49 protein-coding genes, 2 rRNA genes, 1 other RNA gene and 1 pseudogene (1 of these 53 only partly in view) are annotated in these 56,808 nt (G+C 58.9%); 31 read left to right on the plus strand and 22 right to left on the minus strand.

The genetic code is table 11. The features are described 5' to 3' along the window. The 8 genes from PMI27_RS0229885 to PMI27_RS03260 form a co-directional block, all read left to right on the plus strand. Nucleotides 1-620: ribosomal RNA gene (locus tag PMI27_RS0229885) — 23S ribosomal RNA — on the plus strand; the annotation flags it as partial. A gap of 151 nt (nucleotides 621-771) precedes the next feature. Beyond that, nucleotides 772-887: ribosomal RNA gene (gene rrf / locus PMI27_RS0229890) — 5S ribosomal RNA — on the plus strand. Nucleotides 888-1,043: 156 nt separating this feature from the next. Continuing rightward, nucleotides 1,044-4,496, plus strand: a complete 3,453-nt coding sequence (recC, locus tag PMI27_RS03285) for an exodeoxyribonuclease V subunit gamma (RefSeq protein ID WP_008149122.1) — start codon at nucleotides 1,044-1,046, stop codon at nucleotides 4,494-4,496. Beyond that, nucleotides 4,493-8,179, plus strand: coding sequence for an exodeoxyribonuclease V subunit beta (gene recB / locus PMI27_RS03280; protein ID WP_008149121.1), 3,687 nt, complete (start codon nucleotides 4,493-4,495; stop codon nucleotides 8,177-8,179). Before recC ends, recB begins: the two co-directional genes overlap by 4 nt. Next, nucleotides 8,176-10,284, plus strand: a complete 2,109-nt coding sequence (gene recD, locus PMI27_RS03275) for an exodeoxyribonuclease V subunit alpha (RefSeq protein ID WP_008149118.1) — start codon at nucleotides 8,176-8,178, stop codon at nucleotides 10,282-10,284. The genes recB and recD overlap by 4 nt, the downstream gene beginning before the upstream one ends. A 119-nt stretch (nucleotides 10,285-10,403) precedes the next feature. Continuing rightward, nucleotides 10,404-10,979 (plus strand): YfiR family protein, encoded by a 576-nt coding sequence (locus tag PMI27_RS03270; RefSeq protein WP_008149116.1) that lies wholly within the window; start codon nucleotides 10,404-10,406, stop codon nucleotides 10,977-10,979. After that, on the plus strand, nucleotides 10,976-12,244 hold the full coding sequence (locus PMI27_RS03265; protein WP_008149113.1) for a diguanylate cyclase domain-containing protein: 1,269 nt from the start codon (nucleotides 10,976-10,978) through the stop codon (nucleotides 12,242-12,244). The genes PMI27_RS03270 and PMI27_RS03265 overlap by 4 nt, the downstream gene beginning before the upstream one ends. A gap of 5 nt (nucleotides 12,245-12,249) precedes the next feature. Continuing rightward, nucleotides 12,250-12,753 carry an OmpA family protein gene (locus PMI27_RS03260; RefSeq protein WP_008149111.1) on the plus strand — a complete coding sequence of 168 codons (504 nt, stop codon included), beginning with the start codon at nucleotides 12,250-12,252 and terminating at the stop codon, nucleotides 12,751-12,753. Here the strand turns inward: PMI27_RS03260 and PMI27_RS03255 are convergent. Then, nucleotides 12,750-13,697 (minus strand): LysR family transcriptional regulator, encoded by a 948-nt coding sequence (locus PMI27_RS03255; protein WP_008149109.1) that lies wholly within the window; start codon nucleotides 13,695-13,697, stop codon nucleotides 12,750-12,752. The two genes, PMI27_RS03260 and PMI27_RS03255, sit on opposite strands and share 4 nt — an antisense overlap. A 163-nt stretch (nucleotides 13,698-13,860) precedes the next feature. On the opposite strand from PMI27_RS03255, the gene PMI27_RS03250 reads away from it, so the two are divergent. Continuing rightward, the gene (locus tag PMI27_RS03250; RefSeq protein ID WP_008149107.1) at nucleotides 13,861-15,387 is read left to right on the plus strand and encodes a CoA-acylating methylmalonate-semialdehyde dehydrogenase; all 1,527 of its coding nucleotides are present in this window, start codon (nucleotides 13,861-13,863) and stop codon (nucleotides 15,385-15,387) included. Between the two features lie 10 nt (nucleotides 15,388-15,397). Continuing rightward, nucleotides 15,398-16,285 carry a 3-hydroxyisobutyrate dehydrogenase gene (gene mmsB, locus PMI27_RS03245; protein WP_008149105.1) on the plus strand — a complete coding sequence of 296 codons (888 nt, stop codon included), beginning with the start codon at nucleotides 15,398-15,400 and terminating at the stop codon, nucleotides 16,283-16,285. 218 nt (nucleotides 16,286-16,503) lie between these two features. Here the strand turns inward: mmsB and PMI27_RS03240 are convergent, their stop codons facing one another. From PMI27_RS03240 to PMI27_RS03225, 4 genes are all read right to left on the minus strand, one after another. Then, complete coding sequence (locus tag PMI27_RS03240) at nucleotides 16,504-16,848, minus strand: cupin domain-containing protein (RefSeq protein WP_007946320.1); 345 nt, start codon at nucleotides 16,846-16,848, stop codon at nucleotides 16,504-16,506. A gap of 109 nt (nucleotides 16,849-16,957) precedes the next feature. Then, nucleotides 16,958-17,329 carry a MerR family transcriptional regulator gene (locus PMI27_RS03235; RefSeq protein WP_008149102.1) on the minus strand — a complete coding sequence of 124 codons (372 nt, stop codon included), beginning with the start codon at nucleotides 17,327-17,329 and terminating at the stop codon, nucleotides 16,958-16,960. 46 nt (nucleotides 17,330-17,375) lie between these two features. Then, the gene (locus tag PMI27_RS03230) at nucleotides 17,376-17,951 is read right to left on the minus strand and encodes an NAD(P)H-dependent oxidoreductase (RefSeq protein WP_008149099.1); all 576 of its coding nucleotides are present in this window, start codon (nucleotides 17,949-17,951) and stop codon (nucleotides 17,376-17,378) included. Nucleotides 17,952-17,997: 46 nt separating this feature from the next. Then, the gene (locus PMI27_RS03225; RefSeq protein ID WP_008149097.1) at nucleotides 17,998-18,882 is read right to left on the minus strand and encodes a LysR substrate-binding domain-containing protein; all 885 of its coding nucleotides are present in this window, start codon (nucleotides 18,880-18,882) and stop codon (nucleotides 17,998-18,000) included. Nucleotides 18,883-19,100: 218 nt separating this feature from the next. Here PMI27_RS03225 and PMI27_RS03220 point away from each other — a divergent pair, with 218 nt between their 5' ends. Continuing rightward, on the plus strand, nucleotides 19,101-19,865 hold the full coding sequence (locus tag PMI27_RS03220; protein WP_008149095.1) for a sulfite exporter TauE/SafE family protein: 765 nt from the start codon (nucleotides 19,101-19,103) through the stop codon (nucleotides 19,863-19,865). Here PMI27_RS03220 and PMI27_RS03215 read toward each other — a convergent pair. Further along, nucleotides 19,855-20,169: a putative quinol monooxygenase gene (locus tag PMI27_RS03215; RefSeq protein ID WP_008149093.1), complete on the minus strand. Its 315-nt coding sequence runs from the start codon at nucleotides 20,167-20,169 to the stop codon at nucleotides 19,855-19,857. The two genes, PMI27_RS03220 and PMI27_RS03215, sit on opposite strands and share 11 nt — an antisense overlap. A gap of 160 nt (nucleotides 20,170-20,329) precedes the next feature. On the opposite strand from PMI27_RS03215, the gene PMI27_RS03210 reads away from it, so the two are divergent. The 10 genes from PMI27_RS03210 (at nucleotide 20,330) to PMI27_RS03165 (ending at nucleotide 29,904) form a co-directional block, all read left to right on the plus strand. Next, nucleotides 20,330-20,920 (plus strand): NAD(P)H-dependent oxidoreductase, encoded by a 591-nt coding sequence (locus PMI27_RS03210; protein ID WP_008149090.1) that lies wholly within the window; start codon nucleotides 20,330-20,332, stop codon nucleotides 20,918-20,920. 206 nt (nucleotides 20,921-21,126) lie between these two features. Next, the gene (locus tag PMI27_RS03205; protein WP_008149088.1) at nucleotides 21,127-22,038 is read left to right on the plus strand and encodes a LysR family transcriptional regulator; all 912 of its coding nucleotides are present in this window, start codon (nucleotides 21,127-21,129) and stop codon (nucleotides 22,036-22,038) included. A 103-nt stretch (nucleotides 22,039-22,141) separates the two neighbouring features. Continuing rightward, complete coding sequence (locus tag PMI27_RS03200) at nucleotides 22,142-23,035, plus strand: NAD-dependent epimerase/dehydratase family protein (protein ID WP_008149086.1); 894 nt, start codon at nucleotides 22,142-22,144, stop codon at nucleotides 23,033-23,035. A 221-nt stretch (nucleotides 23,036-23,256) separates the two neighbouring features. After that, the gene (locus tag PMI27_RS03195; protein ID WP_008149084.1) at nucleotides 23,257-24,702 is read left to right on the plus strand and encodes a SulP family inorganic anion transporter; all 1,446 of its coding nucleotides are present in this window, start codon (nucleotides 23,257-23,259) and stop codon (nucleotides 24,700-24,702) included. A 284-nt stretch (nucleotides 24,703-24,986) separates the two neighbouring features. Next, nucleotides 24,987-26,336 (plus strand): GntP family permease, encoded by a 1,350-nt coding sequence (locus PMI27_RS03190; protein WP_008149082.1) that lies wholly within the window; start codon nucleotides 24,987-24,989, stop codon nucleotides 26,334-26,336. Between the two features lie 15 nt (nucleotides 26,337-26,351). After that, nucleotides 26,352-27,212 carry a MurR/RpiR family transcriptional regulator gene (locus PMI27_RS03185; RefSeq protein ID WP_008149080.1) on the plus strand — a complete coding sequence of 287 codons (861 nt, stop codon included), beginning with the start codon at nucleotides 26,352-26,354 and terminating at the stop codon, nucleotides 27,210-27,212. Nucleotide 27,213: 1 nt separating this feature from the next. Next, entirely contained in the window at nucleotides 27,214-28,671 is a 1,458-nt protein-coding gene (locus tag PMI27_RS03180; RefSeq protein WP_008149078.1) for an N-acyl-D-amino-acid deacylase family protein, read from the plus strand. A 120-nt stretch (nucleotides 28,672-28,791) separates the two neighbouring features. Continuing rightward, nucleotides 28,792-29,160 (plus strand): glyoxalase superfamily protein, encoded by a 369-nt coding sequence (locus PMI27_RS03175; RefSeq protein ID WP_008149076.1) that lies wholly within the window; start codon nucleotides 28,792-28,794, stop codon nucleotides 29,158-29,160. A gap of 82 nt (nucleotides 29,161-29,242) precedes the next feature. Further along, nucleotides 29,243-29,488: a FitA-like ribbon-helix-helix domain-containing protein gene (locus tag PMI27_RS03170; RefSeq protein WP_008149074.1), complete on the plus strand. Its 246-nt coding sequence runs from the start codon at nucleotides 29,243-29,245 to the stop codon at nucleotides 29,486-29,488. Then, nucleotides 29,485-29,904 (plus strand): type II toxin-antitoxin system VapC family toxin, encoded by a 420-nt coding sequence (locus PMI27_RS03165; RefSeq protein WP_008149072.1) that lies wholly within the window; start codon nucleotides 29,485-29,487, stop codon nucleotides 29,902-29,904. The genes PMI27_RS03170 and PMI27_RS03165 overlap by 4 nt, the downstream gene beginning before the upstream one ends. A gap of 50 nt (nucleotides 29,905-29,954) precedes the next feature. On the opposite strand, the gene PMI27_RS32575 is transcribed toward PMI27_RS03165, so the two are convergent. Then, the gene (locus PMI27_RS32575; RefSeq protein ID WP_411741511.1) at nucleotides 29,955-30,818 is read right to left on the minus strand and encodes a methyl-accepting chemotaxis protein; all 864 of its coding nucleotides are present in this window, start codon (nucleotides 30,816-30,818) and stop codon (nucleotides 29,955-29,957) included. Continuing rightward, nucleotides 30,813-31,874 (minus strand): annotated as a pseudogene (locus PMI27_RS32580) (methyl-accepting chemotaxis protein); the annotation flags it as partial. The pseudogene PMI27_RS32580 and the gene PMI27_RS32575, both read right to left, overlap by 6 nt. A gap of 259 nt (nucleotides 31,875-32,133) precedes the next feature. On the opposite strand from PMI27_RS32580, the gene PMI27_RS03155 reads away from it, so the two are divergent. The 3 genes from PMI27_RS03155 (at nucleotide 32,134) to PMI27_RS03145 (ending at nucleotide 34,963) form a co-directional block, all read left to right on the plus strand. Beyond that, a complete protein-coding gene (locus PMI27_RS03155) occupies nucleotides 32,134-32,805 on the plus strand; it encodes a histidine phosphatase family protein (protein WP_008149068.1) in 672 nt (223 codons plus the stop codon). Between the two features lie 26 nt (nucleotides 32,806-32,831). Continuing rightward, complete coding sequence (locus PMI27_RS03150) at nucleotides 32,832-33,665, plus strand: phosphatase PAP2 family protein (RefSeq protein WP_008149067.1); 834 nt, start codon at nucleotides 32,832-32,834, stop codon at nucleotides 33,663-33,665. A gap of 365 nt (nucleotides 33,666-34,030) precedes the next feature. Further along, nucleotides 34,031-34,963, plus strand: a complete 933-nt coding sequence (locus PMI27_RS03145) for a metallophosphoesterase (RefSeq protein ID WP_238545920.1) — start codon at nucleotides 34,031-34,033, stop codon at nucleotides 34,961-34,963. A 12-nt stretch (nucleotides 34,964-34,975) separates the two neighbouring features. On the opposite strand, the gene rimJ is transcribed toward PMI27_RS03145, so the two are convergent. From rimJ to PMI27_RS03095, 11 genes are all read right to left on the minus strand, one after another. Next, nucleotides 34,976-35,542, minus strand: coding sequence for a ribosomal protein S5-alanine N-acetyltransferase (rimJ, locus tag PMI27_RS03140; RefSeq protein WP_008149063.1), 567 nt, complete (start codon nucleotides 35,540-35,542; stop codon nucleotides 34,976-34,978). A gap of 213 nt (nucleotides 35,543-35,755) precedes the next feature. Then, the gene (locus PMI27_RS03135; protein ID WP_008149061.1) at nucleotides 35,756-37,162 is read right to left on the minus strand and encodes a DUF2252 domain-containing protein; all 1,407 of its coding nucleotides are present in this window, start codon (nucleotides 37,160-37,162) and stop codon (nucleotides 35,756-35,758) included. Between the two features lie 126 nt (nucleotides 37,163-37,288). After that, nucleotides 37,289-38,212, minus strand: a complete 924-nt coding sequence (locus tag PMI27_RS03130) for a hypothetical protein (protein WP_008149059.1) — start codon at nucleotides 38,210-38,212, stop codon at nucleotides 37,289-37,291. A 180-nt stretch (nucleotides 38,213-38,392) separates the two neighbouring features. Further along, nucleotides 38,393-38,786, minus strand: a transfer-messenger RNA (tmRNA) gene (gene ssrA / locus PMI27_RS30810). A 108-nt stretch (nucleotides 38,787-38,894) separates the two neighbouring features. Next, nucleotides 38,895-39,146, minus strand: coding sequence for a hypothetical protein (locus tag PMI27_RS03125; protein ID WP_008149057.1), 252 nt, complete (start codon nucleotides 39,144-39,146; stop codon nucleotides 38,895-38,897). 244 nt (nucleotides 39,147-39,390) lie between these two features. Then, complete coding sequence (locus tag PMI27_RS03120; RefSeq protein WP_008149054.1) at nucleotides 39,391-39,663, minus strand: hypothetical protein; 273 nt, start codon at nucleotides 39,661-39,663, stop codon at nucleotides 39,391-39,393. A 98-nt stretch (nucleotides 39,664-39,761) separates the two neighbouring features. Further along, nucleotides 39,762-42,602, minus strand: a complete 2,841-nt coding sequence (locus PMI27_RS03115) for an FAD-binding and (Fe-S)-binding domain-containing protein (protein WP_008149052.1) — start codon at nucleotides 42,600-42,602, stop codon at nucleotides 39,762-39,764. After that, nucleotides 42,599-43,270, minus strand: coding sequence for a LutC/YkgG family protein (locus tag PMI27_RS03110; RefSeq protein WP_008149051.1), 672 nt, complete (start codon nucleotides 43,268-43,270; stop codon nucleotides 42,599-42,601). Before PMI27_RS03110 ends, PMI27_RS03115 begins: the two co-directional genes overlap by 4 nt. Beyond that, the gene (locus PMI27_RS03105) at nucleotides 43,270-44,724 is read right to left on the minus strand and encodes a LutB/LldF family L-lactate oxidation iron-sulfur protein (protein ID WP_008149050.1); all 1,455 of its coding nucleotides are present in this window, start codon (nucleotides 44,722-44,724) and stop codon (nucleotides 43,270-43,272) included. Before PMI27_RS03105 ends, PMI27_RS03110 begins: the two co-directional genes overlap by 1 nt. Then, nucleotides 44,721-45,545 (minus strand): (Fe-S)-binding protein, encoded by an 825-nt coding sequence (locus PMI27_RS03100; protein ID WP_008149049.1) that lies wholly within the window; start codon nucleotides 45,543-45,545, stop codon nucleotides 44,721-44,723. Before PMI27_RS03100 ends, PMI27_RS03105 begins: the two co-directional genes overlap by 4 nt. A 151-nt stretch (nucleotides 45,546-45,696) precedes the next feature. Next, the gene (locus PMI27_RS03095) at nucleotides 45,697-47,391 is read right to left on the minus strand and encodes a lactate permease LctP family transporter (protein ID WP_008149048.1); all 1,695 of its coding nucleotides are present in this window, start codon (nucleotides 47,389-47,391) and stop codon (nucleotides 45,697-45,699) included. A 262-nt stretch (nucleotides 47,392-47,653) separates the two neighbouring features. Between PMI27_RS03095 and PMI27_RS03090 the strand changes: the two genes are divergently transcribed. Then, nucleotides 47,654-48,421, plus strand: a complete 768-nt coding sequence (locus PMI27_RS03090; RefSeq protein ID WP_008149047.1) for a GntR family transcriptional regulator — start codon at nucleotides 47,654-47,656, stop codon at nucleotides 48,419-48,421. A gap of 115 nt (nucleotides 48,422-48,536) precedes the next feature. Here the strand turns inward: PMI27_RS03090 and smpB are convergent, their stop codons facing one another. Then, the gene (gene smpB / locus PMI27_RS03085; protein WP_008149046.1) at nucleotides 48,537-49,019 is read right to left on the minus strand and encodes an SsrA-binding protein SmpB; all 483 of its coding nucleotides are present in this window, start codon (nucleotides 49,017-49,019) and stop codon (nucleotides 48,537-48,539) included. A 118-nt stretch (nucleotides 49,020-49,137) separates the two neighbouring features. On the opposite strand from smpB, the gene PMI27_RS03080 reads away from it, so the two are divergent. Genes PMI27_RS03080 through PMI27_RS03070 form a run of 3 tightly spaced genes read left to right on the plus strand, consistent with a single transcriptional unit; the run spans nucleotide 49,138 to nucleotide 51,290 of the window. Beyond that, the gene (locus PMI27_RS03080) at nucleotides 49,138-50,541 is read left to right on the plus strand and encodes a sodium-dependent transporter (protein WP_008149045.1); all 1,404 of its coding nucleotides are present in this window, start codon (nucleotides 49,138-49,140) and stop codon (nucleotides 50,539-50,541) included. A 7-nt stretch (nucleotides 50,542-50,548) separates the two neighbouring features. Then, nucleotides 50,549-50,983 (plus strand): type II toxin-antitoxin system RatA family toxin, encoded by a 435-nt coding sequence (locus PMI27_RS03075; RefSeq protein WP_008149044.1) that lies wholly within the window; start codon nucleotides 50,549-50,551, stop codon nucleotides 50,981-50,983. After that, nucleotides 50,976-51,290, plus strand: a complete 315-nt coding sequence (locus PMI27_RS03070; protein WP_008149043.1) for an RnfH family protein — start codon at nucleotides 50,976-50,978, stop codon at nucleotides 51,288-51,290. Before PMI27_RS03075 ends, PMI27_RS03070 begins: the two co-directional genes overlap by 8 nt. 61 nt (nucleotides 51,291-51,351) lie before the next feature. Here the strand turns inward: PMI27_RS03070 and PMI27_RS03065 are convergent, their stop codons facing one another. Continuing rightward, nucleotides 51,352-51,879, minus strand: a complete 528-nt coding sequence (locus PMI27_RS03065) for an outer membrane protein assembly factor BamE (protein WP_008149042.1) — start codon at nucleotides 51,877-51,879, stop codon at nucleotides 51,352-51,354. Nucleotides 51,880-51,976: 97 nt separating this feature from the next. Here PMI27_RS03065 and fur point away from each other — a divergent pair, with 97 nt between their 5' ends. Next, nucleotides 51,977-52,381, plus strand: a complete 405-nt coding sequence (fur, locus tag PMI27_RS03060) for a ferric iron uptake transcriptional regulator (RefSeq protein WP_003197684.1) — start codon at nucleotides 51,977-51,979, stop codon at nucleotides 52,379-52,381. Between the two features lie 75 nt (nucleotides 52,382-52,456). On the opposite strand, the gene recN is transcribed toward fur, so the two are convergent. After that, on the minus strand, nucleotides 52,457-54,130 hold the full coding sequence (gene recN, locus PMI27_RS03055) for a DNA repair protein RecN (protein WP_008149041.1): 1,674 nt from the start codon (nucleotides 54,128-54,130) through the stop codon (nucleotides 52,457-52,459). 241 nt (nucleotides 54,131-54,371) lie between these two features. Here recN and grpE point away from each other — a divergent pair, with 241 nt between their 5' ends. Next, entirely contained in the window at nucleotides 54,372-54,938 is a 567-nt protein-coding gene (gene grpE, locus PMI27_RS03050; protein ID WP_008149039.1) for a nucleotide exchange factor GrpE, read from the plus strand. A gap of 102 nt (nucleotides 54,939-55,040) precedes the next feature. Then, nucleotides 55,041-56,808 carry the 5' portion of a molecular chaperone DnaK gene (gene dnaK / locus PMI27_RS03045; protein ID WP_008149038.1) on the plus strand. The gene runs 149 nt beyond the window's last position, so 1,768 of the gene's 1,917 nt are visible here — the first part of the coding sequence; it begins with the start codon at nucleotides 55,041-55,043; its stop codon lies off the right edge, out of view.

The following is a 56,808-nucleotide window of genomic DNA, read 5'->3' on the forward strand; positions in this document are numbered from 1 at the left end:
CGAAGGTGCGCTCAGACCGGTCGGAAATCGGTCGTAGAGTATAAAGGCAAAAGCGCGCTTGACTGCGAGACAGACACGTCGAGCAGGTACGAAAGTAGGTCTTAGTGATCCGGTGGTTCTGTATGGAAGGGCCATCGCTCAACGGATAAAAGGTACTCCGGGGATAACAGGCTGATACCGCCCAAGAGTTCATATCGACGGCGGTGTTTGGCACCTCGATGTCGGCTCATCACATCCTGGGGCTGAAGCCGGTCCCAAGGGTATGGCTGTTCGCCATTTAAAGTGGTACGCGAGCTGGGTTTAGAACGTCGTGAGACAGTTCGGTCCCTATCTGCCGTGGACGTTTGAGATTTGAGAGGGGCTGCTCCTAGTACGAGAGGACCGGAGTGGACGAACCTCTGGTGTTCCGGTTGTCACGCCAGTGGCATTGCCGGGTAGCTATGTTCGGAATAGATAACCGCTGAAAGCATCTAAGCGGGAAACTAGCCTCAAGATGAGATCTCACTGGGACCTTGAGTCCCCTGAAGGGCCGTCGAAGACTACGACGTTGATAGGTTGGGTGTGTAAGCGCTGTGAGGCGTTGAGCTAACCAATACTAATTGCCCGTGAGGCTTGACCATATAACACCCAAGCAATTTGCGTCGAAAGACCAGATTGCGGTGTGTGAAGACGAAATGAACCGAAAGTTCGAATCTCACAAAACACCGAAAGCTGTCACATACCCAATTTGCTGAAGCGAAGCCAGTTGGCTACGACTCAGTACCCGAATTTCTTGACGACCATAGAGCATTGGAACCACCTGATCCCATCCCGAACTCAGCAGTGAAACGATGCATCGCCGATGGTAGTGTGGGGTTTCCCCATGTGAGAGTAGGTCATCGTCAAGATTAAATTCCGAAACCCCTATCTGCGTATGCAGGTAGGGGTTTTGTTTTGCCCGCAGGAAAGTTCGTACAGCAATACCGGACGGCTCCCGGCTGTCACAGTCTCCCGACAATGCTAAGGTTCGGCCCTAGCTTTTGTATTTTTCCAAGGAAGCCTTTATGCCGGACGCGACGTCCCTCAGTGCTGGTTTTATGGTGGTTCACGGCAACCGCCTGGACGAGTTGCGCAGCCTGGTGGTCAGCTGGATGCGGCGTTACCCGCTGGCCCCCTTGGAAAATGAAATTGCCCTGGTACAGAGCAACGGCATCGCCCAATGGCTGAAGCTGGCACTGGCGGAAGACCCTGAAGACGAGGACATGGGTGGCTGCGGAATCGCAGCAGCCATCGACGTGCAGTTACCGGGTAGCTTCATGTGGCAGCTCTATCGCATGGTGCTTGGGCGTGACGAAATCCCGGTCAAATCCCTGCTCGATAAAGCGCCCTTGACCTGGCGCCTGATGCGTCTGCTTCCGCAGTTGATCAATCAACCGCACTTCGAACCGCTGCAACGCTTCCTTACCCATGACACCGATTTACGCAAACGCTATCAGTTGGCTGAGCGGCTGGCGGATTTGTTTGACCAATACCAGGTGTATCGTGCCGACTGGCTTGAAGACTGGGCCGAAGGTCGCCATCAATTACGAAATGGCAGAGGCGAAACCAAACCTCTGACCCCGGCTAACTGCTGGCAGGCAGAGTTGTGGCGTGCGCTGTTGCTGGATGTGGGTGAACAAGGCATGGCGCAAAGCCGAGCCGGCGTCCATCAACGGTTTATCGAGCGCATCAACAGCCTCGACGTAGCCCCCAGCGGATTGCCTTCACGGGTAATCGTTTTCGGGATTTCTTCACTGCCCGCTCAAGCCCTGGAAGCCCTGGCGGGGCTGGCCCGGTTCAGCCAGGTTCTGCTCTGCGTACACAACCCGTGTCGTCACCATTGGGCAGACATCGTCGCCGATAAAGACCTGTTGCGGCATCAATACAAGCGTCAGGCTCGCAAGAGCGGAATGCCGGTTGTGCTCGACCCGCAAACTCTTCACCAGCATGCCCATCCGCTACTGGCGGCGTGGGGCAAGCAGGGGCGGGACTATATCAATCTGCTCGACAGCTACGACGATCCCAACAGCTATCGCTCGGCATTCCGCGATGGCCGTATCGACCTGTTCAGCGATAGCCAGCCACAGAACATGCTCAATCAATTGCAGGACGACATTCTTGAGTTGCGTCCCTTGAACGAGACTCGCGAGCGCTGGCCAGCTGTCGATCCGGCGAAGGACGAGTCGATCCGTTTTCACATTGCCCATAGCGCCCAGCGCGAAGTGGAGATCCTCCACGACCAGTTGCTCGCACGCTTCAGTGCTGATCCGGACTTAAGGCCTCGCGATGTGATCGTGATGGTCCCCGACATCGACAGCTATGCACCGCACATTCGTGCGGTATTTGCTCAGCTTGAACGCCACGACCCGCGTTTCATTCCCTTCACGCTCGCAGATCAAGGCCAGCGTGGTCGTGACCCGTTACTGATTGCTATCGAGCATCTGCTCAAATTGCCCGACAGCCGTTTCCCCGTGAGCGAGATCCTCGATCTGTTGGATGTTCCTGCACTGCGCGCTCGCTTCGGTGTAGAGGAACGCGATCTGCCGACCCTGCACCGTTGGATCGAAGGTGCAGGCATCCGCTGGGGCATGAATGCCGAGCAGCGCGCGGGTCTCGGTTTGCCGCAGGAGCTGGAACAAAACAGTTGGCGTTTCGGCCTGCGACGGATGCTGCTCGGTTATGCCGTGGGCAGTGCCAGTGCCTGCGAGGGTATCGAACCCTACGACGAGATCGGTGGTCTGGATGCCGCGCTCATTGGGCCTTTGGTCGCGCTGCTGGACGCATTGGAGATTGCCCACCAGGAGCTCTCTCTACCCGCAGCTCCCAAACAATGGGGCTTTCGATTGCACGCACTGGTTCAGTTGTTTTTCCTGGCCAGTAACGAGCATGACGACTACGTGTTGGCCCAACTCGAAGAGCTGCGTGAAACCTGGCTTGAGACCTGCGAGTCAGTTGGTTTGCATGATGAACTGCCGTTGACCGTGGTCCGTGAAGCCTGGCTCGCCGGTCTCGACCAAGGCCGTCTGTCCCAGCGTTTTCTGGCCGGTGCGGTTAACTTCTGCACCTTGATGCCCATGCGCGCGATCCCGTTCAAACTGGTCTGCCTGCTGGGCATGAATGACGGAGACTACCCGCGTGCACAACCGCCACTGGACTTCGACCTCATGGGCAGTGACTACCGCCCTGGCGATCGCTCCCGACGCGAAGATGACCGCTATCTGCTGTTGGAAGCCCTGTTGTCGGCACGTGACCAACTCTATATCAGCTGGGTCGGTCGCAGCATTCGCGATAACAGTGAACGCCCCGCGTCAGTACTGATTGGCCAATTGCGCGATCATCTGGCCAGCGGTTGGCGACTGCATGATGTCGACGAAGATCTGCTTGAGGCCCTCACTCAGGAACATCCACTGCAACCGTTCAGTGCCCGCTACTTCCATGAAGGCGATGACTTGTTCAGCTACGCGAATGAATGGCAGGTGCTGCATCAAACCAGTGAGCCGTCGACTGATATCGAAGTCCTTGATCCCTATGTTCAGGAGGAGCCGCTAAGTCTCGGTCAACTACAGGATTTCCTGCGTAACCCTGTGCGGCATTTCTTCAGTCAACGACTGAAGGTGTACTTCGAAGCGGCTGAAGTGCCCTTGGCTGATGAAGAGCCATTTGTACTCGATGCGTTGCAACGTTACAGCCTCAGCGACAGCTTGCTCGAAGCGGCGCTGAGGCATCTGGATAGCACCGACCAGGTACTGGAAGCCCAGGCAAAACGTCTGCAAAACAGTGGGCTTCTGCCCATGGCCGGATTTGGCGAATGCCTTCAGCGAGAGTTGATCGAACCGTTGCCGGACCTGTTGCAGCGTTACCAACAGCTTTTGGCGTTATGGCCAACGCCGCTCACCAACGCTCTGCCAGTAAGTCTGGAGTTGCTGGGTCTGCGCCTGGAAGGCTGGCTCAGCGGCCTGCATCAGCGTGCGGACGGTGGTTTGCTATCAGTCACGACAATCCCCAACAGTATCGGCTCAATCAAGTCTCGCAAATGGCATCGGCTGACACGGCCATGGGTCAATCATCTGGTTGCCTGCGCCAGTGGTATGGCGATGACCACCGCGTTGGTGGCCAGCGACGACAGTCTGCTGCTCGGTCCGATGCCGGAGGATGCAGCGTTGCGGATTCTGGGCGACCTGTTAATGGCTTGGCAAACGGGCATGCGTCAACCACTGCCGATTGCGGTGAAGACCGGCTTCGCATGGCTGGGTCAAACTGATCCGGTCAAAGCCCAGGCCGCAGCCCGCAAGGCCTATGAAGGCGATGGACTGAACACCGACGGCGAGCGACGCGAAAGCCCGGCACTCGCCCGGCAGTTTGCCGACTTCGACTCGCTTACCGCAGACGAAACGTTCCCGGATTGGTGCAACGCGTTGTACCGGCCGTTGCTTGAAGCGCCTTGGCGTTCATTGAACAGCGAGGAGGCGCGCGCATGACCACAAAACCTCTGGCCTTGGCATTTCCCCTGCGCGGCAGCCAACTGATCGAAGCGAGCGCCGGGACCGGCAAGACTTTCACTATTTCCGCGCTTTATCTGCGCTTGGTCCTTGGCCACGGTGCAGAGTCGAGCGGCTTCGGACGTGAACTGTTGCCGCCGCAAATCCTCGTTGTGACGTTCACCGATGCCGCGACCAAAGAATTGCGCGAACGTATTCGCACGCGTCTTGCTGAAGCTGCACGGTTTTTCCGTGATGAAACACCGGCGCCCGACAGCCTTATCGCGGAACTTCGTGAGGAGTACCTTCCCGAGCAGTGGTCCGGGTGCGCGAACCGCCTGGACATCGCCGCGCAGTGGATGGACGAGGCGGCAGTTTCGACTATCCACAGTTGGTGCCAGCGCATGTTGCGCGAGCACGCGTTCGACAGTGGCAGTCTGTTTACACAGACCCTGGAAACCGATCACAGCGATTTGCTGGGCGAAGTCCTGCGCGATTACTGGCGCCTGTTTTGTTACCCGATGCAAGGTGATGCGCTGAACTGGGTGCGCGGTAATTGGGGCGGCCCAGCAGCATTGCTGCCGCGAGTACGTGGTTTGTTCGCCAGTGAGCGTGACAGTGTTGAAGGTAAAGAGCCTGCCGAGTTGATCACGGCGTGTCTGCAAGAGCGACGGGCAGCCTTGCTCGAACTCAAGATGCCTTGGCGCCAGTGGGCAGACGAACTGCTTGCTATCTGTCACCAGGGTGTTGCGAGCAAGAGCGTCGACGGTCGCAAGATGCAGGCGCGCTATTTCGAACCCTGGTTCGAAAAAATCAGGGCCTGGGCTGAAGACGAATCCCTTGAGCAACTGGATATCGGCACCGGCTTCTCGCGCCTGACTCCCGAGGGTATGGCCGAAGCCTGGAAGGGTGAAGTACCCAGTCATCCCGGGCTGGACGCCATGCCCGGCCTTAAGGCCAGTCTCGATGGATTGCCGACTCCTGATGCCGCCGTGCTGCAACACGCCGCCCAGTGGGTCGGTACTCGGTTCGAGGAAGAAAAGCGTCGCCGTGCGGAGATGGGCTTCGATGACATGCTGCTGCGCCTCGATGCAGCGTTGCAATCCGATGGCGGTGAGCGGCTGGCGACCCTGATTCGCGAGCAGTTTCCTGTGGCGTTGATCGACGAGTTCCAGGACACCGACCCGGTGCAGTACCGGATCTTCGAGAGCATCTATCGCATCGAAGACAACAATCCCGAATGCGGTCTGTTCCTGATCGGCGACCCCAAGCAAGCGATCTACGCATTCCGCGGGGCCGACATCTACACCTACCTGCGCGCCCGCCAGGCCACCGCTGGACGACTGCATACCCTGGGTACGAATTTCCGTTCCAGCCATGGCATGGTCCGTGCGGTGAACCATGTGTTCGAGCGCGCCGAGTCTCGTGAACTGGGACGCGGCGCGTTCCTGTTTCGTGAAAAGAATGGTGAGAACCCGGTACCGTTCCTGCCCGTCGAATCCCAAGGGCGCAAAGAAGTTCTGCACATTGATGGCCAGGTCGTGCCCGCCCTGAACATCTGGCACCTGTCCGCCGATCAGCCGCTGTCCGGCGCGGTGTACCGACAACAACTCGCCGCCGCCTGCGCCAGTGAAATCACCACTTTGCTTAACGGTGGGCAGCACGGTCGCGCGGGTTTCATACAGGACGGCAAGGACTTCAGAGGTCTGTTGCCAGCGGATATCGCGATCCTGGTCCGCGACGGTAAAGAGGCCCAGGCTGTGCGCGGCGAACTCTCCGCCCGTGGCGTGCGCAGCGTCTATCTGTCGGATAAGGATTCAGTGTTCGCCGCCCAAGAGGCCCACGATGTACTGACCTGGCTCAAGGCCTGTGCCGAGCCGGATGTCGAGCGTCCACTGCGGGCCGCGTTGGCCTGCATCACGCTGAACCTGTCGCTGGCTGAACTGGAGCGGCTGAATCAGGACGAACTGGCCTGGGAAGCTCGGGTCATGCAGTTCCGCCATTATCGCGAGCTCTGGCGCAAGCAGGGCGTGTTGCCCATGCTGCGGCGATTGCTGCATGACTTTCAACTGCCTCAGACATTGATCATGCGCAGTGACGGCGAGCGGGTGCTGACCAATTTGCTGCACCTGTCCGAATTGCTGCAACAGGCGGCCGCTGAACTCGATGGTGAGCAAGCGCTGATCCGTCATTTGTCCGAGCATCTGGCGTTGTCCGGTCAGGCCGGCGAAGAGCAGATCCTGCGTCTGGAGAGCGACGAACAACTGGTCAAAGTCGTGACCATTCACAAGTCCAAGGGGCTTGAGTATCCCTTGGTGTTCCTGCCGTTCATTTGCTCGGCGAAGCCGGTGGATGGCAGCCGTCTGCCGCTGCATTACCACGACGCCACGGGCAAGGCCCAAGTGACCTTGAAGCCGACGGCCGAGTTGATTGTTCAGGCGGATGATGAGCGTCTTGCCGAGGATCTGCGCTTGCTTTACGTGGCCCTGACCCGGGCGCAACACGCCTGCTGGCTCGGAGTGACGGATCTCAAACGCGGCAATAACAACAGCTCGGTGCTGCACCTGTCAGCATTGGGCTATCTGTTGGGCGGCGGAGCGCCATTGGCCGAGCCGGCAGGCTTGAAGCGTTGGCTGGAAGACCTGCAACAGGACTGTCCTGCGCTGAGCTACGGTGAAATGCCTGAAGCGACCGTCGAGCACTACCATCCGCCGCACAACGATGCGACGTTGCTTGCTCCGCTGATACCCAAGCGCAAGGCCAGCGAAAACTGGTGGATTGCCTCCTACAGTGCCCTGCGCATTGGTGACAGCATGAGTGTGGGCACTGATGAAGCGCCGGAGAGCCCGCAAGCGCAAAAGCTCTTCGACGATGAACGCCTCGATCCCCAGGCACCACGCGAAGTGGTGGCCGGCGGCGCGGATATCCATCGATTCCCTCGTGGCCCGAACCCCGGCACCTTTCTCCATGGTTTGCTCGAGTGGGCCGGTGACGAAGGTTTTGCCGCCACGCCGCAAGCGGTGGAGGACGCCATTGCCCGTCGTTGCAATCGACGTGGTTGGGAAGGCTGGATATCCGCCCTGAGCGACTGGCTGCAGCACCTGCTCGCGTCCCCGCTGCATATCGGCGGCGGGCAGGCTCCCGTGGTATTCGAGCAATTGACCCAGTACCGGGTCGAGATGGAGTTCTGGTTCGCCAGTCATAAAGTCGATGTGCTCAAACTCGATGAACTGGTGCGCCAATACACCCACAACGGTGTGGCCCGGGTGGCTGCCGAGCCGGTGTTGCTCAATGGCATGTTCAAGGGCTTCATCGACCTGACGTTCGAGCACGACGGCCGCTACTACGTCGCCGACTACAAATCCAACTGGCTGGGCGTCGATGACGCGGCCTATACCGAGCAGGCCATGGAGCAGTCGATTCTCGACAACCGTTACGACCTGCAATATGTGCTGTACCTGTTGGCCCTGCATCGCCAGCTCAAGGCGCGACTGGTCGATTACGATTACGACCGGCATGTCGGCGGTGCGCTGTATCTGTTCCTGCGTGGTACGCGCGCGCCCAGCCAAGGCGTGTATTTTGCCCGCCCTCCAAGAGAGCTGATCGAACGTCTGGACCGGCTGTTCCAGGGCAAGCCAGAACCCAAGGCCGAACCCGCCTGGGAACAGGGAGTTTTGCTATGAGTCGCACCTTCGCTGATTTACTGCCCACTTCGTTGACAGCCGAAAGCCTGGCGGATCTGGCGCCGTTGAGTCGCGCCGATGACTTGCTGCTATTGCTGACACGCTGGGTTGAGCGCGGCTGGCTGCGAGCGTTGGATAAAGCCTTCGTCGCTTTTCTTCACGAGCTTGCTCCCGGCGATGATCCACTGGTGCTGCTGGCCGCTGCGTTGGCCAGTCATCAACTGGGCCACGGTCATGTGTGCCTGGATGTGTTCGAGACGCTTAAGGAACCGGACTTCGCCCTGTCGCTGCCACCGGAAGGTGATGTGCAAAGTGGCGCGATGTTGTTGCCGTCGCAATTGCTTGAGGCGCTGGACGGTGCTCATTGGTGCAAGGTCCTGGCCTCCAGCAGTCTGGTCGCATTGGCGGTCGACGGCCGCGAGGCGGCGCAGCATCGGCCATTGGTGTTGTCGGGCAAACGCCTGTACTTGCGTCGCTACTGGGCTTACGAACGGCGTATCGACACCTCGCTGCGTCAACGCCTGGTGGAACACGAAACCACACCGGATGATTTGTCCCAACGCCTCACCCGTTTGTTCGGCCCAGCCCAGCCTGGCGAAGTGATTGACTGGCAGAAACTCGCCTGCGCCCTCGCAACCCGCAGCGCATTCAGCATCGTTACCGGTGGCCCGGGGACCGGCAAGACGACGACGGTCGTGCGTTTGCTGGCGTTGCTCCAGGCGCCGGCGGTGGAGGCCGGCAAGCCTCTGCGCATCCGTCTCGCGGCACCCACCGGCAAGGCTGCTGCCCGACTGACGGAGTCGATCAGTCAGCAGGTCAGAACCCTGGAAGTCGATGAAGCCGTACGAGTGAAGATCCCGTCAGACGTCACCACCGTGCACCGTCTGCTCGGCAGTCGTCCCGGTACTCGGCACTTCCGTCACCACGCCGGTAATCGCTTGCCGCTGGATGTCTTGGTGGTGGACGAAGCCTCGATGATCGATCTGGAGATGATGGCTAACCTGCTCGATGCGTTACCGGCCCATGCCCGTCTGGTGCTGCTCGGTGACAAGGATCAACTGGCATCGGTGGAGGCCGGCGCCGTGCTGGGCGACCTGTGCCGCGACGCCGAGGCCGGTTGGTACAGCCCACAGACTCGCCAGTGGCTGCAAGCGGTCAGTGGTGAAAGCCTGGATGCCAGCGGTTTGCAGGAAGATACCCAAGGGACTCATCCACTGGCCCAGCAAGTTGTGATGCTGCGTCATTCACGTCGGTTCGGCGAGGGCAGCGGCATCGGCCAACTGGCTCGTTGGGTCAACCAGCAGCAACCCGAGGAAGCCCGCAAGTTGTTGGCAGCGCGAAGCCATGACGACGTCTTTTCCCTGCCCCTCAAGGGGGAGCAGGACCGGGCGCTGGAACGCTTGCTGCTTGAGGGGCATGGCGATGGACCGCAGGGTTATCGACATTACCTGAGCCTGTTGCGCAGCCTGCGGCCACCGCTCGACAGCACGCTTGATGATCCCTGCTGGACCGATTGGGCTCGCCAGGTCCTGCAAGCCTTCGACACCTTCCAGTTGTTGTGCGCCGTACGTAAAGGGCCATGGGGCGTTGAAGGTTTGAATCAACGCGTGACCGCCGCGCTGCTCAAGGCTCGGCTGATCGACAGCGACCAGCAGTGGTACGAAGGTCGGCCGGTGCTGATGACCCGCAACGACTATGGTCTGGGTTTGATGAACGGCGACATCGGCATTGCCCTCAAGCTGCCGGAACGCGAGGGACCAGAGGTTGGGAAGCAGGTGTTGCGTGTGGCGTTCCCGCGAAATGATGGTCAGGGCGGCGTACGTTTTGTACTGCCAAGCCGGCTCAATGATGTCGAAACGGTGTACGCCATGACGGTACACAAATCCCAAGGCTCGGAATTTGCCCATACGGCGTTGATTTTGCCGGATGCCCTGAACCCTGTGCTCACCAAGGAATTGATCTATACCGGGATTACCCGCGCCAAAAACTGGTTCACCCTGATCGAGCCGCGTACAGGCGTATTCGAAGAGGCGGTGAGGCGCAAGGTCAAACGCTTGAGCGGGTTGATGCTGGAATTGGATGAGGGTGTTGAATCAAGTGATTGAAAGGGACGGCGCCAGGCGACGGAAACTGTCCGAAGTGCCGTAGGGCGCGGTCTCGCTGGCGTTTGAACGCTGTGCTATCGTTGCGGCATCATTTCGCTACGATCGAAGAGAATCCCTGCATGAAGGTCGCTGTCTGGACGACACAGCGCGTTATCGGGTGCAAACACGTGCTGCTCGCCGGGCTTCTCTGTTTGTTCACCGGCGTCGTTTTCGCTCAGTCGGAAACGCCTGTGAGCATGGCCGACCAACGTGCCAAATCGGTCACGCAGGTGGTACTCGGAATTCTCAGTTATGCCCGTTGGCCTGTTGAGCCAGCACAACTGCGCTTGTGCATCGTGGGCCCCACCGAATACACCGACGATCTGGTCAAAGGCACGACCCAGGCCACCGGTCGACCCGTCACGGTGCGACGTCTTTTGGCCGGCAACCCATCGATTGCCGGTGAGTGCGACGCGGTGTACATCGGCAAACTGACCAGTGATGAACGCAGCCAGCTCTTCGCCTCGCTGACGGGGCGTCCGGTGCTGAGCATCAGCGAAGGCGACGACCCATGCACCGTCGGCAGTCTGTTTTGCCTGCGGGTCAGCGATGAGCAAGTGTCCTTTGAGGTCAACCTCGATTCCGTCGCCCGAAGCGGCGTGCGTATTCACCCCAGCGTGCTGCAACTGTCCCGCCGCAAGCCGGCGGCGCCATGAGTCTATTCAAGCCGGGTAGCCGCCCAACCTTGCGCTCGGTCATCGGGCGCGGACATTTGATCGTCGCACTCGTGGCCGTGGCCATGGCCAGCATCTCGCTGACGTTGCTCGGCGTACTGGCCTTGCGGGTCTATGCCGACCACAACTTGCACTTGATTGCGCGCTCGATCAATTACACCGTCGAAGCGGCGGTGGTGTTCAACGACAAGTCTGCCGCTAGCGAAGCGTTGGCATTGATTGCGTCCACCGAAGAAGTGGCCGATGCCCAAGTGCTGGACGAGGAAGGCACGTTGCTGGCTCACTGGGAGCAGCCGGAAACGGGCTTGTTCTCTGATCTCGAAATGCAGATTGCCAAGGCCTTTCTGGAAAAACCGATCAGCATGCCAATCGTCCATCAAGGTCAGGAAGTCGGCAGCATCCAGCTCACCGGTCATGGGGGCAGCCTGTTGCGATTTTTGCTCAGCGGTCTGGTCGGCATCGTCTTGTGTACCGCCGTCAGTGCCTGGGTGGCGCTCTATCTGGCACGCCGACAACTTCGCGCAATCACCGGCCCATTGCGCAGCCTGGCGTTCGTGGCTCACGCCGCCCGCAGCGAGCGAGCCTTCGATCAGCGTGTGCCGCCCGCCGCCATCGCCGAACTCGACAACCTGGGCAATGACTTCAATGCCTTGCTCGATGAGCTCGAATCCTGGCAAACCCACCTGCAAAGCGAAAACGAAACCCTGGCCCACCAGGCCAGCCATGACAGCCTCACCGGGTTGCCGAATCGGGCGTTCTTCGAAGGTCGGCTGATTCGAGCGCTGCGTAACGCCAACAAACTCAACGAGCAAGTGGCGGTGCTGTTTCTCGACAGTGACCGGTTCAAGGAAATCAATGATGGCTTCGGTCATGCCGCTGGCGATGCGGTATTGGTGGCCGTGGCCAATCGGGTTCGTGCGCAGTTGCGTGAAGATGATCTTGTGGCGCGTTTGGGAGGGGACGAATTTGCCGTCCTGTTGACGCCGCTGCATAAGATCGAGGACGCCGAGTGGATTGCCGACAAAATCATCACCAGCATGGAAGTACCGATACCGTTGCCGGGCAATGCCCAGGTGTTGACTTCACTCAGCATCGGCATCGCCGTGTACCCCGACCATGGGGCCACACCGGGTGCTTTGCTTAACGCCGCCGACGCGGCCATGTACCAAGCCAAGCGCCTTTCCCGAGGCGCACAGCACACGGCAGGGTCGGAGCACCCTGTCGCCGATGTTCAAACCAGGAGCTAATTTTTGTGTTCTCACTGACCCGGCGTTCCCTGCGATTTTTCACGTTCACCTTATTGATGGCCTTGCTGGCATTGACCGGTTGCCAGACGGCGCCGCAAAAAGGCCTGACCCCGGCGCAGGTCGCTGTGCTCAAGCAGCAAGGTTTCGAGTTGACCGATGAGGGCTGGGCCTTTGGCCTGTCCGGCAAAGTGCTGTTTGGCAGTGACGACGACAGCCTCAACCCTGCCAGTACCGACATCGTCGAGCGTATCGGCAAGGCGTTGCTGGGTGTTGGAATAGAGCGAGTGCGGGTCGACGGCCACACCGATACGTCAGGCAAAGAGTCTTACAACGAACAGCTCTCACTGCGCCGCGCAAAAAGCGTCGGCAAGGTGCTGACCGTTGTCGGGATGAAAGAGCAAAACATCCAGCTGCGCGGCCTCGGCAGCAGTGAACCGGTTACTTCCAACAACACGCCGGCTGGACGTACCGAGAACCGCCGGGTGTCGATCGTGGTGAGCGCCGACTAATCGGCGAACAGGGTCTCCCGACTTTCACCCATCAACAGACCCTGATTCTTCTCGGTGACCGCGCGGATGTAATCCCACAACAGGGTGATCCGCTTGAGCTTGCGCAGGTCTTCGCGGCAGTACATCCAGAACTGTCGAGTGATGTTGATCTCCTCCGGCAACACCGGCAGCAATCGCGGATCCTGGGCCGCCAGGAAGCACGGCAGAATCGCCAGCGACCGCCCTTGCTGTGCGGCCACGAATTGCGCAATCACACTGGTGCTGCGCAGGTTGGCACTGGCGCCGGGCAACACATTCGCCAGGTACAACAGCTCCGAACTGAACGCCAAATCGTCGACGTAACTAATGAATGAATGCTTACCCAAGTCTGCCGGGCGGCGTATCGGTGGGTGCTTGTCGAGATAATCCTGAGTCGCGTAGAGCTGTAATTTGTAGTCGCAGAGTTTGCAGCAGACGTACGGACCATGCTCCGGGCGCTCCAGGGCGATGACGATGTCCGCTTCGCGCTTGGACAGGCTGATGAAGTGCGGCAGCGGCAGGATGTCCACCGAGATTGCCGGGTAGGCGTCGACGAAATGGCTCAGCTGCGGGGTGATGAAAAAGCTGCCGAAGCCTTCGGTGCAGCCCATGCGCACATGCCCGGACAAGGCAACGCCAGAGCCCGAAACCTGCTCGCAGGCCATGTGCAGCGTGCTTTCAATCGACTCGGCGTAACCCAGCAAGCGCTGGCCTTCGGCGGTCAGGACAAAACCGCTGGTCCGGGATTTCTCGAACAGCAAAGTGCCCAATGCAGCTTCCAGCGAGCTGATGCGCCGCGACACGGTGGTGTAGTCGACCGCCAGGCGCTTGGCCGCGGTGCTAGCCTTGCGGGTGCGGGCGACTTCAAGGAAAAACTTGAGGTCATCCCAGTTCAACGAGCCTAAAGACGTGATGTTTTTTTGCATGATGGACCGGCTTTTATGTGCGTTCTTATTAGAAGTTTGCACATCTATACTCCAAAAACAGTCCGACAACCAATTCGCGACGCACGCTTTATCTCAAGGCGACTTTCTCGCCTTGGCTCCACAGATAGCTCTCTAAATAAGAACAACGTCCCGGAGACCCAACATGAACGCATCGCTCACGCCAAACGAAACCACTGTCCAAACGGTAAAGCTGTTGATCGACGGCGAGTGGGTCGAGTCCCAGACCACCGAATGGCACGACATCGTAAACCCGGCGACCCAGCAAGTGCTGGCGAAAGTGCCGTTCGCGACCGCGCAGGAAGTAGACGCCGCGATCAGTGCCGCCCATCGCGCCTTCCAGACCTGGAAGCTGACGCCGATCGGCGCGCGGATGCGCATCATGCTCAAGCTCCAGGCGTTGATTCGCGAACACTCCAAGCGCATCGCCGTGGTGCTCAGCAACGAACAAGGCAAAACCATCGCCGACGCTGAAGGCGATATCTTCCGCGGCCTGGAAGTGGTCGAGCACGCTTGCTCCATCGGCAGCCTGCAAATGGGCGAGTTCGCCGAGAACGTTGCTGGCGGCGTCGATACCTACACCCTGCGTCAACCAATCGGCGTTTGCGCCGGCATCACGCCGTTCAACTTCCCGGCCATGATTCCGCTGTGGATGTTCCCGATGGCCATCGCCTGCGGCAACACCTTCGTGCTCAAACCGTCCGAACAGGACCCGATGTCGACCATGCTGCTGGTGGAACTGGCGATCGAGGCCGGTGTTCCCGCCGGTGTGCTCAACGTCGTTCATGGCGGTAAAGACGTGGTGGATGCGCTCTGCACCCACAAGGACATCAAGGCTGTTTCCTTCGTCGGTTCGACCGCTGTCGGCACTCACGTCTACGACCTGGCCGGTAAGCACGGCAAACGCGTGCAATCGATGATGGGCGCGAAGAACCACGCCGTTGTGCTGCCGGATGCCAACCGCGAACAAGCGCTCAATGCGCTGGTCGGTGCCGGTTTCGGTGCGGCCGGGCAACGTTGCATGGCCACATCCGTGGTGGTGCTGGTGGGCGCGGCCAAGCAATGGCTGCCTGACCTGAAGGCGCTGGCGCAGAAACTCAAAGTGAATGCCGGCAGTGAGGCGGGCACTGATGTTGGTCCAGTGATTTCCAAAAAGGCCAAGGCGCGAATTCTGGATCTGATCGAGAGCGGCATCAAGGAAGGCGCCAAGCTGGAACTGGACGGTCGCGATATCACGGTTCCAGGCTTCGAGAAGGGCAACTTTGTCGGCCCGACCCTGTTCTCCGGCGTCACCCCAGAGATGCAGATCTACACCCAGGAAATCTTCGGTCCGGTGCTGGTCGTGCTGGAAGTCGATACCCTCGATGAGGCCATCGCACTGGTCAACGCCAACCCGTTCGGCAACGGCACTGGCCTGTTCACCCAAAGCGGTGCAGCGGCGCGTAAATTCCAGACTGAAATCGACGTCGGCCAGGTCGGCATCAACATCCCGATTCCGGTGCCGGTCCCATTCTTCAGCTTCACCGGTTCGCGCGGGTCCAAACTCGGCGACCTCGGTCCGTATGGCAAGCAAGTGGTGCAGTTCTACACTCAGACCAAGACTGTCACCAGTCGCTGGTTCGATGACAACAGCGTCAACGACGGTGTGAACACCACCATTAACTTGCGTTAAGGAGCCGGACATGAAAATCGCTTTTATCGGTCTCGGCAACATGGGCGCGCCGATGGCGCGCAACCTGATCAAGGCTGGCCATTCGCTGAACCTGGTCGACCTGAACAAAACTGTTTTGGCGGAGCTTGAGCAACTGGGCGGCAGCATCAGCGCTTCGGCGCGTGAGGCGGCTCAAGGCGCAGAACTGGTGATCACCATGCTGCCCGCCGCTGTGCATGTGCGCAGCGTATGGCTAGGTGAAGACGGCGTGCTGGCGGGTATCGCCAAGGGCGTGCCGGCAGTCGATTGCAGCACCATTGATCCGCAGACGGCGCGTGATGTTGCTGCGGCGGCGGCCAAGCAAGGCGTGGCCATGGCGGATGCGCCGGTGTCGGGCGGTACGGGTGGTGCGGCAGCCGGGACTCTGACGTTTATGGTCGGCGCTACCCCTGATCTGTTCGCCACACTGCAACCCGTGCTGGCGCAGATGGGCCGCAACATCGTCCATTGCGGCGAAGTCGGCACCGGGCAAATCGCCAAGATCTGCAACAACCTGCTGCTGGCGATCTCGATGGTCGGTGTCAGTGAAGCGATGGCGCTCGGTGATGCACTCGGCATCGACACAACGGTGCTGGCCGGGATCATCAACAGTTCCACCGGTCGTTGCTGGAGTTCGGAGATGTACAACCCGTGGCCGGGTATCGTCGAAACGGCGCCGGCCTCGCGCGGTTATACCGGCGGGTTCGGTGCCGAACTGATGCTCAAGGATCTGGGGCTGGCCACGGAAGCGGCACGTCAGGCGCACCAACCGGTGGTGCTCGGCGCGGTGGCCCAGCAGTTGTATCAGGCGATGAGCCAGCGTGGGGAAGGTGGCAAGGACTTCTCGGCGATCATCAACAGCTATCGCAAACCCCAATAAGGGGTTTTCCGGGATTGTGGCGAGGGGGCTTGCCCCCGTTCGGCGGCGAAGCCGTCGTAAAACCTGCCTACACGGTGTGGCTGAAGGAATGTAGGGAGCGCTACGCACTCCAACGGGGGTAAACCCCCTCACCACAAAAGCTCGCTCCCACAGGGGCAGCATGTTCCTATCGACATTTACCGGGAAATCACGTCGGGTGATCTCCCGGTTTTTTTGCATCAGGCAAACACGAAATACTTGCGCACGGTTTCAACCACTTCCCACGTGCCTTTCATGCCCGGCTCAATGACGAAAATATCACCGGCGCGCAGATGGATCGGCTCCTTTCCTTCTGGGGTGATGATGCAGTACCCCTCGCGGAAATCGCAGTATTCCCACTTCACGTATTCCACATACCATTTGCCCGGCGTGCAGATCCACGTGCCCATGATTTTGCTGCCGTCTTCGCTGGTGTAGGCGTTGAGGTTGACGGTGTGCGGGTCGCCTTCGAGTTTTTCCCATTTGCAGGCGTCGAGCACCGGCAGTGGGTGAGTATCGCGAAGAACGGTAATAGGTGCGGTCATGTGGACTCCGGGGCAGTGGACTAGAGAACTGAAGTCGCACCCTATAGCGCCCGTTCACCGGTCAGTTGTCTGTGCTCGACATTGAGCTGTCCAGAAACGCGCATTGCCCTCAAAGATTGTTCAGCGGGCAATCGAACCGGCTCTGTTCGAGGCTGGCTTCGAACTCGACCAATTGCGAATGCTGCTGTGACAGCGCAGCGATCCGTTCGCTGATTTCCTGCTTCTTGGCAGCGATGACCTGATGGGCCAGTTCCCACGGCATTTGCGGCCCTTGGTGTCCGGCGAAGATCGACTGTAATTCCTTGAGCTTGAAACCCAGCTGTTGCGCGCACTTGATGAAGATCAGCAGGTCAACGCTTTGCTGGTCATAGACGCGGTATTTTCCCAGCCGCTGAGCGGTAGGCAGCAGGCCGATCGACTCGTAATGGCGGATGCTCTTGATCGTGGTTCCGGAGCGTTGCGCGGCTTGGCCGATGTACATGGAAAGTCCCTTTTCGCCGTGGTAGCCCGGTGCATTATCGGCAGACTCAGCGGCTGGCGATAGCCTGGGCCTGCAGCAACCAGGTTTCACGCTGGTCAGCGCTGGAACCGAGAATCGGGCCGAACGTGAGCGTGCGTTGTGGCTCGATGCCGCAGAACGCGAGCGTGGTTTTGCGTACCTGATGCAATCCAGGCATGCGATAGACCCAGCGGTAATACCAGGGTGGCGTGTCCATGGTCACCAGCAAATGGGCGCTGCGACCGTGCAGGAGTTTGTCGGGAAAGGCTTTGCCTTCGCGGTATTTGAACGCGAAACCCGGCAGGAACACCCGATCGAAAAAGCCCTTGAGCAACGCCGGAATGCCGCCCCACCAGATCGGATAAACCAGCGTCAGGTGCTCGGCCCATAGGATGTCGGTCTGCGCCTGACGCAAGTCGGCTTCCAGTGGCTGGACCTGTTGATAACCTTCACGCAGCACCGGGTCAAAGTCCATTGCGCCCAGAATCAACTGGCGCACCTCATGCCCGGCACGCATCGCCGACTGGGCGTAACGCTCGGCGAGTGCGCCGCAGAAACTGTTGCTCGCCGGATGACCCAGAATCACCAGAATTCGCTTGCCCATCGTCTCTGTCCTTGAAGATGAAAAACTCAAGGGTAAAGTCTGCCCCTCAGGGGAGAGTCAAGGCGTGCAGCAACGCCTTGGCGTAACCGGGCAGCGTCTCAAAGTCCCGCGCACAGAGCAGGAGTTTGCGCATGGCCCACGATTCTTGCAGGGCGAAGCTCTTGAAGGATTGTTCGTCGCGCCAGCGCTCAACCGCTGCGAGGGGCACGATCGCCAGCCCGGCCCCCCGAGCGACCATGCGCATCACACCCTCGAAACCGTCGGCACGAATGCGGATTTGCATGCGCGACCCGGTGTGCAGCGCCTGTTCTTCCAGGTACACCGCCAACGCGCTGTTGGCGTTCAGACCGACATAATCGTGGTGCAAGGTGTCGCTGAAGCTCACGATATCTGAGTGTGCCAAGGGATGATCGCGGGGCATGATCAGCACCAGCGGATCGTCGCGAAACGGGCGGGTTTGCAGGTCATCGGTGTCCACGGCGTCAGAGACGATCCCCAGGTCTGCCGCACCTTGGCGCAAGGCGTGGGTGATGCGTGCGCTGGGCAGTTCTTGCAGATCGATGTCGAGGTTGGGGTGGTCGCGAAGAAAGTCCGCAAGCAACTCCGGCAGGTACTCGGTGATTGCTGTGGTGTTGCACAACAACCGCACCTGACCTTTGACGCCGTTGGCGTATTCCGCCAGATCCTGCTGCATGCGTTCGGCTTGTTGCAGCAGGACGCGGGCGTGTTGCGCCAGGGCCTTGCCGGCCGGGGTCGGGCTGACACCGCGGCGACCTCGCTGCAGGAACTCGATCCCCAACGAAGCCTCCATGGCGCGGATGCGCGCACTTGCCGCTGCCAGGGACAGATGACTGCGAGCCGCGCCGGCGGTGATGTTGCCGCTGTCGAGGATGTTCAGGTAAAGGCGCAGGTCGGTCAGGTCGAAGTGCATCGTCAGCCTTTGGATGTGTGTTGTCTGTGCTGGCGCCTTCGCGGGCAAGCCTCGCTCCTACATTGGATTTGCGGCGGACTCCGATCCCTTGTAGGAGCAAGGCTTACCCGCGAAGGCGGCCAGTGGCCGCAGCAAAAATTCCAGCCTCTGCCAAAGCAAGAGGCACCCTCAGTATATGGAAGATTTTCAACCGGCCCTTCCAGGCTCACCATAACCCCATGAATACACTCGCCGCGTTCTATCAAAACCTCGGTCTGGCCCTTTCCTTGATGGTCATCGCAACCTTTCTGCTGGCCGGCATGATCAAGGGGGTGATCGGCCTCGGTCTGCCGACCATCGCGATGGGATTGCTCGGTCTGGCTATGGCGCCGTCGCAGGCTGCCGCGCTGCTGATCATCCCCGCAACGCTCACCAATGTCTGGCAACTTGCATTCGGCGGGCATCTGCGGGGGTTGATCAAACGGTTGTGGCCAATGCTGCTGGCGATCTTCATCGGCACCGGGGCTGGCACGATGTGGATCGGCATGGCCGATGGTCATTGGGTTGTACGGGGATTGGGCGCTGCGCTGTTGCTCTATGCGTTGAGCGGATTGTTCCTGCCGACCTTGCGTGTCGGCCGTCACACCGAGCGTTGGCTCGGTCCGCTTTGTGGCCTGTTGACGGGCGTCATCACCTCGGCCACCGGCGTCTTCGTGATTCCGGCCGTGCCTTATCTGCAAGCGTTGGGCTTGAGCAAGGATGAACTGGTGCAGGCGCTGGGTCTGTCGTTCACCGTCTCGACTCTGGCCCTGGCCGCCGGCCTGTTATGGCGCGGCGCGCTGGGCGGTGGCGAGTTAAGTGCGTCGTTGCTGGCGCTGATCCCGGCGGTGCTCGGCATGTTGCTGGGGCAATGGTTGCGCCAGCGGATCAGCGCCGTGCTGTTCAAACGTGTGTTCTTCATCGGCCTGGGCGCGCTCGGCGGCCACTTGCTGATCAGCGGGTAGCGGACGACGGGCTGAGCATGTCGATGGCGCGGATATCGAAATCCCGTTCCAGGTACTCATCGCGCTGCTCGAGGAATTGTTTCATGTGCGGCAGGTTCGAGTGCACGTCCAAGTGAGCCTGGGACTGCCAGATCTCGTAGAAGATAAACAGCGTCGGGTCCTGTTTGTCGCGCAACATGTGGTACTCGATGCAACCGGGTTCGGCGCGGCTCGCTTCTACATAACCACTGAAAAACGCTTCGAAGGCGTCGGATTTTTCAGGGCGGGTCTTGGCGTGCAGAATGAAGCCTTGCATTTCACTCATCAGAAATCTCCTCAAGTTCAGAATCGGCGCAAGTCTATGGCAACAATCGGCTGTCGATTCGTGCGTATAGGTCAAATGAATTTTGTGAATTCAGCGCTTATTCCGCGTGAGGCAGATCGCTACTCTGCCGCCATCGAATTCCAGCCTTCCGAGACTTCCCATGAAAAAAGTCCTGTTGCTCAATGGCGGCAAAAAATTTGCCCACTCCGATGGCCGCTACAACGCCACCCTGCATGAAGCCGCGCTGAGCGTGCTGGATCGCGGCGGCGTCGACGTGAAAGCCACCTTCATCGACGAGGGTTACGACGTCGCCGAAGAAGTCGCCAAATTCCTCTGGGCCGACGTGATCATTTATCAGATGCCCGGCTGGTGGATGGGCGCGCCCTGGATCGTCAAGAAGTACATCGACGAAGTCTTCACCGAAGGCCATGGCAGCCTGTACGCCAGTGACGGTCGCACCCGTTCCGACTCGTCGCAAAAGTACGGCAGCGGTGGTCTGTTGCAGGGCAAGCAATACATGTTGTCCCTGACCTGGAACGCGCCGCAGCAAGCCTTCGACGACCCGACCGATTTCTTCGAAGCCAAGGGCGTTGACGCGGTGTACTTCCCGTTCCACAAGGCCAACACCTTCCTAGGCATGACCGGTTTGCCGACGTTCCTCTGCGTTGACGTGATGAAGCGCCCGAATATCGAGGCTGATGTGGCGCGCTATGAGCAGCATTTGACCGAGGTGTTCGGCCTCAAGGCTTGAGGCAGGTCTACTATCGATGTCTTGAGTGGGCGCTGATTTGTGGCGAGGGGGCTTGCCCCCGTTGGTGCGCGAAGCGGACCTAAAATCAGGTAGCTTGCGTTGACTGATTTTACGACGGCTTCGCCGCCGAACGGGGGCAAGCCCCCTCGCCACAATGGATTTCCTCTGTACAGTAGAACGGTGCTGAATATCGATAAGGGGTATCCGTGAAAGCCAGATCCGATGAGTTGCAGATTTTCGTCTGCGTGATTGAATGCGGGTCGATTTCCGCTGCGGCCGAACAGGTCGGGCAAACGCCTTCAGCGGTCAGCCGTACGCTGTCGCGGCTGGAGGCGAAACTCGATACCACGCTGATCAACCGCACCACGCGGCGCATGGACCTGACTGAAGAGGGCAAGTATTTCTTCGAGCACGCCAAGCTGATTCTCGATCAGATGGACGAGCTTGAAGAGCGCCTGACCTCGCGTCAGCAAACCCCGTCCGGGCGTCTGCGGATCAATGCCGCATCGCCGTTCATGCTGCACGCCATCGTGCCGTACATCGACGAGTTCCGCCGGCTCTATCCGGACATCCAGCTGGAACTCAACAGCAACGATCTGATCATCGATTTGCTCGAGCAAAGCACCGACATCGCTATCCGCATCGGCACGCTCGCCGACTCGACCTTGCACGCTCGATCCCTGGGTTGCAGTCCGCTGCACATCGTCGCCAGCCCGGCCTATCTTGAAAAACATGGAGTACCGGCTGAAGTGGCGGATTTGTCCGGGCACACGCTGCTGGGCTTTACCCACAACGAAGGCCTCAACCAATGGCCGCTGCGTTATGTTCACGGTGATCGTTGGCCAATTCAGGCGTCGATCAGCGCCTCCAGCGGCGAGACGATCAGGCACCTGGTGCTGGAAGGCCAAGGCATTGCCTGCCTGTCGCACTTCATGACGATTGATGACATCCGCGCCGGACGTTTGCAGGTGCTGCTGGCGGATTTCAACAGCGGCTATCGTCAGCCGATCAATGCGGTGTACTACCGCAACTCGCAACTTGCCCTACGGATTCAATGCTTCCTGGACTTCATCCAGGGCAAATTGGCGGCTTATGCGAACGCGGATTTCAAGGGCTGATTCGTGACCCCTGCGCAAGAGTGAATTGGGCAACGCTGTCTGTTTCCGAAGGCATCGGTTCTCGATACTGGCCGCATCACTTATTAACGCAGGGAGTCTCTCCATGAACGTATTCGTAACCGGCGCAGCAGGTTTTATCGGCGGCTCCATCGCCACCGGCCTGGTCCAGGCTGGCCACAAGGTGACTGGCCTGGTTCGCAACGCCGAACAAGCCAATGAACTGAGCGCTCTGGGCATCATCCCGGTGCTCGGCACGCTTGACGACAGCGCCCTACTGGCCGAACAGGCCCGCGCTGCCGATGCCGTGATCAACGCCGCCAGCAGCGACCACCGCGGCGCGGTAGAAGCGTTGCTCAATGCACTTCGCGGTTCCAACAAAGTGTTCCTGCACACCAGCGGCTCGAGCATCGTCGGCGATGCATCGGGCGGCAAATCCAGCGACGTTATCTATTACGAAGACCACCTGCCGGAGCCGACCGTCGACAAGGCGGCGCGCGTGGCCATCGACAACCTGATCCTCGCCGCAGCAAAGGACGGGGTGAACTCGGCAGTCATCTGCAACACCCTGATCTACGGCCATAGCCTGGGCGTGAATCGCGACAGCGTGCAGTTGCCGCGTTTGCTGAAACAGGCGCGTAAAAGTGGCGTGGTCCGGCATGTCGGTACCGGCCAGAACATCTGGTCCAACGTGCACATCGAAGACGTGGTTTCCCTGTACCTGCTGGCGCTGACCAAAAACGTACCGGGCACTTTCTACTTCGTCGAAAGCGGTGAAGCGTCGTTCATCGACATGACCACTGCGATTGCCCAAGCGCTGAATCTGGATGAGCCACAAGACTGGCCGCTGAAAGAGGCCGAAGCCGAGTGGGGTTATGAAATGGCCAACTATGGCCTGGGCTCCAACAGTCGGGTTCGCGGTAAAAAGGCGCGGGAATTGCTGGGCTGGGTGCCGAAGCGGACTTCGGTGATTGAATGGATTCGTGACGAGATGGTTTGAGTTCACTCTAGACCGCGTCATCGTTCATCGTCGGAACGCCGCCCGGAGCCGGCTCACTCCCACAGTGGATCTTCTTCGTACACAAAATCTGTGTCGAGTGGAGATCAAATGTGGGAGCGAGCCTGCTCGCGATTGCACTTCCGGCGACCCAACAACTGGCCGGGCCGTCCTCAATTCCGTAACATCCGCCCCCTCTTTTCCCGCCTGTATTTAGATCAGCCATGAAACCCAAACATCTGCGCGCCGATACCCTGGCCGGGCTCACCACGTCTTTCGCTCTTCTACCCGAATGCATCGCCTTCGCGCTGGTTGCCCACCTCAATCCATTGATGGGGCTCTACGGCGCTTTCATCATTTGCACCCTGACCGCGCTTTTCGGTGGGCGACCGGGCATGGTGTCCGGCGCCGCCGGATCAATGGCCGTGGTGATCGTCGCGTTGGTGGTGCAGCACGGTGTGCAGTATTTGCTCGCCACCGTTCTGTTGGGTGGGCTGATCATGCTGGCGTTCGGACTGCTGAAGCTTGGCAAGCTGGTGCGCATGGTGCCGCACCCGGTGATGCTCGGCTTCGTCAACGGCTTGGCGATCATCATTGCCCTGGCGCAGCTGGAACATTTCAAGAGCGGTGACGTCTGGCTCAGCGGTACGCCGCTGTACATGATGGCGGGGCTGGTTGCCGTGACGATGGCCATCGTCTACGTGCTGCCGCGCCTGACGCGCGCCGTACCGCCGGCGCTGGTGGCGATTCTGGGCGTTGGGCTGGCGGTTTATCTGCTTGGTCTGCCAACCCGCACTTTGGGTGACATGGCGCACATCGCTGGTGGCTTGCCGACGTTTGCGCTGCCAGACATCCCATGGAACCTGGACACCCTGCGCATCATCGCCCCTTACGCGATATTGATGGCGTTGGTCGGCCTGCTGGAAACCCTGTTGACCCTGAACCTCACCGATGAGATCACCGAGAGCCGTGGCTACCCGGATCGCGAATGTGTGGCGCTGGGGGCAGCCAACATGGTTTCCGGTGTGTTTGGCGGCATGGGCGGTTGCGCCATGATCGGGCAGACCGTGATCAACCTCAGCTCCGGTGGTCGCGGTCGGCTGTCCGGTGTGGTGGCCGGGGTGATGATTCTGCTTTTCATATTGTTTTTGTCACCGTTGATCGAGCGCATCCCACTGGCCGCATTGGTCGGGGTGATGTTTGTGGTGGCGCAGCAGACCTTCGCCTGGGCCTCGCTTCGGGTGGTGAACAAAGTGCCGCTGAATGACGTGTTGGTGATCATCGCGGTGACGGTCATTACGGTGTTCACCGATCTGGCCACTGCCGTGCTCTGCGGGATCATTATTGCGGCGCTCAACTTCGCCTGGCAGCAGGCCCGCGAGCTCTATGCCGACAGTCATCTTGAAGTCGACGGCAGTAAGCTCTACCACCTGCATGGCACGCTGTTCTTCGCCTCGACTACGCCTTTTCTCAACCAGTTCGACCCCGCCAACGACCCACCCGTAGTGACGATCGATTGTCGCCACCTGAGCTTCGTCGACTACTCGGCGATAGCCGCTCTAAAAACGCTGCGTGAACGCTACGCCAAAGCCGGCAAGCACCTGCGCGTGCTGCACTTGTCCGAACGCTGCAAGAAATTGCTCAAGCGCGCCCGCGTCAGTCACGACTAAGGTCTCCAGCAAAATCCCTGTGGGAGCGAGCCTGCTCGCGATGGCGGTGTATCAGTCACATCACTGTTGACTGACTCTCCCTCATCGCGAGCAGGCTCGCTCCCACAGGGAAATCGGGATGTAAATTCACCTATCTGATTTGCATATTTAGCGACCTCGCATACCTCTACGCGACAACCCTTATCCCTCCACGAAAATTACTTTCACCTCGTTTGAAAATCACCCATCGAAATGTTTTATGAGTTTCACAACCCATTCGACGTGACCCTTTCGAGGAGTACCGCATGACACCGTCCTTCGGCTATTGGCTGCTGGTTTACGCCGCCATCGCCATCATCGCGCTGATCGTTCTGATCGCCCGTTACCGACTCAATCCGTTCATTGTCATCACCCTGGTGTCCATCGGCCTGGCGCTGCTGGCCGGGATGCCGCCGTCGGGCGTGGTGGGGGCGTACGAAGCGGGCGTCGGCAAGACGCTGGGCCATATCGCACTGGTGGTCGCACTGGGCACGATGCTCGGCAAAATGATGGCCGAGTCCGGCGGTGCCGAGCAGATGGCGCGAACGTTGATCGACCGCTTCGGTGAGAAAAATGCCCACTGGGCGATGGTCTGCATCGCTTTCCTTGTAGGACTGCCGCTGTTCTTCGAAGTCGGTTTTGTACTGCTGGTGCCGATCGCATTTACCGTGGCGCGGCGCGTGGGCGTGTCGATTCTGATGGTCGGTTTGCCGATGGTCGCCGGGCTCTCGGTGGTCCACGCGCTGGTGCCTCCACACCCGGCGGCGATGCTGGCAGTGCAGGCCTATCAGGCCTCGGTGGGACAGACCTTGCTCTACGCGATCCTGATCGGGATTCCGACCGCGATCATCGCCGGCCCCCTGTACGCCAAGTTCATCGTGCCGCGCATTCAATTGCCGGAAGATAACCCGCTGGAACGTCAGTTCCTCGAGCGTGAACCGCGCGACAGCCTGCCGGGTTTCGGCATTACCATGGCGACTATTCTGCTGCCGGTGGTGCTGATGCTGGTCGGTGGCTGGGCCAATCTGATTTCCACGCCGGGCAGCGGTTTCAATCAGTTTCTGTTGTTCATCGGCAATTCGGTGATCGCCTTGTTGCTGGCGACCTTGCTGAGCTTCTGGACCCTCGGTCTGGCCCAGGGCTTCAACCGCGAATCGATCCTGAAATTCACCAATGAATGCCTGGCACCGACCGCCAGCATCACCTTGCTGGTGGGCGCGGGCGGTGGCTTGAACCGGATTCTGGTGGACGCTGGCGTCACCGACCAGATCGTCAGCCTGGCCCAGGTATTCCACCTGTCGCCGCTGTTGATGGGTTGGCTGTTTGCTGCGTTGATGCGCATCGCCACCGGTTCTGCCACGGTGGCCATGACCACCGCATCGGGGATCGTCGCGCCGGTGGCCATTGGTCTGGGTTATCCCCATCCAGAGCTGTTGGTGCTGGCGACAGGCGCGGGGTCGGTTATCTTTTCCCACGTCAATGACGGCGGTTTCTGGTTGATCAAGGAATACTTCAACATGACTGTCGCCCAGACCTTCAAGACCTGGACGGTGCTCGAGACCATTATCTCGGTCGTCGCCTTCGGTCTGACCGTTGGCCTTTCTTACCTGCTTTAGCCGGAGCCGCCCGCCATGGACATCCTCTACCAGATCCGCGCCCGTCAGGATTCCTTCAGCGCGGGCGAAGGACGCATCGCTCGGCTGATGCTCGACGACGTAGGATTTGCCTCCGCCGCCAGTCTCGATGAACTGGCGCTGAGGGCGGAAGTCAGCACCGCCACGCTCTCGCGTTTCGCTCGCACCGTCGGCTGCCGCGACTTGCGCGATCTGCGCCTGCAACTGGCCCAGGCCAGCGGTGTCGGCAGTCGGTTCCTCGACCCTGCGGGCACGCCCGAGCAGTCGGCGTTTTACGGGCAGATAGTCGGCGATATCGAATCGACCCTGCGCCAGCATCTGTCGGCCTTCGACGAATCACGTTTCGCCGATGCGGTGAAACTGCTGGGCAAGGCGCGGATGATTCACGCGTTCGGCATGGGCGGTTGCTCGACCTTGTGCAGTGATGAATTGCAAGTGCGGCTGGTGCGATTCGGCTACCCGATTGCGGTGTGCCACGACCCGGTGATGATGCGCGTCACCGCTGCCAGCCTCGATGCCGAACGCGCCGTCATTGCCTGTTCGCTGACCGGCATCACCCCCGAATTGCTCGAGGCCGTCGAGCTGGCGCGCAGCTACGGCGCACGAATACTCGCCATCACCCGGGCCGACTCACCGCTGGCGCAATTGGCGGATGTGCTGCTGCCGCTGCAAGGTGTCGAGACCTCATTCATCTACAAACCCACGGCGGCGCGCTACGGCATGTTGCTGGCCATCGACGTGCTCGCCACCGAGCTGGCGCTGGCCAATCCTGAAGACAATCAAGAGCGCCTGCGGCGGATCAAACTCGCCCTCGACGATTACCGCGGCGGCGACGATCATTTGCCGCTGGGAGACTGACATGATGTACGACACGCTGATTCGCAACGCCCTGATTATCGACGGCAGCAACACGCCGGGTTATCCCGCCGACGTGGCGATTCTGAACGGCCGCATCGAGCGTATCGGCGACTTGCACAATGCCAGCGCCACTGAAGAAATTGACGCTGCCGGCCGCGTGTTGGCGCCAGGTTTCATCGACGTGCACACCCACGACGACACCGTGGTGATCCGCCAGCCGCAGATGCTGCCCAAGCTCAGCCAGGGCGTGACTACCGTGATTGTCGGCAACTGCGGGATCAGCGCGTCACCGGTGAGTTTACGCGGCGATCCGCCCGACCCTATGAACCTGCTCGGCACCGCCGCGGCGTTTGTTTATCCGAGGTTCAGCGACTACCGCGCAGCCGTCGAAGCGGCGAACACCACGCTGAACGTGGCTGCACTGGTCGGTCACACGGCGCTGCGCAGCAACCACCTCGACGACCTGTTTCGCACCGCTACACCGGACGAAATCAGTGCGATGCGCGAGCAACTGCGCGAGAGTCTTGAGGCCGGTGCGTTGGGCCTGTCCACGGGGCTTGCCTATGCCAACGCGTTCTCGGCTTCCACCGATGAAGTCATGCAACTGACCGAAGAGCTGACCGCCTTCGGCGCGGTCTACACCACCCATTTGCGTAGCGAATTCGAGCCGGTGCTGGAGGCCATGGATGAGGCGTTCCAGATCGGCCGTCATGCCAAAACACCGGTGATCATTTCCCACCTCAAATGCGCCGGCGCCGGTAACTGGGGGCGCAGTCCGCAACTGCTGGCGTCCCTTGAACACGCGGCCAAAACCCACCCGGTAGGCTGCGACTGTTACCCCTACGCGGCGAGTTCGTCGACGCTGGACCTCAAGCAAGTCACCGACGCTCATCGCATCACCATCACCTGGTCAACGCCGCACCCTGAAGTGGGTGGCCGTGACCTGATGGACATCGCCGACGAGTGGGGCGTGCCGCTGCTGGATGCTGCTCGACGCCTGCAACCGGCCGGCGCGGTGTATTACGGAATGGACGAGGCGGACGTACGAAGAATCCTCGCGCATCCACTGTCGATGGTCGGCTCTGACGGATTGCCGGAAGACCCGTTTCCGCATCCCCGCTTGTGGGGCGCATTCCCACGCGTGCTCGGACATTTCAGTCGCGACGTGGGGCTGTTTCCGCTGCACACCGCCGTGCACAAAATGACCGGGTTGTCGGCTGCGCGATTTGGCTTGAAGGAACGTGGCGAAATCCGTGAAGGACATTGGGCGGATCTGGTGTTGTTCAATCCTGTGACGATTCGCGATGTGGCGGATTTCAATGATCCGCAACGGGCGGCGGAAGGTATCGATGGGGTTTGGATCAACGGTGTCTTGAGTTACAGCGAAGGCCAGGCAAACGGAAGAAGGGAAGGGCGGTTTCTGGCACGACAAGGGGACTTGCGTGATGGTTTCCAGTAAACATTCCGAGTGCTGCGTCACAGTGATGGCACATTGAGACTAAAGAAAGCCATTGCCAAGCCGAAGCGCTGACATCTCGCCCAGCTACACTCTGGGCCTTATCAGTCTGGGAGCAACTCCATGAGCTTCGGCAAAACCACCCCGATCCTGCGGATTTTCGATGAAATCAAGGCCGTGGAGTTCTACGTCGACTTCCTGGGGTTCAAGATCGACTGGCAGCATCGTTTCGAGCCCAACTTTCCGTTGTACCTGCAAGTCTCCCGTGGTGAGTGCGTGCTGCACCTGTCCGAACACCATGGCGACGCCACGCCGGGCTCGGCATTGCGCATCGAGACCGATGAACTGGAGGCCTTTCAGCAACAATTGCTGGCCAAGGAATATAAATTCGCATACCCGCAGATCCAGGCGATGCCGTGGGGCAGCCAGGACATGACGATCAGCGATCCGTTCGGCAATCGGTTGGTGTTTACCAATGCGATTTGTGTGTAAGGCCGTTCGGCATCTCTGCGAGTTTTAATGGAACAAGGTGTGTTAGCCTCAATCAATGATTTCATTGATTGCAGGAGGCATCATGGCCAGCATTACGATTCGAAACCTGGACGATCAGATTAAGGAACAGCTGCGCATCGCAGCGGCCCACAATGGGCACTCAATGGAAGAGGAGGCTCGCCTTATTCTCGGCAGAGCCCTGGCTACCGTTGATCGTGCAGGAGGACTTGGAAGCCGTATCCGCAACAGGTTCAGCGCTAGTGGTGGGGTTGAGCTTGATCTTCCTTCGCGTCACGAGAAAGCGACAGCGGTGGATTTCTCCGAATGATAGTGCTCGATACCAATGTTCTTTCAGAGTTCATGCGGGTCGAGCCTGACACTCAAGTACTTGCCTGGGTTGATGCGCAACCGGCGATGGAATTGGCAATTAGTGCTATCACCGTGGCAGAGATTCTCCATGGCATTGCCCGACTCCCGTTTGGTAAGCGCAAACAGAAACTTGAAGCTCATGCGATGGCGATGTTCGAAGAGGACTTTGCCGGAAGGATTTTGCCTTTTGATGCTCACGCCGCCGTGGAGTACGCGACGCTGGTAGCTGGCTGTGAAGCTAATGGTCGGACCGCGTCGATGGCCGATGCGCAGATTGCTGCAATCTGCCGAAGCCATGGAGCTCCTATTGCGACCCGTAATGTCCGGGACTTTGAGTTTTCCGGTGTTGAGGTGATCAATCCGTGGCAGGCCTGAGCGCTTGATGATCGTTCCCACGCGGGAGTGGGAACGATCAGAAGTGAATGTCAGACCCGGAAGTGGCTCACCATCATCTGCAACTGATTACCCAACCGCGCCAGTTCAACACTGGACGCTGCCGTTTCATCGCTGGCGGCGGCGGTCTGTTCGGACACGTCGCGCACGTTGATGATGCTGCGGCTGATCTCTTCGGCCACGGCGCTTTGCTGCTCGGCGGCGGCAGCAATCTGCTGGTTCATCGACTGGATGTTGGACACCGTGCGGGTGATGTTTTCCAGTGACACGCCAGCCTTGCGAGTCAGCGCGACGCTGCTGTCGGTCAGGGCGCGGCTGTTGTTCATCACCGCCGACACTTGTTGCGTGCCGTTCTGCAGACCGGCCACCAGGCCTTCGATTTCTTCAGTGGATTTCTGCGTGCGCTGAGCCAGGCCACGGACTTCGTCGGCCACCACGGCAAAGCCACGACCGGCTTCACCGGCACGGGCCGCTTCGATGGCGGCGTTGAGCGCCAGCAGGTTGGTCTGTTCGGCCACGGCCTTGATCACGTCCATGACGCTGCCGATCTTGTCGCTTTCCTGTTGGAGCACGCTCATGGCTTCGGTGGAACGCGCCACTTCAGTGGCCAAGCGTTCGATCTGGGCGATGGCTTCGTTCACCACCTTATCGCCTTCACGGGCTTCGCCGTCAGCAGCGGCGGCCGCTTGGGAGGCTTCTTCGGCGTTGCGCGCGACTTCCTGCACGGTGGCAGTCATCTCGTGCATGGCGGTGGCCACTTGATCGGTTTCGATCTTCTGGCTGTTAACCCCGGCGCTGGTTTGCTCGGTCACAGCCGATAGTTCTTCGGCCGCGCTGGCGATCTGGGTGACGCCGTCGCGGATGCCGCTGATCAAGTCGCGCAGGGTCACGCCCATGCGAGCGATGCCTTGTTGCAACACGCCGAGTTCGTCGCGGCGAGTCACTTTGACGTCCTGGGACAGGTCGCCGCTGGCGATGCGTTCAACCACGGCCAAGGTGTCGCGCAGGGGGCCGGTAATCTGACGGGTGATGATCACGGCAGCAATGATGCCCACCAGCAATGCCAGCAAGGTGCTGATCAGTTGCAGGGTGCGAGCCTGGGCGCTTTCGATGTCACGGCGGTCGAGCTGGATCTGATACAGCTGATCACTCAGGGTCACGATGGCAGCGCCCTGGTCGGTCATTTCCTTGCGCGCCTGCACCGCATCGGTGTTGGCCGCTTTATAGGCCTGCAAGGCGCTGCGGTAGTTGATCAGTGCGGTTTCCAGCTGACGCAGGGCGTCTTGCTGAGTGTCGGCGAAATGCACATTGAGGGGTTTCAGGCTGGCGATGGCCACGTCCAGTTGGCCGACGGCTTTTTGCTCGGTCTCGGCGTTGGTGGTCGCGGTGTAGCCACGCACTTCGTAGCGGGCCAGCAAGAAGGCTTCCTTGGCCGCCGTGATGGCCTGGAATTGTTCGAAGCGTTGGTCGCTCAGAGGCATTTGCTGCACGCGGGTGTTGATGGCGTTGATCAGCGTGTTCGCAGTCTCGGCATTGGCGCCCATGGTGTCGCGCGCGCTGTTACCGGTGCGGTACGCGCTGCGCATTTTGTTCAGGGACGTCTTGTAGGCGTCGATGACGGCGCCTTGCTCTTTGAGCAGCTTGAGGTTTTCCGGGCTCTTGAATTTCACCAGCAGCGCTTGTTGCTGAGCGGAGAACGCCTCGAGCGTGGTCTGGACGTTCTGTGCGGCGGTTTCGTCGCCGTTGGTCAGCATGTATTGCAGGCGAACCACACGCAGCTTGGTCAGGCCGGCATTGAGCTGGGTGATGTCGCTCATCCAGTTGCTGCGGTCAATCAATCCGCCCAGGCTTGTCCAGCCGGTCAGGGCGAGGACGCAGGTCAGGGCCAGGACCAGGCCGAACCCCAGGCCCAGCTTCATGTTCACGCTGATATTGCCGAACCAGCTATTCATCAAAAGTCCTCCAGGAACGTTGTGCTTCTAGATCGTCGGTTGGCTGGAAGATTGTTGTTTTTGGTCGCCAGCAAGGTGTGTAGCAGGACTGTATCGGCAGCAATTACGAGAGCTGAATGGTTTTTGCGGGACCGATGTGTAACAAGGCTTTTGCAGCTCTTAAGCTTTTTTTCACATGCGTTTCACCGACTGCCGACGCCAGCCTCTTTACTCTCGCCGCACCGAATGAACGTGATGCGTGCCGGCGAGGCGGTTTGATGTGGGATTGAGACTGAGTCTGTTCGGGATAAAACGCTCGATTCATCTGAGCCGTTTTGCCCGCTATCGCAAGGCGGCTATCATGCTCACCGTGGCGCTGCTGGTGATACCGCTGACGGTTTGGCTGTTGCTGCCGGCCGCTGTACCGGACCTGGCCCACGGCAATGTGGCCGGCGCCCGGGCGTTGGCGGCCGATTGGGCCAAGGGCAACGTGATCGTGCTGGTGCGTCACGTTGAACGCTGCGATCATTCCAGCGCAGCCTGCCTGAACGGTAACGATGGCATTACCGATCGCTCTCGCAGTGTCGCGGTGGATGTTGGTGCGCAGTTCGAACAACTGGGGCTGAACAAGGCCGACATCTACAACAGCCCCATGAAGCGTACAGTGCAGACCGCTGGTTACATGTTCAACAAGGTCGGGGTTGGTGAAGAATGGTTGATCAATTGCAAGGGCACCATGCTGCGTAACGCTCTGGCGCACAAGGTGGCCGGGCGAAACCTGATTCTGGTGACCCACAGCGAATGCATGTCGCAACTTGAGAAAGACCTCAAGTTGCCCGCCTCTACGCTGGGCTATGGCGCTTCTTTGTTTATCTCGGCCGAAACGCCTCAGGCACCCCGTATGCTCGGTTTCATCGAAGCCTCGGACTGGCGCTCGGTGACCACCGAATGAATTCACTTTCTGGATCAGGACACACGATGTTGACTTCTTCCCGTTACCGCTTTTATTGGGTGAACTTTGGCATTCCGCTGGCCTGTGCGGTCGTGGTTTTCCTGATGTTCGACCTGACCAAAATCGACATCGCTTTCAATGATCTTTTTTATGACCCGGTCACGCAGACGTTTCCGCTGGATAATGTCCACCTGTTCGAAAAGATCACCCATAAATGGGCACGGATCATCCCGAACTGGACTGGAGAGATAGCGATCGTCGGCGCCTTGCTGTCGTTTCTCTGGCCTCGTCTGAAGGCCGAAAAGCATTCGAAAATCATCGCATTCCTGGAAAAAATCAAAGTCGCGCCGGTGCTTCGGTTCGCCACCAAGCACCGCCGGGACTTCCTCTATGTGGTGTTCGCGTTCTCCATCAGCACTGGGGTGATCCACTACCTCAAGGGCCACACCAGCGTGTACTGCCCGATCGAAACGACCCAGTACGGCGGGAAAATCGAGCACAAGGAGTGGTATGAGAATTTTGATCTGCTGAAAGTCGCTGGGGCAGGTCGCTGCTGGCCGGGCGGACATGCCTCGGGCGGCTTCACCATGCTGGCGTTGTACTTCGTGGCGCGTCGTTACCGCTGGCGCTATTCCAAAGCGGTGATGTACGGCTCGCTGCTGCTCGGTTTCGTCTACGGCACGACACGGGTTCTGCAAGGCTGGCACTACATGTCCCACACCTTCTGGGCCGGGATCTTCGTATGGCTGGCGTGTTTGCTGACAGCGTTGGCGTTCTATGGGCGAGCCCGGCTGGAGCAACCGGTGCTGCAAGCGCATGAGCGACCTGAAAAAGTTGCACAGCCGCAGACGGCTAGCTGACTCAAAAGACTTCAACGACAAAACCCGCCAACCTTGAAGAGGGTGGCGGGTTTTTTGTTGTTCGTCTTGTGGGGCGGTGTTCGGGAGATTGCCTTCGCAGCAGGCTCGCTCTTGCAGAAAAACAACGGGCTAAAAAAGGTATACGGGGCGAATTCTTAACAAAGTGTGAACAACTGGTGTGATCTATTAATAGCAACCCTTGCTATCCCTTAACGCCTGTCTGGCCATGCCAAGTGAGCCCTTGATTGAAACGCCCCCCAATTCCATCGCCGGCTGCAAAACGTTTTGTGCCCGGAAAAGCTGTTCGCAGGTTAAGCATCGTCGCAGTCATCCTACTGATTGGCGCCGCGATGGTCGGGTACTGGATGTTTACACCGCCGGCGCCATTTGTTCCGTTGAGTGGCCTGGATTCTTCCGCCGTGTCGATGATTGCCTTGGGTGACCAGGGCAGTGGTGATCTGCAACAGTGGCGGGTGGGGCAGGCCATGGAGCGAGTCGCCGCCAGAGACGGGCGACTGGACATGGTCGTGTTGTTGGGCGACAACTTCTATGGCAAACCGCTGACCAGTACCCACGACCTTGGCTGGCAAATGAAATTCGAGCGCGTCTATTGGGGCCAGTGGCTGAGTCATGTGCCGTTCTACGCCGTGCTGGGCAATCACGATTACCCCGTGTCGCAGAAGTTCGAACTCGAATATGGCCTGCAGCGCAAGGGCTCGGGTCGCTGGCAGATGCCGAGCAATTTCTACGTCAAGGATTTCGGTAACGTCGATGGGCGCCCGTTGGTGCGAATGGTGTTCCTCGACACTTCGGCCCCACGGGAATCCTTTCAGCGTCAGATCGACTTGCTTGACCAAGCCTTCCAGCAACCGGGACCGGCACCTGTATGGCGCATCGCGGCGGCCCATCACCCGGTCCGCAATCATGGCCAGCATGGTGAGGACGGTGAACTGGTCAACCTGTTGTTGCCCGCGCTGGAACGCAACAAGGTCGACGTGTTCCTGGCCGGGCACGACCACAATCAGCAACTGCTGCTTCGCGCCGCCGAGCCAGCTTGGGTGGTTTCCGGGGCCGGGGGCCAGAAACTCTACGCCCTTGGCGCCGCAGGGCTGGACACCTCGTTTGCCACCGCACACGCCGGTTTTGCCAAACTTGATTTGAATCCCAGCCAATTGCGGCTGAACTACTATGACGATCGAGGCAACCTGGAAACCGGTTATCGTTGGGACCGGGATTGTCAGTGGATGGCCAAAGGCTGCCTGTTGCCCTACGTTGCGCAACAGGTGGTCGCGCAATAACACGATGAGCGCTTAGCGGAACCCGGCACTCGGCGCCGGGTTGATCAACGCCGTCAACACATGATCCTGCCAGCGCCCGGCGATACTCAGGTAGGCCTTGGCATAGCCCTCACGTTCAAATCCCAGTCGCTCCAGCAGCCGCGCACTGCGATCATTGCCAGGGATGTAATTGGCCATGATCCGGTGCAGCTTCTGCTCATCGAACATATAGCCGATTCCCGCTTCCAGTGCTTCCTGCATCAAGCCCTGGCCCTGATGAGATTCGTCGATGTGGTAACCGAGATAGCAGGCCTGAAACGCCCCGCGAATGATGCCGCTGAAATTGCAGGCGCCGATCATCTGGCCGTTGTCCGGATCCAGCAACGCGAAATGCACCGCCAGACCGGCCTGGAAAGCGCTGGCTTGCACCTCAAGGCGCGGGCGGATGCGTTCAGGGCTGTGGTAATCGACGGGGCGAATCGGCGACCACCGGGCTAGATGCCTCAGGTTGCGCCGGTAGAAGTCGCTTTCCAGCGCCGCCTGTTCAGGGTCGAGCACCGCCAGCGTCAAGCGTTTGCAGGGCAGGGATAGCAGCGGCATAGGGCGCTCCGGTTCACGGGGATCGTCGTGCAAGCATTGCGTGGTCAGCGGGGAAACACAACAAAACAGCAGACAAAAAAAAAGCCCGCGGGAGGGCGGGCAAACCGTAGTTTCTTGAATGAGCGAGCGCAATGTACCCGTTGGTGGAAGGTCGTGGGGTGAAGAAAAATTCATGTCGATGAGTGCCCGCCGCTTCACACCCGTGAGACACGCCTACGGCAAATGATCCGCCGCAAAGTCCGCTTCCGAGCGTGCCCGCAAACGTCCCTTGCGGCAGGCCTGCTGGAATCGTTCGAAGTCGCGCTCATTCTGCGCGGTGTAGCTATGCGCATACTTGAACAACGCGTCGGCCAGCGCATCGCTTTTGCCGATGTAGCCGCTGATGTGTGCGGCGTTCCCGGACGATTTGGCGTGGGCGCGGGCCAAGGCGCGACCACAAATGCGACCGTAGGCGGCGAAGGTTTCAGCGTCGAACGTCTCGAGTTCCGCCGAGACTTTCATATCGCGCAATTGGCGCACATAGAAGTGTCGACCGCTGGGACCGGTGGTCCAGCCGAGGAACAGGTCACTGGCCGATTGCATCAACCGTTGGCCATCGACCACGCGCTGACCGTTATGCCGAACCCGCGATTTAGTCTTCACATAATCGGCAAGCACCGAACGACGTGCCTCCTTGAACTGCAGGAACAGCGGGAACTCCTGATCATCGGTCAGCAGCGCCACCAGGCAACGAGTCCCGACGCTGCCCACACCGACCACTTTGAACGCCATGTCTTGAACGTGAAAACGCGCCAACAGCTCACGACGGTCGGCTTGCAGTGTGCCGGGATAGTCGCGCATGAATGCGTCGTAAAGTGGGCGCCAGTCCGACAGGCGCAGCCAGTCGTCGTCGGCATCCAGCAGCGTGGTGTTTTCGTGTAGATGGAAAATTTCCGGCAGGTCATCGCGAATGATCAGACGGCCCTGTGCGTCACGGTCACTGATTTTCGGTAGCAGTTCAGCATGGGTGCGACGTTCAGCTTTTTCGATGGCGCGCTCTACATGCTCCAGTGTCGCTTTGCTCGCCTGCTGCCGCAGATCGCGGTAACTGATGGACTCGTACCAGGTTTCCATGGCGCTTTGTTCGGCGCATTCGAGCATGGTCTGCTGGTAGGCGCCGACCACCTGGCGGCAGACCGTTTCTTCGACCGTGTCGCCATGGCGCAGGTCGCGCGCTGCCACCACGAAACTTGCCACCAGCCGTTTCAAGTCCCACTCCCAAGGGCCGGGATGGGCTTCGTCGAAATCGTTGACGCTGAACAGCAGATTGCGTTCCGGCGTTGCAAAACCGCCGAAGTTCATTAGATGACTGTCGCCGCAGATGGGCGATAGCAGACCCATGTTGGAAGTTGCGGCCAAGTCGTGGGCTTGCAACAGCGCATTGCCGCGATAGAAGGTGAACGGCGAGACCAGCATGCGGCCGTAGCGCAACTCGACCAGCGACTTGATGCGGCCTTCACTGGACGTTTTGATCAGCGGCAGCGGGTCGCGACTTATTTTCCCCATGGCCGCCTGCGAACTGCGGGAGCAGTTCTTGCGAGCATCCTTGCCTTGCTTCAAGCGGTCGTTGAGGGTGGTCATGGGGGCTCGTTTGGTGAGTGTTTAAGACGTGTGAGAGATGAGTGTAGAAGGGCTTGGGGTCTTCATCCGAAGTGTTTTGGCTTTGATCGTGGGAACCAATGGGAGCAACTCGCCAACGAGCGTCCTTCAATATTCCGTCACCCCAAAAGCCCTCAAAATCCACCCAGCCTCACCAGGCACCAAAGTGTACTGAACCTGCCGGATTTTCCCCGTCCCGCCCGCATCGGCATCCGTGCTGTCATAAACCGGGAACCGCTGCACCAACGTATTTTCCACCACGGCAAACTCATCCTCACCCTGGTAGCCCACCGCTGTTTTCGGGTTCTCGCTGACAGGTGGTAGATAAATCTCGCTAAGCGACTTCTTGCGGTTGGCAGCGTAAGCAATGAGCTCGCCCGGCATCCCGCGCCCCGGTGACCTGATGAATACGTAAATCTCTGGGGAGCCATTGCGATCAAGGTCGGCGACCTCGGCTCGGACGATGGTGCAGGTGAGGGGGCGTACGATCTCTGAGTTATCGATTTCCAGACCTTGGGGGGCGATGCGTAGAGTACGATTTCCATCGACCGACACGCTCGTCACGTGAAAGCCAATGCCCTGCAATTCAAGTGTCTGGTCGAACGGCTGGTTGCTGTCCGTCGCATCACCCGAGCTCAGGCTTAATGAAAGGCTGTAGTTGGCCACTTCATTGCGCCGTGCGGCGTTGCGCATCAGGTATACCTGAACCGTGTATTCGCCATCGGCGGGCAATGGTCCCAGAAAGTGATTGCCCATGATCGATCCGTTAAACAACGCATAGTCCGCACCTTTCGCGGTGATGTTGAAGTAGGCAGAGGCGTTGGAAGACTTGAAGTCCACGGTCATCATTTGGCCGGCCTTCGCGTTCAGACGGTACTGCGCGGTGAGCGGGCCTTTGATAGAACGGGCGAACTTGACGGTGTCGGCGCCTTTTTTAAAGGTGATCTGATCGACATGAGGGGCGATTTCGGTGGCAGCGTGTACTGGCATAGAAACCATGACGGCCAGGACGGCTGCGATCCATATGTTCATGTTGATCTTCCTGAGTGCGTTGGTTGCTCAAGCGGTTGCAGGTGTTTTTTTGTGGTGGTCTTGCGAGCTTTTTCGCAGGCAGGCCTGCTTTTGTCGGGGATGGTGATGCTGCCTACGGAAATGACCAAACCCCAGATGCAACAAAACCCGCACTTGGCGGGTTTTGTTTTGCTTCGTATTTGGTGGAGCCGGGGGGATTTGAACCCCCGTCCGCCAGTACTCCGCTGTCGGTACTACATGCGTAGCCGTGTCTATTAAGTTAACCCTCAGCGACCCGACGGGCAGGGTGCTTTGGGCGAGTTGTGTAAGTTTTAGCCGCTTCGTCCACAACGTACTGCACGGCGATTCTGTTCTATATGACAATCACTTTGGGTTTACAGACATCCCCTGATGATTGCTGGACCCGAAGGTACCAGGAGGGAAGGGCTAAGGCTGCTTACGCAGCGAGAGCGTATTCCCCGTAGGTTTCGTCATTGGCAACTATAGAAAGTTGCAACAGTGGATTTACGAGTTCTGTTACCAACTCGGCATGCACCTAAAGTTTCGCAACCGGCGTCGAATCCTAAACGGCCCCGAGCCTGTTGCTCTGTGAATCATGTGAGCAACAAGCCTGCGCAGTGTACGCCAACACACGTCAGAAGGCCAACCCGAAGGTCGAGTGATCATGGGTTGGGTTCGTTGCTCAGTTTGTCAGCGCCAATGCCTGGATGGCCTCGGTGGCGCATTTCTTGTCGTCCCCGGCGGCTTTTGAAGTTTTGGCGCTGGCCAGCAGTCTTTTGATCTCCGGTGCGTTGGTGGAGGTCGCTGGTAGCGCATTCACTTTGGCTTCGAGCTCCTGCAGTTTGCTCGTACAAAGGTCGTTGTCCGCTGCAAATACGGGGGAGGCCAACATTGCAGCAGACATGACCAAACCAGCGAGTGCGGTACGTTTCATGGATATCTCCTTGTACTGATGGTCTCGGTGCTGCCGTATGAGCGGGCGGCTCGGCCGAGGTCGGAAAATAAGCCACGATTGATGGGGCCTACTTAAAAGACCACGAAGCTGCGCAGGAATTCGGTTTTTTCAATCCGAAACAGCCGCAAGCCTGCTGCTCATTGAATCCTGATGAGCAACAAGCTTGCGCGGTATACGCCAACAAGGCCCAGAAGGCCAACCCGGAGGTTGGCATTGTGCTGGGTTACTTCCCGCCTTTGTTTGCGTTCTTGATTTGCTGGATAGTTTGTTCGGTCTCGGCGATGCAATCATCTGTCCCTTCCTTGGTGCCTTTTGCCTGATCGGCTTTGGCTTTCGTGACGCTTTCCATGACCTGATCAGCCATCTCCGTAGGAGTCTGTGCCTTGGCATTTTCGATGGTTTTCAGGTTGACCGAACAGAGGTCGTCAGCGGCAAACGAGGTGGACGCCATCAGCGAGACAGTAACGAACAGACCTAACAGTACAGAACGTTTCATGTGTATCTCCTTGAACTGAGGGTCCAGGCATCGCTGGCCATCAGGACGGGCTGCCGAGTTTGGGTAAAGCCCGGTAACGTCCGGGCTTATTCTGTGGACTATGGCCGCGCATCAGGGTTCTGTTTTTCTTGCATGACCCTCGCCTGCGTTACCCGATCCACCAAATAGACTAGCCCGTGGTAATCAATTCCGCCGTGCTGCGTCAGACCGATTTCACACGTGCGGCTGGTCGAAATCCCCTCGCTACACTGCTGCACCGCATCCTTGAGCGTGCGCAACGAATGTGCGTTCAGTTCCGGCGTAGTAAAACCTTTATCCCCTGCAAAACCGCAGCAGTGAATGCCTTCGGGAATGACCACGTTTTTGCTGCATTTACGCGCCAGATCAATCAGCGCCTGACTTTCGCCAAGGTGCTGCGTGCTGCAAGTGACGTGCACCGCAATCGGCGCTTCCTGCGGCGTGAAATCGAGGCGATCCATCAAATGCGTACGGATGAAACGCACCGGGTCGTACAGGTCCAGGCGCACATCGCCCAAGTCCTGAACCAGCCGTAACGTACACGGACTGGTGTCGCAGTAGATCGGGTCGAGCCCGCCGCGGCTGGCGTGCAGCAAGGCGCCGATCAGCTCCTGGCGTTTGTGTTCGGCCTGTTCGGCGTAGCCTTTGGAGGCGAACGGTTGCCCGCAGCAGAGGTTGTCCAGATTGTCCGGGAAGACCACTTGATAACCGGCCTTTTCCAGCAGCCCACGGGTTTTGTCGTACAGCGACATTTGCTCTTTATCACCCGCCGCCGGGCCCATTGCCCGCGACACACACGCCGCCAGATACACCACTCGAGGGCGTTCGTCCGACACGGTCGGGCTGAAACGAATGGCTTTTTCCGGTTGCGGCATGGCGTTGGTCCATTGCGGAACCTGACCTTTGGATAAGCGCGTCAACGTTGCCGAAAGCTTTGCCAATCGTGGAGCCCCCAACAGCATCCGCGCGCCATTGGCCACGTGCAGGGTGAAACGCGCGCCTTGCAGCGCAGTGGCGAAATTACCTTCCAGCCAATTGGCAGTTTTCGTATGAGTTGCCTTACGACTGCGGAGCTTTTTCACCAGCTCGCCGGTGTTTATTCCTACAGGGCAACGTTGCGCGCAGAGGCCGGTGGCGGCGCAGGTGTCGATGCCTTGGTATTCGTAAGCGGCTTCGAGTTCGGTGGTGTCCACGCCCGCGCGTTTCTTTGCCTGAATGTCACGCCAGATCACGATGCGCTGGCGCGGGCTCAGGGTCAGGCCTTTCGACGGGCAGACAGGCTCACAGAAACCGCACTCGATGCACTTATCCACAATTTCATCGGCGGCCGGCAACGGCTTCAGGTGCTTGAGGTGGATCTGCGGATCCTCGCTGAGCACCACGTCCGGGTTGAGAATGCCGTTGGGGTCGAGCAGACGTTTAAGCTGCCACATCAACTGGTAGGCATCGCTGCCCCATTCCAGTTCGACAAAGGGCGCCATGTTGCGTCCGGTGCCGTGTTCGGCTTTCAGCGATCCGCCGAACTCCACCGCTACCAGTTGCGCCACGTCGTCCATGAACGCCTGATAGCGTGCGACTTCTTCCGGGTTGTTGAAGCCTTGGGTGAAGACGAAGTGCAGATTGCCTTCCAGCGCGTGTCCGAAAAGGATCGCTTCGTCGTAGTGATGTTTGTCGAACAGCTCGATCAGGCGGTTTACGCCGATAGCCAGTTGTTCAACCGGGAAGGTCACGTCTTCGATGATCACCGTGGTGCCGGTTTTGCGCACGGCGCCGACGGCGGGGAAGGTGTCCTTGCGGATTGCCCAGAGCCGGGCGTTTTCCACCGGGTCTTCGGTGAAGTCGACTTGTTTTTCCACAGGAAAAGAAGTCAACGACGCCATGATGTGCGCCAGTTGTTCCTGCAGCAGTGTGGACGATGCGGCGCGGGATTCGATCAGCAGCGCGCAGGCATTGTTCGACAAATGTTGTACGAAAGCCGGCATGCCGGGTTTGTCCTGTACCGAGCGCAAGCTACGGCGGTCCAGCAGTTCCACGGCCGACACCGGTTGGCTTTTCAGCACGGTGACGGCGTTGCAGCAGGTTTCCACATCCGGAAACACGATCAGCGCCGAGGCCTTGTTCGGGTGGTCGATCACCGTGTCGTAAGTCACCGCGCTGATGAAACCGAGGGTGCCTTCGGAGCCCACCAGCAAGTGGCTCAAGATATCCACAGGCTCGTCGAAATCCACCAGCGCATTGAGTGACAGCCCGGTGGTATTTTTCAGACGATATTTGTGGCGAATTCTCGCCGCCAGTTCGGCATTGGCGCGGGTTTCGCGGCCCAACGTTGCCAGGCGTTCAAGCAGTGATGCGTGGCTCTCACGAAACGCTGCAACACTCGTTGCATCTTCGGTGTCGAGACGGCTGCCGTCGGCCAGCACCAGACGAATGCCAGCCAACGTGTGATAGGTGTTTTGCGCCGTGCCGCAACACATGCCGCTGGCATTGTTGGCGACGATGCCACCGATTTTACAGGCATTGATCGACGCCGGGTCCGGACCGATTTTGCGCCCGAATGGTGCTAGCCATGCGTTGGCCTGTGCGCCGATCACGCCCGGTTGCAGGCGGATTTGCGTACCTTGTCCGCGAATCTCTCGACCGTTCCAGTTATCCCCCAGCACGATCAACACCGAGTCGCTGATGGCCTGGCCGGACAGACTGGTGCCGGCGGCGCGGAAGGTCACCGGAACTTGATCCCGTTGCGCGAGTTTGAGCAGCGCCACGACCTCATCTTCCGACTCGACACGAATCACCAGTTTCGGAATCAGCCGGTAGAAACTGGCGTCAGTGCCAAAGGCCAACGTCGACAGCGGATCGTCGAAACGTCGCTCCTGGGGAATCAGTTGCTGCGCATCTCGCAGGAAAGCCGCGGGTAGATTCATTGGTCCTCCAGGATCATGACCACGAGGTCTTTCGGACCGTGAGCGCCGTAGGCCAGAACTTGCTCGATGTCAGCAGTTTTTGACGGACCGGACACCAGTAGGGCGTTGGTCGGCATGCCTTGGGCCCACTCGAATTCCTGCTGCACTTGATAGAAGTTGTCGCGGATTTCACTGGCCTTGAGCAGGGCGAAATGCACGGGCGGCACCAGGCTCATCAGGCGCGGTTCTTCCCGCGTCGGCCAGAGAATCAGGCTACCTGTGGCGGCGATTGCGCCGAGGGTGCCGGTCAGGCTGGCCGGCGTGTCGTTGAACAATTCGGTTTTCCACTCTTCAACCGGACGGTCGTAGGATTTCAGCGTTGGCAGATCAGGATTTTTCGCCCAGTGCTGAGTGATGCGCTGCCCGTGAAGCGTAGTCGGTGCAATCAACAAACTTGGCAACTGACGGTCCCGCAACAACTGAGCAAGCAACGAAGGCCAGCCTTCGCCGGACGTCAGGTGGATTTCGGTGTGTACCGCTTCCATCAGTTTGCGCAACTGCGGGATGCGTTGCTCGGCGGTGTAGGTGTAGGGCGCTGTCACCAGTTCGACGTCGAACTCGTCAGGCACCGGTGTGGTGCCTGTCAGACTGCTCCGCAATTTGGCGAGGATATTTTGCTTGGCGCTCATCAACGATCTCCCTGTTTGGCCAGATGCTCGCGGGCCATGTCATGCAGTGAGCGGGCAGCGGGTTTCGGTGCGCTGTGGTTTTGCGTCCAGGGACCGACGTTACTGGGTGCCAGTGCTCGCAGGCGAGTGGCGAAGAAGCCGAACAGTCGATGTAGCGTGGGTGAACTGTTGAGTGTCGCCCAGGCATTCCAGATAAACCGTTCTTTGCGCGAGTACTTGCTGCCCTGGCCGCGCATCACTTGATGAGGGCTGTCCGGGGCTTTGACGTTCTCTTCCCGTAGGCGACGCAGCAGTGCCGGAATCGGAATTTTTACCGGACAGACTTCACCGCAGGCGCCACACAGCGATGAGGCACTCGGGTGGTCCGGGACTTTTGCCAGACCGACCATGTGCGGGGTGATGATTTTTCCGATAGGCCCAGGGTAAACCTCCCCATAGGCGTGGCCGCCAATTCGGGTGTAGACCGGGCAATGATTCATACAGGCGCCGCAACGGATGCAGTTCAGGGTCTGGCGCAATTCACTGTCGGCGAAGGCCTGGCTGCGACCGTTGTCGAGCAATACCAGGTGCACTTCCTGAGGGCCGTCGAGTTCATGTTCCTTGCGCGGGCCGGAGATCATGTTGACGTAGGTGGTGATCGGCTGGCCGAGGGCTGAGCGGGTCAACAGTGACAGCAGCGGCACCACGTCGCGCAGGTTTTCCACGACTTTTTCGATGCCGGTGACGGCGATGTGCACCGGCGGCACGGTGGTAGTCATGCGCCCGTTGCCTTCGTTTTCTACCAGCAGCAAGGTGCCGGTTTCGGCCACGGCGAAGTTGACGCCGGAGACGCCGATGTCCGCTTCGAAGAATTTCTGCCGCAAGACCTTGCGACCGATCTGAATGAGTTGGTCAACGTCCTTGGTGTATTCCACGCCAAGTTTGTCGTGGAACAAGGACGCGACCTGACCGGCATTCTTGTGGATCGCCGGCATAATAATGTGTGAAGGCTTCTCGTGGTCGAGCTGGACGATGTACTCGCCCATGTCCGATTCCAGGCATTCAATGCCCTGTTCAGCGAGGAAGTGATTCATTTCCATCTCTTCGCTGACCATCGATTTGCCCTTGATCACTTGCCGCCCCTCGTGAGCGCGGATGATCGAGAGGACGATGCCATTGGCTTCGTCCACCGTTTCCGCCCAGTGCACTGTCACACCGTTGCGGGTCAGGTTCTGTTCAAGCTGCTCGAGCAGGTCGGGCAACTTGGATAAAGCACGGGCACGGACAGCATTGCCCAGCGCTCGCAAATGTTCTCTTTCGTGGGCATCGCTGAAGGACGCTGCCCGTTTTGTCATCAGCGAATCCATCGCCGTGCGAAAGTTATTTCGCAGCTGCTTGTCATCCAACGCCTTGTGAGCCCGGATGCGAAAATCTTCTTCCACGGCAACCGTAGGAATAATCGCGGAAGCGTTCATAGAACACCTCCGGTTCGCTGCCAAAGGAAGCTGGCCAGGTGTTGCCCGCGCAATGCTTCCTTCTGTTTCTCCAGCGAGCCGTTGATGTTCATCAGACAACCGCAGTCGGCACTCAGTACCTTGTGCGCGCCGGATTCCTTCAACGAGCGGGTCTTGTCAGCCACCATCGCGCCGGAAATGTCTGGCATACGGACGCTGAAAGTCCCACCGAAGCCACAGCATTCACTTTCATGGCTGTGGTCGACTCGCTCCACGTTACGCAGCTGCGCCAACAACTCGCGGCCATGCAAGTGGGTGTTCATCTCACGGCGTGCCGAGCACGACGTGTGCAACGCTACTTTGACTGGCTCGCCACTGTCCTTGAGCTGCACCTTGCAGACAAACAACAGAAACTCGGCCAGTTCATAAGTCCGGGCAGCCAGCGCCTGAACCTGTTTCAGCGTGTTCGGCTCGTCCTTGAACAAGTCGGCGTAGTGTTCGCGCAACATCCCGGCACACGATCCCGACGGCACCACCACCGGATAATCCCCGGCAAACAGCGCCAGTTGCGAGCGTGCCACGGTCCTCGCCTGCTCGGTGTAACCCGAGGTGTAGGCCGGTTGCCCGCAGCAGCTTTGCCCCTGCGGATACTCGACACGAATGCCTTCGCGTTCCAGCAAGTGAATCGCGTCCATCCCGGCTTCGGGGTAGAACAAATCCACCACGCAGGTTCCGAACAGGTAGACCCGTGACGGTTTCTCGCTGGGGTATTGCCGAGGCTCGGGCAGTGGCGGGGCGACACGGGTCGCATTCGGCACAGCGTTGTAAAAAAGCTCGCTCATCAGGCGTGTCTCCGGGTAGTCCCGGTTATCCGTCTGTTGAGGCTGCTGAATATAGAGAGGCAAGCTTTCAGCAGCCTTACAGACCGGGTTGTGAATAGCTGACGCCGGAATCGTGGTCCGGCGTCGGTTTTTGCTTTTTATCGTGTAGTACTTAGTGCACCAGCATGCCGGTGAACCAGTAGGCCTGAGCCAGGGTGATCAAGCCGACAATCGTTGCAAAGAACAGGCTGTGCTTGAGGGTGAAGCGGAACAGATCCGACTCCTTGCCCACCAGACCGGTCGCGGCGCAGGCGACGGCGATCGATTGTGGCGAGATCATCTTGCCGGTCACGCCACCGCTGGTGTTCGCCGCAACCAGCAACACATCGTTGACACCGATCTGGTGCGCAGTGGTCGCTTGCAACGAACTGAACAGTGCGTTGGACGAGGTATCGGACCCGGTCAGGAACACACCCAACCAGCCAAGGAACGGCGAGAAGAACGGGAATGCTGCACCGGTGCCTGCCAGAACCAGCGCCATGGTCGAGGACATGCCCGAGTAGTTAGTGACGAAGGCAAAGGCGAGCACCATGCCGATGGACAGGATCGGCCAGCGCAGCTCGTAGAAGGTCTCTTTCAAAGTGGTAAGACCAATTTTGACATTGATCTTCAGTATCAGCATCGAGATCAGCGCGGAGAAGAAAATCGCCGTGCCGGTCGCGGAAATCGGGTCGAGTTTGAACACCGCCGGGATTGCGGTCGGGGCGGCGACGATCGGTGCGACCTTGATCACCATTTGGTCCAGGTGCGGGATCGCGAAGTTGAACACCCAGTTGTACATCGACCCGCCAGCGGCAAACATCGCCTTGAAGGGTTTCAAGGTCCAGATGGTCACCAGCACGGTGAGGATCAGGAAGGGTGACCAGGCTTTGAGAATTTCACCGAAGCTGTAGGGCGAGGCCACGGTGCTGCGCGGCAGGCCGAAACCGCCAGCGCTGGCGCTCACCACGGAGGCCGAGACGGCACCGACGATGTGTTGGCCTGCGGCGCGTTTCGGTTGCCAGATTTTCAGGAACAGCGTCAGGGAAATCAGGCTGGCCAGGGCCGAGGTGATGTCCGGCAGTTCCGGGCCGATGAAGTTCGACGTGAAATATTGGGTGATGGCAAAGCTCAAGCCGGCCACCAGTGCTGCGGGCCAGGTTTCGCGAACGCCGCGCAGGCCATCCATCATGAACACCAGCCAGAACGGCACGAACAGCGACAGCAGCGGCAGTTGGCGGCCCGTCATGGCGCCGATCTTGAACGCGTCGATACCGGTAACCTGCCCGGCGACAATGATCGGAATCCCCAAGGCGCCGAAAGCGACCGGTGCGGTGTTGGCGATCAGGCACAGGCCCGCAGCGTACAGCGGGTTGAAGCCCAGTCCTACCAACAGTGCGGCGGTAATTGCGACCGGCGCACCGAAACCGGCGGCACCTTCCAGGAAGGCGCCGAAGCAGAAGCCGATCAGCAGCACTTGCAGGCGCTGGTCGTCGGTGATCGACAGCACCGAGCTGCGGATCACTTCGAACTGACCACTCTTGACCGTCAGTTTGTAGAGGAATACCGCCGCCACGATGATCCAGGCAATCGGCCACAGGCCGTACGCGAAACCATAGCCAGCGGCGGCGAAGGCCATGTCGACCGGCATCTGGAAGGCGAAGATCGCCACGGCAATGGACAAGGCCAGCGTGATGCTCCCGGCCACGTGTCCTTTGAGTCGGAACACGGCCAATGCCAGAAAGAAAAACACGATGGGGATAACGGCCGCGAGCGCGGACACGCCGAGACTGCCGAGCGGAGAATAGAGCTGTTGCCAGGTTTGCATATGGGGTGGCCCCTAATTGTTGTTGGTCAGGCACTGGTCAGCGTTCTTGGATAATTGGTAATACCAATTTACAATCGCTGTTGGCTAGGGTAAAAGCGTTGTAGGCGGCGTGTCAATTTGCCGCCCTAAAACTTTTGTCGAATGCGCGGTGCGGAAGTCATTTGGTCCGCTCGACCAAATGCCGTCTGGCAGGTGCTGACACAGCCCTGATAGGCCAGAATAGAGACCCCGGCGAGCCGTCGGGATCGTGGAGAAATGAGTTATGGGGTTTGATCAGATTCGTCAGCGCCGTTTGTCTGACGATATTGTCGAGCAGCTCGAGGGGATGATTCTCGAGGGCACGTTGAAGGCGGGTGAGCGCTTGCCGGCCGAACGTGCCTTGGCCGAGCAGTTCGGTGTGTCACGCCCTTCGTTGCGCGAAGCAATTCAGAAACTGGCGGCCAAGGGGTTGCTGGTCAGTCGCCAGGGCGGTGGCAATTATGTGGTGGAGTCGCTGGGGTCAACCTTCAGCGATCCGCTGCTGCATCTGCTGGAAAGCAACCCTGAAGCGCAGCGCGATCTGCTGGAATTTCGTCACACCCTGGAAGCCTCCTGCGCCTATTACGCAGCCATGCGTGCTACGGACGTTGATCGCGAGCGATTAACCGCGGCCTTCAACGAATTGCAAGACTGCTATACGCGACACGACGAGGTAAGTCGGGCGGAAGAGGGCGCGGCGGATGCGAAATTCCACTTGGCCATTGCTGAAGCCAGTCACAACGCGGTGTTGCTGCACACCATTCGCGGGTTGTTCGATCTGCTCAAGCGTAACGTGGTGACCAACATCGGTGGGATGTACAAGCAACGTACGGAAACCCGCGACATGCTTATCACGCAGCACCGGGAGTTGTACCTGGCGATTATTGAAGGAAGGGCCGAGCAGGCGCGGGAAGTCTCCAGCCGACATATCTTGTATGTGCAGGAAGTGCTGGAAGAAGTGCGTCAGGAAGTACAGCGCATGGCTCGGGCGGAGCGGCGCAAAGGAATGTGATTATTTAAAGCAAAAGATCGCTGCCTGCGGCAGCTCCTACATGGATGCGCGATCAATGTAGGAGCTGCCGCAGACTGCGATCTTTTCGCTGGCGCCAAACACTCAGGCAGAAAGATTAATCTTCCTTGCCCTTGTTGCGCACCGCACGCTGCAACTCGCGACCGGCGTCGCGTTCGCGTTCGGTATCACGCTTGTCGTATTCCTTCTTGCCCTTGCCCAGAGCGATCTCGCACTTGACCATGTGCTTGCTCCAGTACCAGGACAGGCACACGCAGGCGTAACCTTTTTGCTGCACGGCCGTGGCCAGCTTTTCCAGCTCGCGCCGGTTGAGCAGCAACTTTCGGGTGCGGGTCGGATCAGCGATGACGTGGGTGCTGGCGGTCATCAGCGGCGTAATGTGGCTGCCGAGCAGCCAGGCTTCGCCATCCTTGAGCAGTACGTAACTGTCAACCAGTTGCAGCTTGCTTGCCCGCAGACTTTTTACTTCCCAGCCGGCCAGGACCAGACCAGCCTCGAACTTATGCTCGATGAAGTAATCGTGTCGCGCCTTTTTGTTCTGCGCGATGGTCCCTGTTGGGTGTTTCTTCTGTTTAGCCATAGGGGCGGCATTATAGGGAGTTGCAAGCGAGTCGGCTACGGTATCGCTACGTGCTTGAGCAGGTTGATTGAATCCCGGACAATGCGGCCTCTTTTTTGAACGCTTGGGCGTGATAACGATGTCGACAGACAAGGTTTCTGTCCACGGCAGTTGGGCTAGCCGCTGGGTCTTCATACTCGCCGCGACCGGTTCGGCCGTGGGCCTGGGTAGTATCTGGAAATTCCCGTACATGGTCGGTGTGTACGGCGGCGGCGCCTTCGTGCTGATGTTCCTGGCCTGTATCGCGCTGATCGGTGTGCCGGTCATGCTGGCCGAAACCCTGATCGGCCGTCGTGCACGTCAAAGCCCGGCCAACGCCTTGAAGGTATTGGCGCTGGAAGCCGGGCACTCGGGTAAATGGTCCTGGGGCGCGTTCGCCGGGATGATCACGGCGTTGCTGATCCTGTCTTTCTATAGTGTGGTGGGCGGTTGGTCGCTGGATTACATCATCGACATGGGCCGTGGCGACTTCCAGGGTGCAACGCCCGACCAGGTTGGCGCTTACTTCGGCAATGTGATCGCTGATCCGTGGCGCCTGACACTTTGGCACACGATTTTTATGCTGCTGTCTGCCGTAGTGATCGCCAAAGGCGTGGTTGCGGGGCTGGAACGCAGCTTGCGAATCATGATGCCGCTGCTGTTTGTGATGGTGATTGTTCTGCTGGGTTACAGCATGACTACCGGGCATTTCATGGAAGGCGTGCATTTCATGTTCGACTTCCACCCGGAAAAAGTACTCGACGGCTTGCTGCCAGCCATGGGGCACGCGTTCTTTTCACTGAGCGTGGGTGTCGGCTCGATCATGATCTACGGCGCTTATATGCCAAAGAACTCGTCGATTTCCGGCACCATCGTCGGCGTGGCACTGCTCGATACCTTCGTTTCCCTGGTGGCCGGGCTGGCATTGTTTCCGATTGTGTTCGCGGGCGGCCTGAATCCAAGCGAAGGTCCTGGCTTGATGTTCGTCAGCCTGCCCTTTGCGTTTGGTAACGTAGCGTTCGGCCAGTTGATGGGCGTAGTGTTCTTCGTGCTTGTAGCGATTGCAGCCTGGAGTTCGGCGATTTCCCTGCTTGAGCCGATGGTGGCTTACCTGGTTGAACGCACCAAAGTCAGCCGCGCATGGGTGACCTTTTGGCTGGCATTTATCTGCTGGTTTGTCGGTCTGGGCACGGTGTTTTCCTTCAATATCTGGAAGGAAGCCAAATTTTTCGTGAACGAAGGCGGGATGTTCCACCTCTATCAATGGGGTGCGGCCGGTGGCCTGGACTTCTTTGGTGTGATCGATTTCTTCACCTCGCGGATCATGTTGCCACTCGGTGGTTTGTGTTTCGTGGTGTTTGCAGGCTGGGTGATGGGCCGTGAGGCGGTACGCGACGAATTGTCGATCCGCAACCCTGCGCTGTTCGCCCTGTCCTTGTTCTTGATGCGCTATGTGGCGCCCATCGGCATTCTCGTAGTATTTGCCGCCCAGCTGTGGAAGTGACGCTGACATGACGACACACATTCAACGTTCGGCCCTGCTGCCGTATCCGGCGCAAGCGCTGTATGACCTGGTCAACGACGTGGCGCGCTACCCGGAATTTCTGCCGTGGTGCTCGACGGCCGAAGTCCTGGAGAGTTCTCCTGAGCATATGCGCGCCAGCGTCGGCGTGGCCAAAGGTGGCCTCAGCCAGCATTTCGTGACGCGCAACACACTGGTGCCCGGGCATTCGATTGAGATGAACCTCGAGGAAGGCCCGTTCAATCAATTGCATGGTGTCTGGGTGTTCAAGCCGTTGGGCGAGAAAGCCTGCAAGATCAGCCTGGACCTGTCGTTCGATTACGCCGGGCCGATTGTCCGCGCGACCCTGGGGCCGTTGTTCAATCAGGCGGCCAATACGCTGGTGGATGCCTTCTGCCAGCGCGCCAAGCAGATGCATGGTTGAGGCCATGATCGACGTTGAGGTGGTGTATGCCGCCATAGATCGTCAGGTACTTCTCTCGGTGACGGTTCCAGCAGGCGCAACCGTGCGGGCGGCTTTGCTGAAGTCAGGCATCGGCGAGGCGTTTTCGGAGCTGGATCTGGCCAGTTGCCCGGTGGGGATCTTCGGTAAAGTGATCGCTGATCCGGACAAGCATCCTGTCCAGGCTGGAGATCGCATCGAGATATACCGACCATTGCTGGCTGATCCGAAAGAAGTTCGTCGGTTGCGCGCAGCCAAGGCTGCTGAGGCCAAAAACCGGAATCAGTGATTCGCTCAAATGCTGGACAATAAAAAACCCGGACATGCCGGGTTTTTTATTGCGTCGCAAATTATTGCGGCGAGGTTTCCAGAGGTTCTGGAGTCGGGACTGGAACGGTTTCTACACCGTCGACATCCTTCTGGATCTGATCCAGCAACGAACCTGGCTTGACCGGTTTCTCCGGTTTCGGCTTCTCGGCGTTTTCTGCTGGCGCAGCAACTGTAGTGCCGCTGTCCTTGCCGAGAATGGCTTCGTCACGGCTCACGCCTGGCATGAAATCACCAGAGAGGCTGACAAGCTGGTCATTTGGGTTGAAGATAACGCTAATGCGTTCCTGTTGGCGTTCACCGCCACCGGGTTGCAGGCTGTACAGATAATCCCAGCGATCGGCATGGAACGTGTCGGTCAACAGAGGGTTGCCCATGATAAACCGTACTTGCTTGCGGGTCATTCCCGGGCGTAACTGGTCTATCATGTCCTGCGTGACGACATTGCCCTGCTGGATGTCGATTTTGTAAACCCCGGGGAATGAACAACCGGCGAGTGCGAGCAGTCCCACAAAGGTGAAACTGGTTAGCAAGAGCTTGGTGTTTTGCATCGGTGGGCGACTTCCACTATCTTGGCTGGGACAACGTAAACGCCGATCATACCCGCATTAAGAGAAGCTGCGAAGCAGCATCGCGAGAAAGCTGACCATGGTTGAAAATAGCGAACTACGCAAAGCCGGCCTCAAAGTGACCCTTCCACGGGTCAAAATTCTGCAAATGCTCGATTCCGCCGAGCAACGCCACATGAGTGCCGAGGACGTCTACAAGGCGCTGATGGAGGCTGGTGAGGACGTCGGTCTGGCCACGGTTTACCGTGTCCTGACCCAGTTCGAGGCAGCTGGCCTTGTGGTGCGGCACAACTTCGATGGAGGCCATGCGGTCTTCGAGCTGGACGACGGCAAGCATCACGACCATATGGTCAACGTCGAGACCAGTGAAGTGATCGAATTCTTCGACGAAGAAATCGAGCGACTGCAGAAGGCAATCGTCGACAAGTATGGCTTCGAGATGGTTGACCACAATCTTGTACTGTACGTACGCAAGAAAAAGTAAGCATGTCGCGCGAACTTAAGGTTCGCGAAACGAACGAAGGCGACCCTAGGGTCGCCTTCGTGCTTTCTGTCGGTCTTAAATTTTCGCGGTGACGACCATTTTCCTGGCATGAGCCAGGGATTCCTTTGTAAGGTCGATGCCTCCCAGCATCCGCGCCACTTCTTCGACGCGATCGTTCTTGCTCAACTTGGCGACGGCTGTGTGAGTGGCATCTTCGCCGCGCACTTTGTGTACGAATAGATGTTGATGCCCCTGCGCTGCTACTTGTGGCAAGTGAGTTACCGTCAATACCTGCCCGCGCTCCCCAAGTCGACGCAGCAATTGGCCCACGATTTCGGCGGTCGGACCACCGATGCCCACGTCCACTTCGTCGAACACCAGGGTCGGTACGCGGGACGTCTGCGCGGTGATCACTTGAATCGCCAGGCTGATTCGTGACAATTCGCCGCCGGATGCCACTTTTGCCAGCGCTTTCAAAGGTTGGCCCGGGTTAGCACTCACCAGCAGCTCTACCTGCTCAAGGCCATTGGGTAGCAGTTCATCGCTACTGTTGGGGCGCAGCTCGATAGTGAAGCGCCCACCCGGCATGCCCAGTCGCTGGATTTCATGCTCCACGGCGCTGGCCAGGCTGTTCGAGGCCTGATGGCGCAAATCGCTGAGCTCGCGAGCCTTTTCCTGATAGTGACGGGCATAGGAGGCCAGTTCATCGCTCAGTCGCTCGATGGATTCGTCGTTGGCATTCAGGGTTTCGATTTCATCCAGCAAGCGCTGCTGCATCTCGGCCACTTCGGTCGGCTGGATGCGGTGTTTGCGCGCCATGGTATAGATCGCATCAAGGCGTTCTTCCAGGTACTGAAGACGCGCCGGATCGGCATCGAAGTTATCAAGGAAGCGGTTCAGTTCTCCCACGGCTTCTTCAACCTGGATCTGTGCACTGGTCAGCAGGCTGCTGGCTTCACCCAGGGCCCCAATCGAATTGTTGACGCTCGAAAGGCGATTGAGGCTGGCGGTGAGGGCGTTCAGGACATTCCCGGAATCACTTTCGCTGCATTGTTCGACCACTTGCCGGCAAATGCCCAGCAGGGTTTCGGCGTTGGTCAGGTTCTTGTGTTCCTGTTCCAGCTGCTCCAGCTCGTTTTCGCCGAGGCCGAGGTTTTCCAGCTCTTCGAGTTGATAACTGAGCAATTGATGGCGAGCGCGCTGCTCATCGCCGGAATTGGAAAGGCGTTCCAGCTCCTGGCGGGTCTGACGCCAGCGTTGGGCGGCCAGGTGTACCTGGCGGGCAAGGTCCGTTGCGCCCGCGTACTCGTCGAGCAGGCGGCGGTGCGTGTCGGTCTTGAGCAGGGATTGATGTTCATGCTGGCTGTGGATATCGATCAGCAGTTCACCCAGGGCCTTCAGGTCACCGAGGGGGCAGGGCGTGCCGTTGATGTAGCCACGCGAGCGCCCTTCGGCGGTGATCACCCGGCGCAGAATGCACGGGCCGTCGCTCTCCAGGTCACGCTCTGCCAGCCAGGCGCTGGCTTCCGGAATATCGACCAGATCGAAGGTTGCCAGGATATCGGCCTTGTCGGCGCCGGGACGGACCACGCCGCTGTCGGCGCGATCGCCCAGGGTCAGGCCGAGGGCGTCGAGCATGATCGACTTGCCGGCGCCGGTTTCCCCAGTGATCACGCTCATCCCGCGATCGAGTTCGAGATCGAGATGTTCAACGATGGCGTAGTTATGTACGGACAGGTGCACCAGCATAAAGGCCGCTCCCAGGCTTTAGGTCTGGTTATTTATACAGTGTTTTGTTTCTGGCTGACAATGCCCTCCCTTAGCTCGATTTGCTTGATCCGACGAAATCCTTAGTGCGCGAGGGAATGACAATGCAGCTGTTTTTTGTAGGGTTAATAAATAAGCGCCCCTTGAAGCTGAATTTTGCGGCCCCATATAGCTGGGCAGAAGCGCGAGTTGAGCTCGCGGACGATATTGAAAGGAGAAATCTATGGCTGACGAACAGACAGTGGATACGCAAAATCTAGACGCCGATCAGGCTGCCCAGGTCTCGGGTGATGAACTGGCGGCTCGTGTTCAAGTGCTCGAAGAGCAATTGGCTGGCGCTCATGATCAGGCTTTGCGTGTAGCGGCTGATCTGCAGAACGTCCGCCGTCGCGCCGAGCAGGATGTAGAAAAGGCTCACAAGTTCGCACTGGAGAAATTCGCCGGTGACTTGTTGCCGATCATCGACAGCCTGGAGCGTGGTCTGGAGTTGTCCAGCCCGGACGACGAAAGCATTCGTCCAATGCGCGAAGGCATCGAGCTGACCCTGAAAATGTTCCAGGACACCCTGAAGCGTTATCAGCTGGAAGCGATCGATCCGCATGGCGAACCGTTCAACGCCGTTCAGCATCAGGCAATGGCCATGCAGGAAAGCGCCGACGTCGAGCCGAACAGCGTGCTCAAGGTGTTCCAGAAGGGCTATCAGCTCAACGGTCGCCTGCTGCGCCCGGCCATGGTCGTGGTCAGCAAGGCGCCGGCACCGGTTTCGCCTTCGATTGACGAGCAGGCTTGAAATTAGCCGCAAGGCCCCCATTTAGAAGTCAAGCGTTTAAGTGCTACCGCAGTTAGCCACCACTGCTGCGGCAACCAAATCCAAAGTTTCGGGAGAGTGAACATGGGCAAAATTATCGGTATCGACCTGGGGACTACTAACTCCTGCGTCTCCGTGCTTGAAAACGGCGTAGCCAAAGTTATTGAAAACGCTGAAGGCACGCGTACCACGCCGTCGATCATCGCTTACGCCAACGATGGTGAAATCCTCGTTGGTCAATCGGCCAAGCGTCAGGCTGTGACCAATCCGCACAACACCCTGTATGCGGTGAAGCGTCTGATCGGTCGTAAGTTCGACGAAGAAGTCGTGCAGAAAGACATCAAGATGGTCCCGTACAAAATCGCCAAGGCTGATAACGGCGATGCGTGGGTTGAAGTGAACGGCCAGAAAATGTCGCCGCCACAAATCTCGGCTGAAATTCTGAAGAAAATGAAGAAGACCGCCGAAGACTACCTCGGCGAGCCAGTGACCGAAGCAGTAATCACCGTTCCGGCCTACTTCAACGACAGCCAGCGTCAAGCCACCAAAGACGCCGGCCGCATCGCGGGCCTGGACGTAAAACGTATCATCAACGAACCAACCGCAGCTGCTCTGGCTTACGGTATGGACAAGGCGAAGGGCGATCACACCGTGATCGTTTACGACTTGGGCGGCGGTACTTTCGACGTTTCCGTGATCGAAATCGCTGAAGTCGATGGCGAGCACCAGTTCGAAGTATTGGCCACCAACGGTGACACGTTCCTGGGCGGTGAAGACTTTGACATTCGTCTGATCGACTACCTCGTTGACGAATTCAAGAAAGAAAGCGGCATGAACCTTAAGGGTGACCCGCTGGCCATGCAGCGCCTGAAAGAAGCCGCTGAAAAAGCCAAGATCGAACTGTCTTCGAGCAATTCGACCGACGTGAACCTGCCGTACATCACTGCAGACGCCACCGGTCCTAAGCACTTGAACGTGAAAATCTCCCGCGCCAAGCTCGAAGCGCTGGTAGAAGACCTGGTTCAGCGCACCATCGAACCTTGCCGCATCGCCCTGAAAGACTCTGGCATCGACATTGGCGCCATCAACGACGTGATCCTGGTCGGCGGCCAGACCCGTATGCCACTGGTTCAGAAGCTGGTGACCGAGTTCTTCGGTAAAGAAGCGCGTAAAGATGTGAACCCGGACGAAGCCGTTGCCATGGGTGCTGCTATCCAGGGCGCAGTATTGGCCGGTGACGTGAAAGACGTTCTGCTGCTGGACGTTAGCCCGCTGACCCTGGGTATCGAAACCATGGGTGGCGTGATGACCGCGCTGATCGAGAAAAACACCACGATTCCTACCAAGAAATCGCAAGTGTTCTCGACTGCTGACGACAACCAGGGCGCTGTGACCATTCACGTGCTGCAAGGTGAGCGTAAGCAAGCCGCACAGAACAAGTCTTTGGGCAAGTTCGACCTGGCCGAGATTCCACCAGCACCACGTGGCGTGCCACAAATTGAAGTGACCTTCGACATCGACGCCAACGGCATTCTGCACGTAGGCGCCAAAGACAAGGCTACCGGCAAGACTCAGTCGATCGTGATCAAGGCCAACTCCGGTCTGTCCGAGGAAGAGATTCAGCAGATGATTCGCGATGCTGAAGCCAACGTCGACGCAGATCGCCAGTTCGAAGAGCTGGCAACCGCTCGCAACCAGGGCGATGCGCTGGTTCACTCGACTCGCAAAATGGTCGCAGACGCTGGCGATAAAGTGACTGCTGAAGAGAAGACTGCAATCGAAGCTGCTGTTGTTGCGCTGGAAGCCGCTGTCAAAGGCGACGACAAGGCCGCGATCGAAGCCAAGGTTGAAG

Origin of the sequence: Pseudomonas sp. GM41(2012), assembly GCF_000282315.2 — a bacterium.
In the GTDB taxonomy this organism is placed as follows: Bacteria; Pseudomonadota; Gammaproteobacteria; order Pseudomonadales; family Pseudomonadaceae; genus Aquipseudomonas.

Excerpts from the sequence above, each read along its gene's own strand:
- mmsB (WP_008149105.1), top strand. The coding sequence starts at position 15,398 with ATGAAAATCGCTTTTATCGGTCTCGGCAACATGGGCGCGCCGATGGCG.
- PMI27_RS03190 (WP_008149082.1), top strand. The coding sequence starts at position 24,987 with ATGACACCGTCCTTCGGCTATTGGCTGCTGGTTTACGCCGCCATCGCC.
- PMI27_RS03070 (WP_008149043.1), top strand. The coding sequence starts at position 50,976 with ATGGTTGAGGCCATGATCGACGTTGAGGTGGTGTATGCCGCCATAGAT.
- PMI27_RS03165 (WP_008149072.1), top strand. The coding sequence starts at position 29,485 with ATGATAGTGCTCGATACCAATGTTCTTTCAGAGTTCATGCGGGTCGAG.
- PMI27_RS03240 (WP_007946320.1), bottom strand. The coding sequence starts at position 16,848 with ATGACCGCACCTATTACCGTTCTTCGCGATACTCACCCACTGCCGGTG.
- PMI27_RS03130 (WP_008149059.1), bottom strand. The coding sequence starts at position 38,212 with ATGAACATATGGATCGCAGCCGTCCTGGCCGTCATGGTTTCTATGCCA.
- PMI27_RS03215 (WP_008149093.1), bottom strand. The coding sequence starts at position 20,169 with ATGAGTGAAATGCAAGGCTTCATTCTGCACGCCAAGACCCGCCCTGAA.
- PMI27_RS03105 (WP_008149050.1), bottom strand. The coding sequence starts at position 44,724 with ATGAACGCTTCCGCGATTATTCCTACGGTTGCCGTGGAAGAAGATTTT.
- PMI27_RS03125 (WP_008149057.1), bottom strand. The coding sequence starts at position 39,146 with ATGAAACGTACCGCACTCGCTGGTTTGGTCATGTCTGCTGCAATGTTG.
- PMI27_RS03225 (WP_008149097.1), bottom strand. The coding sequence starts at position 18,882 with ATGCACTTCGACCTGACCGACCTGCGCCTTTACCTGAACATCCTCGAC.
- PMI27_RS03100 (WP_008149049.1), bottom strand. The coding sequence starts at position 45,545 with ATGAGCGAGCTTTTTTACAACGCTGTGCCGAATGCGACCCGTGTCGCC.
- PMI27_RS03180 (WP_008149078.1), top strand. The coding sequence starts at position 27,214 with ATGATGTACGACACGCTGATTCGCAACGCCCTGATTATCGACGGCAGC.
- PMI27_RS03230 (WP_008149099.1), bottom strand. The coding sequence starts at position 17,951 with ATGGGCAAGCGAATTCTGGTGATTCTGGGTCATCCGGCGAGCAACAGT.
- PMI27_RS03115 (WP_008149052.1), bottom strand. The coding sequence starts at position 42,602 with ATGAATCTACCCGCGGCTTTCCTGCGAGATGCGCAGCAACTGATTCCC.
- recB (WP_008149121.1), top strand. The coding sequence starts at position 4,493 with ATGACCACAAAACCTCTGGCCTTGGCATTTCCCCTGCGCGGCAGCCAA.
- PMI27_RS03265 (WP_008149113.1), top strand. The coding sequence starts at position 10,976 with ATGAGTCTATTCAAGCCGGGTAGCCGCCCAACCTTGCGCTCGGTCATC.
- PMI27_RS03145 (WP_238545920.1), top strand. The coding sequence starts at position 34,031 with ATGTTTACACCGCCGGCGCCATTTGTTCCGTTGAGTGGCCTGGATTCT.
- PMI27_RS03220 (WP_008149095.1), top strand. The coding sequence starts at position 19,101 with ATGAATACACTCGCCGCGTTCTATCAAAACCTCGGTCTGGCCCTTTCC.
- PMI27_RS03095 (WP_008149048.1), bottom strand. The coding sequence starts at position 47,391 with ATGCAAACCTGGCAACAGCTCTATTCTCCGCTCGGCAGTCTCGGCGTG.
- PMI27_RS03135 (WP_008149061.1), bottom strand. The coding sequence starts at position 37,162 with ATGACCACCCTCAACGACCGCTTGAAGCAAGGCAAGGATGCTCGCAAG.
- PMI27_RS03075 (WP_008149044.1), top strand. The coding sequence starts at position 50,549 with ATGACGACACACATTCAACGTTCGGCCCTGCTGCCGTATCCGGCGCAA.
- PMI27_RS03090 (WP_008149047.1), top strand. The coding sequence starts at position 47,654 with ATGGGGTTTGATCAGATTCGTCAGCGCCGTTTGTCTGACGATATTGTC.
- PMI27_RS32575 (WP_411741511.1), bottom strand. The coding sequence starts at position 30,818 with ATGGGCGTGACCCTGCGCGACTTGATCAGCGGCATCCGCGACGGCGTC.
- fur (WP_003197684.1), top strand. The coding sequence starts at position 51,977 with ATGGTTGAAAATAGCGAACTACGCAAAGCCGGCCTCAAAGTGACCCTT.
- PMI27_RS03200 (WP_008149086.1), top strand. The coding sequence starts at position 22,142 with ATGAACGTATTCGTAACCGGCGCAGCAGGTTTTATCGGCGGCTCCATC.
- PMI27_RS03210 (WP_008149090.1), top strand. The coding sequence starts at position 20,330 with ATGAAAAAAGTCCTGTTGCTCAATGGCGGCAAAAAATTTGCCCACTCC.
- recD (WP_008149118.1), top strand. The coding sequence starts at position 8,176 with ATGAGTCGCACCTTCGCTGATTTACTGCCCACTTCGTTGACAGCCGAA.
- recN (WP_008149041.1), bottom strand. The coding sequence starts at position 54,130 with ATGCTGGTGCACCTGTCCGTACATAACTACGCCATCGTTGAACATCTC.
- PMI27_RS03080 (WP_008149045.1), top strand. The coding sequence starts at position 49,138 with ATGTCGACAGACAAGGTTTCTGTCCACGGCAGTTGGGCTAGCCGCTGG.
- PMI27_RS03150 (WP_008149067.1), top strand. The coding sequence starts at position 32,832 with ATGTTGACTTCTTCCCGTTACCGCTTTTATTGGGTGAACTTTGGCATT.
- PMI27_RS03110 (WP_008149051.1), bottom strand. The coding sequence starts at position 43,270 with ATGAGCGCCAAGCAAAATATCCTCGCCAAATTGCGGAGCAGTCTGACA.
- PMI27_RS03170 (WP_008149074.1), top strand. The coding sequence starts at position 29,243 with ATGGCCAGCATTACGATTCGAAACCTGGACGATCAGATTAAGGAACAG.
- PMI27_RS03255 (WP_008149109.1), bottom strand. The coding sequence starts at position 13,697 with ATGCAAAAAAACATCACGTCTTTAGGCTCGTTGAACTGGGATGACCTC.
- PMI27_RS03235 (WP_008149102.1), bottom strand. The coding sequence starts at position 17,329 with ATGTACATCGGCCAAGCCGCGCAACGCTCCGGAACCACGATCAAGAGC.
- PMI27_RS03185 (WP_008149080.1), top strand. The coding sequence starts at position 26,352 with ATGGACATCCTCTACCAGATCCGCGCCCGTCAGGATTCCTTCAGCGCG.
- PMI27_RS03195 (WP_008149084.1), top strand. The coding sequence starts at position 23,257 with ATGAAACCCAAACATCTGCGCGCCGATACCCTGGCCGGGCTCACCACG.
- recC (WP_008149122.1), top strand. The coding sequence starts at position 1,044 with ATGCCGGACGCGACGTCCCTCAGTGCTGGTTTTATGGTGGTTCACGGC.
- PMI27_RS03250 (WP_008149107.1), top strand. The coding sequence starts at position 13,861 with ATGAACGCATCGCTCACGCCAAACGAAACCACTGTCCAAACGGTAAAG.
- grpE (WP_008149039.1), top strand. The coding sequence starts at position 54,372 with ATGGCTGACGAACAGACAGTGGATACGCAAAATCTAGACGCCGATCAG.
- smpB (WP_008149046.1), bottom strand. The coding sequence starts at position 49,019 with ATGGCTAAACAGAAGAAACACCCAACAGGGACCATCGCGCAGAACAAA.
- PMI27_RS03270 (WP_008149116.1), top strand. The coding sequence starts at position 10,404 with ATGAAGGTCGCTGTCTGGACGACACAGCGCGTTATCGGGTGCAAACAC.
- rimJ (WP_008149063.1), bottom strand. The coding sequence starts at position 35,542 with ATGCCGCTGCTATCCCTGCCCTGCAAACGCTTGACGCTGGCGGTGCTC.
- PMI27_RS03175 (WP_008149076.1), top strand. The coding sequence starts at position 28,792 with ATGAGCTTCGGCAAAACCACCCCGATCCTGCGGATTTTCGATGAAATC.
- PMI27_RS03120 (WP_008149054.1), bottom strand. The coding sequence starts at position 39,663 with ATGAAACGTTCTGTACTGTTAGGTCTGTTCGTTACTGTCTCGCTGATG.
- PMI27_RS03065 (WP_008149042.1), bottom strand. The coding sequence starts at position 51,879 with ATGCAAAACACCAAGCTCTTGCTAACCAGTTTCACCTTTGTGGGACTG.